This window comes from Sphingomonas sp. PvP056 (assembly GCF_040549155.1).
Classification (GTDB): Bacteria; Pseudomonadota; Alphaproteobacteria; order Sphingomonadales; family Sphingomonadaceae; genus Sphingomonas.
On the sequence record NZ_JBEPST010000003.1, the window covers coordinates 336395 to 394065 of the forward strand.

Consider the following 57671-nt stretch of genomic DNA (forward strand, 5'->3'; position numbering starts at 1 on the left):
GCACCAGCGATCACGAGCGCGGCCAAGCAATCGACGTTGCCTACGGTCCGGGGATCAGCGTTGCATCGATCCGCCAGGCGTTCGCCAAGGAAGGCGTCTCTATTCGGCAGCTGATCGACGAGCGCGACCAGAAGGTGTTCCACGTCGCCTTCGGCAAGAAGGGCCCGAGCCAGCAGTCGGTCGACGATCGCGCCGAGCGCGCACGGCAGAAGGTGCTGAGCGACGATCTCGCCTACGGACAGGAAGAGCAGGCGGCGCGGCAGCGGCTCACCGCGGCAACGCGCAAGTCGGCACAGACGCAAGAGCAGCGCGACGCCGAACTGGTCGCGAGCATCAATGCCGACGCCGATAGCCGCAAGCAGAAGATCGATCTCCAGCAGGAGAAGGGTCTGTCCAAGGCTCGCGCCGACAATCTGCGCTCGCTGAACGAACAGACGCGGGTGCAGGATCTGCAGAACGCCGCGGCCGACCGCGCCATGCGTGTGATCGAGCAGCGGTACGACGTTGATCGGCAGAGCCTCGAATCGCGCGTCGCCCTGCTCCGCATCAGCGAGGACATGGCCCCGACCGAGCGCGAGCGCGCGCGGATCGCCGAGCAGATCCTCGAGGCCGAGCAGACGCTTCGCCGCCAGGCGCTCGAGCGCGTTCGCGACACGTCCAAGGATCCGGATGCCGTCATGTCGGCGCAGCGCTCCCTCAGCGCCCTGCCCGCGCTGGAAGGTGCGGAACGCGGGCAGCTTGCCCGGCAGAATGCGTCACCGCTCGATGCCTACCGCGAGCGCCTCAAGTCGGCGACTGGCGACACGAACGCAGCGCTGCAGAGCGTGGCGGTCAACGGGCTCGGCTCGCTCGAGAACAGCGCAGCGTCCGCTATTGGCAAGGTCCTGAAGCTGAAGGGCGCATTTGGTGAGATGGCGTCGAGCGTCATTGCGGACCTCGCGCGCATCGCGATTCAAAAGGCGATCGTTGGTACCCTCGGAGGCAAGTTCCTGGGTTTCGCCGACGGCGGGTCGCTCGATGGAATACCGGGTCGGGCAGACGGTGGCTCGCTTGGCGGCCTGATCAGCGGGCCGGGGCATGGCCGGTCTGACAGCATCCTGGCGTTGTTGAAGGGCCCCGGTGGTGGTGCAGTGCGGCTCTCGAACCGCGAGTTCATCATGAACGAAGCTGCGGTCAACCATTACGGCCCGGGTGCGATGGCAGCGATCAATGCTCGTCGGCTGCCGCGCTTCGCGGATGGCGGGTCGCTCGGCGGCTCGCCTTCCCTCCCCAGCCTCCGCGCGCCGCGCCTGCCGGCGGCAGTCTACGGCGGCGGGGCGAACCGCCGCATGCAGTTGGACGCCAATGTGACGGTCAACGCCGGGCCAGAGTTCGAGGCCAAAATGGAGCGCGTCTCCCTACGGACCGTCGGCGCGACCGCAGAGCCGATCATGGCGGGTGCAAGCGCGCGGACCATGCGGCAACTCAATCGCGGGCAGCTGCCGGGAGCGTTCGACTGATGTTGATCAATATCCCGTCAGATCCCGTTGCCTCCGATATCGAGTGGACGATCGACCAGCCCGGACAGGTCAACCGCGGCGAGTTCACCGGCAAGCGAAGGGTCACCATTCTGGCGGCTGCGCCCCGATGGTTCGCTAAGGTCACTCTGCCCCCAATCACCGGCGAAAGTCGCGTGCTCGAATGGCGCGCGTTCGTGGTCGACTGCGACGGCGTCGCCAACAGCTTCCGGATCATCGCCTGCGAGAAGGACCAGATCGCAGGATCGCTCGACGTTCGCGTGAAGGGCGCCAATCAGGGTGGGCACTCGTTGATCACGTCCGGATGGGGCGCGGCGGGCCCGAAGCTCAAACGCGGCCAGTTCATAACGCTCGGCGACCAGCTGCTGATGGTGAATGCACCGGTGGTGGCCGATGCCGATGGCAACGCTACGATTTCGGTAAAGCCCTATATCCGGGTCGTGCCCGCGGACAAGGCAACGATCGAGGTCAAGCGGCCCTATGCCGTCATGGCGATGTCGGACCCGAAGAACGGCTGGAAGGTCGGTATCGGGCAGAAATACGGCGTTTCGTTCGATTGCGAGGAGGCGTTCTGATGGACAGCCGCCCCGACAGCGATGCGAACGGTGCGCTATCCGCTGACGTCCGCAAGCCAGTCACGTTCTGCTTTCTCGACCTCGCCGATGGCCCGATCCGCGTCACCAACGCGCCATACAGTTATTCCTTCACCGGCACGGGCGACGAAGACCTCGATGGTTTCACCTTCACCGCTGTTGACCCCCGCGTCGTGTCTGTTGGCGCGGTCAAGGCGCGCGAGGGCGGTACCGACACGGTGTCGCTGCAGCTGTCCGGCCTCGCTGGCGTCGACGACGAACTCATGACCCAGATCGGCAACAAGGCGAACTACGTGGGTCGCGACTGCCGCCTGTGGCGGGCAATGCTAGATCCACGGCAGCTGACGCGCATCGGCGCGCTGTGGTCGTTCTACACCGGGTACATGTCGGTGCCGAAGATCGTCGGCGACCAGACCAGTCAGACGATCAACCTCGATGTCGAATCGTACCTTGGCTTCTTCGGCCAGGCCTCGAACCGGACCTATCTCGATCAGCAAAGCTATGATCCGGGCGACCGGTCGGCCGAGCTCGCGATCGCGATCGCCAATGGCGCCAGCCGCAGATCCTAAACGGGAGTCGATTATGAACCGTCTACCCGATTGGGAGGCGCGGTTGGCCGCGTATCTCGAACCCCTCCGCACGCTCCCCTTCGCATGGGGCGCGCACGACTGCTGCACGTTTGCGGCCGGCGCGGTTAAGGCGATGACCGGCGTCGACCCGATGCCCGAGTTTCGGGGGCGCTACACCACGGCCCGCGGGTCGGTGCGCGCGCTGCGTCGGATCGGTGCTGGTAGCCTCGCGTCCACCCTCAGCGGCAAGTTCGAGACGGTTGATCCGTCGCTCGCGCATCGTGGTGACATCATCATGTCCGACGGGCTGCTGGGGATCTGCTTGGGCCCGTTCCTCGTGGCGGTAGGCTCTGAGGGCGACCGTGAGGGACTGATCAGGATCGATCGCGCTCGCTGGGTCGCGCCGCGCGCCTGGCACGTTCGGTTCGGGGTCTGACGGTTGGCCAAAGCACTCAAATTTGCCGCGCTTGCCGTTGGCGCGGTCGCGCTGATTGCGACCGGCGTCGGTGCGGTCGCGCTCGGCGGGCTTGCCGGATCGCTGACCGTCGCCGGTGTCTCGACCGGGACGCTGTTTCTTGCCTCGGGCGGCCTGACGCTTGCGGCGAGCCTGCTACAGAAGGGCCCCAAGGTCACCGCATCACAGACGGATCGGCTGACCGCAAGCATTGACCCCCGCACCTTCCGCAAGACCGTGCTGGGCCAGACCGCAATGCCGGTCGACGTCCGGTACGAGGAGTGGTCGGGCAAGGATCAGGAGATCTGCGACTGGATCGTCGCATTCGCCAGCCATGCGATCGACAGCCTTGAGGAGATCTGGTTCGATACCGAGATGGCGTGGTCGGCGACGACCGGCGTCGTTGCCAAATACAACGGTTATTTCTCGATCCCCAACCTCATCCTCGAAGGCACGCCGCAGAACGCTTTCACGTTCGGCCAGTGGAACCGCAATAGCGCGCGCCTGACCGGCTGCGCCTACGCGCGCTTCCGCTTCAAGGTCACCGGGAACAGCAAGAAGGCAGAGAGCCCGTTCTCGAGCGGCATCCCCAGCAGGATCACCGTGATCGGTCGCGGCGCCAAGCTGTACGATCCGCGGCGCGACAGCACCGTGCCGGGCGGGAACGGCCCGATGCGCGCGGACGATCAGTCGACTTGGCGCTTCAAGACCGACGACGGCGTCGTGATCGGCGAGAACCTGCCGCTCCAGATCCTGCGCGTCATCCTCGGCTGGCGGATCCGCAACCCGGCAAGCGGCGTCATGAAGCTGGCGACCGGCGCTGGCGTCCCTATGCGGCGTATCAGCTTGCCGTCGTTCCAGGTTGCGGCGAACCTCGCCGACGAGCTCGTCAACCGGGCAGCGGGCGGCAACGAGCCCCGCTACCACGGCGCTGGCGTGATCTCCGAGGGCGACGATCACAAAACTGTTCTCGATATGCTGTGCACGGCATGCTGCGGGCGTTTCCGGGATACCGGCGGCAAGCTGTCACTCTCGATCTCACATAACGATCTGGCGACGGCGGCGCTGGATGACGGATTGAACGATGACGACGTGGTCGGCGCGTTCACTTGGGATCCCGACCCCTCGCTCGAAACTACGCCGAATGTCGTGCGCGGGCGCTACGTCGATGCGACGTCGGCCTCGCTCTACCAGTTGATCGACTATCCCGAGGTGCGTCTGCCGAGCCCCGACGGGCAGGATCGCTATCTCTCGCTCGACCTTGGCGTCGTCGAAAGCCCGAGCCATGCGCAGCGCGTCGCCAAGCAGGTGCTGCAGCGCCGGCAATACTCCCGCCAGTTCGCCGCCCCGTTCGATATCCGCGCGTGGAAGTACACCGTTGGCGACGTGCTGCCGTTCACCTTCGCGCCGCTCGGGTTCAAGCGCGGCGTGTTCCGGGTGAAGGAGCAGGAGCTCGGTCAGGGCGGTACCTGCAACATGGTGCTGACGTTCGAGACCCCCGTCTTCTACCAGTGGGACGCGGACGACTCCCTGCCCGTCCAGGGCGCCGAGCCGATCGTCTACGACCGCGCCAACAACCCGCTGATCCTCGCAATCGACGAAGCGGCCACGACGGCGTTCTGGAACGGGGTCACCGGCGACGGCAAACCGGCTGACGACGCAACGAACAGCGCTGACCCGAACAGCCCATTCGGACCCGGTACGGTCGGCGGCGCGATCGCGCAGCTGACCGAGTTCGACCTCCAGATCGCCGCGGCCCACGATCAACTCGAGGATATCGACGGCACGACGATCCCTGCGATTAACAAGGCCGTCGCTGACGCAGGCGCTCGGATTGAGACCGTCAAGAAAGATGCGGACGATGCGCTGTCGTCTGCTGTCGCGCTGCTTACCGACAGCGATGCCAAGATTAACCGGCGGATCGATAGCGTGGCGGCGGCGGGCGGCTATGACGACACGTCGGTGCGCGCCGAAATCAAGCGGGTCGACGAAACAGCGGTGAGCCGAGACGGCACTATCAGCCGGCGGATCGACAGCGTTGTCACCGATTACAACGCAGGCGACGTCGCGACGAACGGCCGGATCGATCAGGTCGCCACGACGGCGTCGGATGCAAAGAAAGCCGTTTCAGACTTGTCGACCAGCGTCGACACCAACTTCCGCGGCATCAATTCGACGCTGACCAATTACGACCAACGCATCAGCGGCTTGGCAACTGACGCGCAGGGATACGCCGGTCGCACGACGAAGCTTGAGGCCGCAGCAATGTCGGGCGGCGTGTATCTTAACGCGAACCCGACCTATGCCATCTGGCCTGACGGTCAGCGGCTGGCCTCCGGGTGGCTCGACTGGAACGGACCTACCAACCTCTCGGTGGGTCGGGGGATCGATACAACGCGGCTAGACAGCCCGTATTACATGTCGACGAACCAGACGGCGCCGGACATCAATATCGGGCACTATCAGACCCTGGCCGCGTGCAAGGAGGCGGGGTGGTACGTGTTCACCGCCGAGGCGGACCTCGTCGCCGGAAGGTGGGAGGGTTCTGGTCTCACGCTTGGCGGGGGATACAACCTCGACTTCGCGGGCACTGCGGATCAGGCTGGCGACATCAGCGCGACCAAGATGGGCAACCGGCGATGGACCCTGCTTTTTCAGAAGCCAAAGGATACGGCGCAGAACTTCCACGCCATGCAAAGCTGGGATGGATTCGGACGACCGCGCCCCCAAAAGGTTTTGTCTTGGCGCCACGCATCGATCCGTCCGGCAAACGACGGCGAAATCAAAGCCGGGAGGGCGGACGCTGCTCTGCCGCTCGTTGCGGCGCGGGTGAAGGTCACCGAGGACACGCTCGCCGATCTGCCGAACCGTTATGCCGCATCCGCTCGGGCGGCGACGTTGGAAGCTCAGGTGCAAGGCACCGCGGACAGCAACCTCTTGGCGCGGGCCAACGACCGGGCTGCGGCCATTGCGGATTCCAAGGTCGGATCCGTGGTGCAGTCGGTCAACACGCTATCGGCGCTCGTCCTGAATTCTGGCGTCAATCTGTTGCCGAACTCGTCCGGCGAGAACGGCGGCGTTAACACCGGATCGGCGTATCAGTGGTCAGCCGGTGGCGGTGCTTGGTATTCCGGCGTCAGCACGAGCTGGGGCCAGCGGATGCAGAACGACGCCCCGACGGGCAACGTGATCTCGATCGACGGTCCCCGGATCCTGTGCAGCCCGAACACGAGCTACACCGCCTCCGGGGATCTCCTGCTGATTTCTGACCTGAGCAATCCGTCTTGCTACGTCGACATCGTGTTCGAACGTCTCGACGGTAGCCTGTTCTATCCCGGGGGCGGTCGGCCAGTCCGCGGTTCGCGTGACTTCGGGTCTTCCGGCTTCCGAGATGCAACTTGGATGACGGCAAAGGCACCCGCGGATGCCGCCAAGGTGTTCATGCGTGGCATCTTCGCGTCGGATCAAGCGGGTTCACACCGCAACATCGGCATCCGCCAGGCAAAGCTTGAGGTTGGCCCCGGACCGTACACCCCCTATTCGCAGGAGGGTACGCTTCAACAGGCTTCGGCTCAGTTGGCCATTGCTTCCGGGGCGATCGCTGGCCTTGATGGCCGCAGCAGCGTTTATTGGTCGGTGACCGGTACGACGCCAGACGGCAGCACGCGGATTCAGCTGTCGAAGGCCAATGGTTCGGCGGGCCTGTTCTACGTCGAAGCGAATATGCTTCTGAACGGCAACCTGACGGTCGACGGCACGATTACGGCGCGTAAGTTCGATCGCAACAGCATGTCGCGCGAGGGCACCTCGGTTTGGCAGGGCAGCGTATCGCCTCCAGCCGGATCGACGGTAAGTGTGCCGTGGGGGCTGGGCCTGTCGCAGATCCCGGGCCTCGGACGGTTCGTCTACGAATATCAGACGCAGATAAACACCAACGTCGGGCAGCGGCAGACGACCACGATGAACGGCAAGCCGGCCTACCTTGACTATGTCTCGGCGGGCGGCGGCGTGAACATCGTCGCTCGAGACAATCAGGGCAACGAATACCGACCGAAGGCGAACTCGTCAGCGGCGGTCCTCGCCACGACCGACTTCGTGCCGTCGTGGACCGCCACGGTCACGAATGGGGCCTACGACACCGGCTGGATCGATCAGGGCGACTATTACAGCCGCCAGGTCGCCGGAACCTACACCGTCACGCTCATCAACCTGAAGGTGACCTGGGTCGCCATCTGACGCTCCACGGAGGGCAATATGGAATATTGGATCGTCTACAGCCTCGATACTTTCCAGGAGGTGTATCGCGGTTCAGGCAACCCCGGCAGCAGCGGCTATCAACCGCTGCCTGAGGGGCTGGGCCTGATCGTGGTGCCGTTCTCGGTGATCTCCAAAGGCGATATCGACGTCGAGGCTCTGCGCGCGGCGATGAACCTGTTCGTCGACGCATCGGCCGAGGCTTTCCGCCTCCAGTTCCTCACGGCTGGCGCAGGTCAGGCCATGACGTACCAACGCAAGGAGGCAGAAGCCCGCGCATGGCTGCTCGACAACACCGCGCGGACGCCCTTCCTCGAGGCCGAAGCATTCAGTTGCGGCGTGACGATCGCCGAACTGGTGCCGGTGGTAATCGCTCGAGCCGATCAGTGGGAGGTCGTTGGGGCGCTGATCGAGGGCGAGCGAATGGGCGCGAAGGACAAGATCGCCCGGGGCGAGACCTTCGCAGATATCGTCAAGGTGGGTCGGATCAGCTGGCAGGCGCTGGTCGAGCCGCCCACGGCTGCCGCCTGACGTGGCGACCCGCGAGCCCGCCCTCACGCGGCTGAGCAACTGGATCATCCAGTTCCTGATTTCGATCGATCAGTTCGCCTACGTGCTGCTCGCCGGGCCGTTTTACCTGCTGTTCGGCGGGCCCTGCCCCTCGGCTGATGAGACGATCAGTTCCCGCGTCGGGCGCGCCGCTATGGCTGGCGACTGGTGGGGCAAGCCCTTCCAATGGCTGATCGACCACCTGTTCATGCTGCTCGGATCGAAGCCCGGCCACTGCGCCCGTGCGATCGAGACCGCTTTCCTGGGCATGGCGCCCAAGTAACGCCGAAAGGTCCTCACAATGACGATTTGCCGCAACGCTGCCCGGAGGGCGGTGCGATGATCCTTGTGCTGTATATCTTGGTGCTGGCCGCTTGGGCCGCGGTGGTGGCCTACATGGTCCCGGCGGTGTGGGCGATCTATCGCCGGACCCCGCGATACGGCGACAGTTCGCGGCTCGTCTGCTTCGCCTGGGGGCTACTCAACCTCGGGTTCCTGTCTCGGCGCATCATCATGGATCGCGACGGAGACCCGGCCATCGTCGCCTTGCTCATCGCATCATTCTGCGTCGCCGTTCTCACGATCGGGACAGCAAGGAGGTACGGTCGTGGCTACCGCGTTTGAATGGTTCCGCGCCAACCTGACACCAGGCGCAATCGGCATCTACGCGCTGCTCGGAGCAGTCGTCGGCGGATATTTCAAATTCAAGCCGCTTGCGATGAAGCTGGCCAACGAGCGCGAGGCCAATTTGCTGCGAGAACGCTCCGAAGAGATGGAGCGCATGCGCGTTCGGATGGACGCGGTCGAGATGGCAGCGCGCACGGCATCGCTCGAGGCCGACAAGCAAATAGCTATGCTTCAAGCTGAGAGGGCAATCGACCGGCACCGCATCAACAACGTGACGCAATGCCTCGACGCACTGATCCTGCTGATCGAGCAGGATCCCGCCAAAGCGTCTGAGGCTGCGACCCGGATCAAAGCCATGCGCGCCGATCAGATGAAGGCGGAGGCCCTCGAGAAAGGGACCGCGGCGATCGTCAAATCACAAGGGGTGGGTTTATGAGCATCGACAGCACCATCGACGGGACGATCGGCAAGGAAGGCGCGTATTCGAACCATCCGTCGGATCGCGGCGGCCCGACTAAATGGGGTATCACCGAACGGGTAGCGCGCAAGCACGGCTACACCGGCGACATGCGCGACCTACCACGCGCCGAGGCGGTGCGGATCTACCGCGCGGCCTACGTCATCGCGCCCGGCTTCGACAAGGTGGCCGAGATCAGCCCAGCCGTCGCGGAAGAGTTGTTCGATACCGGCGTGAACATGGGGCCGGACGTTCCCGCACGTTGGTTCCAGGAATGGCTGAACGTATTCAATCAGCGCGGCCGCGACTATGCAGATATCAACGAGGATGCCGACATCGGCCCCGGCACGCTTAAGGCATTCCGAGCCTTTCGAGCGAAGCGAGGCCCGGCCGAAGCTGATCGCATCATGCTTCTAGCGCTGAACAGCGACCAGGGGGCGCGCTACAAGCAGCTTGCGCGGTCGCGACCGGCAAACGAGGACTTCGTCTACGGCTGGATGGCCAACCGGGTAGGACTGGCATGAGCGCCCGTCAAATTCGTGGAGAGCGTGCAGTTCTTTGGAACTCGGACCTTTCTCGTCTCGCCTTCCGCTGCCCCGGCTGTGGAGAGCCCCATGTCTGCACTATAAAGGAAGGTCTTGGTCGTCCAGCGTGGGGCTGGAATGGCAACCTCGATCGTCCGACGCTGACACCTTCCGTGCTGGTGACGTACAATGGTCCGGACGCAGGGCAGACAGATGCAGACGGTCACCGCGCGCCCCAGGCCGTCTGCCACAGCTTCGTCACGGACGGCCGAATCCAGTTCCTGGGCGACTGCACGCACGCCCTAGCAGGCCAGACGGTCGACATTCCTGAGTTCACGGCGTGACCAGCCGCCTTCAAGAGTGGGGCTTGATCGCCCTGTCGCTTCTGGCCGCTGCGCTGCTCGCGCTGATCGGTTGGACCTTCGCAATCATCGGCCAGCATATCGGGCCCGACGGTCGTGTGCCGTCGGCGGAAGCGTTCGGGCTGACCGCGCTGCTCCTGTCGTTCCGTGAGGTCATTGGCTCGATCCGCGCCCTGTACGACGCGGCCGATCGGACGAGCCTGACCGAAAAGCTCGCCGCAGCGAACCCGGCCGCAGCGCCTGTCCCCCAAGACGCGATCGCCGGCGCACAGACCGCGGCGGACAGCGCTCAACAGACGGTCGACCAACTCGCCGAACAAGGGGCTCGGACATGACAGACGTGGGCAAATGGTTCGGCGCAAATACTGCTCGGCTGATCCTCATCGTCGGGCTGATCGTGCTGATCGCCACGGTCATCTCCATTCGGTCCTGCAACGTCGCGCGCACGGCAACGACCGAGACGTCCCTCGCAACCGGCCAAGCGGGCGCGGCGGCCGAGAGCGGCGCGGATGCAGTGAACACCGTCGGCAATCGTGCCCAGGCAGAGGAACAGTCAGATGCAATCTCGCGAGAAAACGACGGCGCCATCCGTAACGCCGAAGGCGCGACCGTTGTCGTCCCGGCGGCTGTTTCAGGTGCTGGCATTAGCGCACTATGTCGTCGCACGGCCTACCAGGGCGATCCTCGCTGCGCTCAGCCTCAGTAGCTGCGCTGCCAGCGTCATCGTCGCCAGCCCGACCGACTGCGCGGGCCTGCTGCCGGACAGCTGGCGTAAGCCCGTCGCCGGCGCGCCCCTTCCTCCATACGCGGCGGTGATGGCTGACTGGGTCGGGTTCGCGGATTTGCAAACCGCCCAACTCGACAAGGCGAACGGCCGGACGGTCGACGCGATCGACATCGTCTCGCGCTGCGAAGCGCGCGCTGCGGCGGCTCAGCAAAAAGCCCGCCCCAAGGTGCTCGGCATCTTCTGATCTGCCTCGAACACAGGAAGGATGCCCGTGGCCAATCCACCCGATATCAAGACATTCCAACGGCGCATCGATCCGAACATGCCGCGCCGCGGGTTTTACCCCGTGCTGACACGCGGCGACCTTGTGCGCGACATCCTTCAGTCCGGCGAGGAAGTGACCTCGTTCACCGTCACCCCCAACGCCGACGCCACGGCGGCCGGTCTGGTGGTGCTCACCGAGGGCGACTTCGCGCCGCGATATTCCGGCCTCGTCTTCGCCTTCTGGGTCGAAATCGCATCCGCAATGCGCAGCAGCGCCATCTTCAACGGCACCGGCATCGTGCTCGGCGTCGAGATCAGCTTCACGACGAATTTTCAGCAACAGGACCAGATCACGGTCGGCATTCGGGTGGCGAACAAATGACCGAAGAGCCAGCAGAGACCGTCCTTGGCGGTACCGTGCACAACGGGAAGCGGGTCCGCGCAACCTTCACGTTCTATCAGGGCATGGTCGGCGTGCGCGATCGTGGCGACCAGAAAGAGGTGTCGTTCTTTGCCTCGGCAACGCCCTACCCGCCCCTGAACGTCCAAGGCCTTGTCGACGGCGAGTTGGTTACCGTTCTGCACATTGCCGAGCGCCACCTCGACGCGAACGGAAGCACCCCCCGTCCCGGTGAGATGCGTGTCGTGACACTCACCGTCGCTCCCGTCGACCCAAAGTAGGAAGACCTTTTGGCCCTTGCCCCGCTCTCGCAGACGCTCATCCTGACCGCGGATGGGTCCAACGTTCTCTTGGACAAAGCCGTCGCCATTCCGATCGGCGCGATCGCTCCACCTCCATCGTTCACCGTCGCTCCCTCGATCACGCCGGGTAGCGGCACGACGGCCACCATGTTCGCTGCCAATGACGGCACGGTGGAAGACGGCACTGTCAACGGCCGTCGCTGGCTGCTGTCGGGCATAGCGATCGGAACCGGCGCGACTGTGAAGCCGGACTCAGCCGGCAGCTTGGTGCTTGAGGTTTCCGCCCTCGGCACCGGCGGCGTGACGACGGTGAAGTCAGCCGCGGTGACCGTTGCGGCGATTCCGGCGCCGGCGTTCTCCGGAAATCCGACTGTCTCGCCCGGTAGCGGGACAACGGCAGCCACCTATACCGCGACCGATCCGACCGTCAGCAACGGGACGATCACCCTGCGCCAATGGCTACTTGGCACGACCGTGCTCGGCACCGGCGCGACGATCGTTCCAGGACCCGGCAATAGCGGCAGCCTCACCCGCAAGGTGACCGCACTCGGGACCGATGGGTCGACCATCACGATCACGTCGGCGGCAGTGACGGTGTCCGCGATCCCTGCCCCCGTATTCTCCGGCAGTCCAACCATCTCGCCGACGAGCGGCGACACGTCGACCACGTTCACCGCCACGGATCCGACCATATCGAACGGCACGATCACCGGTCGTGCATGGCTTCTTGGCGCCACGATCATCGGGACCGGTTCGTCGATCGTGCCTGGTATCGGCAATAACGGCCAGCTGACCCGCCGGGTCACCGGTGTCGGCACTGACGGTTCGACTATCGTCGCAACATCGGATGCCATCACCGTGGCCGTTGCACAGGTGATCCTGAAGGCCCTTACCGTCTCGGTTGGCAGTGGCACAGTGGGCAAGGCGATCAGTTCGACCATCTCCGGCCTGACGTCGGGCAGCCGGATCGAGCTTACCGGTGCAGGCGCGGCCGGCTTGTCGATTAGCGGCGCGGTCATCACTGGAACGCCAACGGCGGCTGGACCGATCTATGTCGTCGAAACGCTGGCGGGTGCCACCAACTCCCCGCGGGCGAGCAGCGCGCTGATCACGGTTGCCGAACCAGCGCCGACGCCGACCAACACCTATGCCAACTCGACCAAGGTCTACGCGAACAACTCCGCGTTCTCGCCCGATCTGGTGGGGGTCGAGCAACGCCTCTCGGCACTTGGCGGCAGCTACGACCAGTACCGCGTCGACTACGGTACTGGGGCGAACACGACGAGCGGTGACACCGTCTACGCCGCACTCGTGAAGCTCCAGAACTGGATTGCTGCGATCGAGGCGGCAAACGCACCGCGCGCCTTCTTCAGCGATCCCTTCTTCGCCGACGGCATGTTCGCCCGTGATGGGACGTCGAGCACGCCCGCACCCACCCCCACGCCGACCCCGGCGCGGGCATTCTTCAGCGACCCGTTCCTCGCCGACGGCATGTTCGCTCGAGGCTAAGTTTCCACAGAGAAGGAAGTCACTATGACGATTCAACGCTCATTCAACTCGGCCACGACTGCCGCAGATGCGATGGACACGCTGAACACCCTCTTGCCTGACGGCAAGTTCACGTCGACCCCAGCGGCCCTGCGGACGCCGTCGAACATGGCGACGCAGATGGCACCCATGTCGGCCAGTCCGTTCGCGTTCATGACGTCGATGCCCGGCACCGCCATCTATGTCGATCCGACCGAGACCTACCAGCAGATGGCTGGCGCGGGTGCCTCGCTGACGGATAGCGCATGCTATGTTCTGGCCAACTATTGCACCCCCGCGCAGCGCCGCCAGATCCTCCAGACGGTGTTCGGTGATGACGGGCTCTCGACGACGCGGTTCTCGATGGGCAGCTGCGACTTCACCTGGCGGGGCATCGGCAACCACTACACGTATGCCGACAACGACGACGGGTCGGACGTTACGTTGCCAAACTTCACGATCCAAAAGGACCTGGAGTACATGGTCCCGATGATCCGCGAAGCACTCGCGGTCAATCCGGCGCTCAAGCTGATCGGCAGTCCATGGTCGCCGCCCGCGTTCATGAAGACGTTCCCCACCCTGAATGGGCGCGGGCCGGACGGCACGACCGTCAACAAGTTCGTCGCGACGACCGCTAATATAACGGCGTATGCGAACTATTTCGTGAAGTTCCTCCAGGCCTACAAGGCGCTAGGCATCAACCTGTGGGCCATCTCGATCCAGAACGAGCCGCACTACGGCACGCCGGACTATCCGGGCTGCGTATGGTCGGGCGTCGACATGACGTCGTTTATTAAGATCCTTGGGCCAGCGATGGGCGATGCCGGCTTTGGGTCGGTAAAAATCTTCACCGGTGAGATGAACTGGAAGCAGACGTCGGGTTACAGCGGCGGCAGCGGCGACCTGTTGCTCAACGTCTGGGCTGACCCGATCGCGGCTGGCTATTGCTCAGGGTCGGCGTGGCATGGCTACGTCAATGGCTCGAACAAGCACGACTTCGAGGACCAGCGTGCCAAGAACTATCTGGGCAAGGAGCTGCATCTCACAGAGTTCTGCCTGGGACCGGTCAGCACCGGCAGCTACAACACCAACTTCCAGCAGCACCTCGGCAACTGCATCATAGGGGCGATCCGCGCCGGAGCGAACAGCGTCACGTTCTGGAATCTGTTCCTCGACAGCACAAACCGTCCCAGTGCAACGCCGAACCCGACGGTCAGCCCTTGCGCCACGATCTCGATCGACGGCAACGCCACCTTGTTCAAGAACCCGAGTTACATGGCATTGGCCCACTTGCTGAAGGCGATGAAGCCGAACGCGCGGCGCTGCCGCAGCACAACGTTCGGTGTCGGGGAGGCTGACCGCGACGTGCAGAGCGTCGCCTTCCACAATACGGACGGCTCGGTCGGCGTTTTGCTCTGGAACAATGCTACCGTCGCAAAGAACATTTCACTGGTCGACGCGCCGACGAAGCTGGTGTCGTTCCTCACGCTTGCCGCTGGCGACGTCGTGACGGTGAATTATACCGTCTCCAAGGGGGTGACGGCAGCCGCTACTCTCGCGGCCCCATCGCCTGTTTCGAGCGTCTCCGCTGCGTCGTCCAACGGCGTCAACACCATCTCCTGGGTCGCTCCGACTGCACCGGATGCCAGCGGATACACTGGGTTCGTCATTCGGCGGGGCAGCACCGCGGGCGGAGCAAAGCAGCCCGTAGGGGCCGCGATGCCGGGCGACCGTACGTTCGTCGACATCGACGTCGTTGCGGGCGCCCGCTGGTACTATGAAGTCTACCCGATCACGGGTGGTGGTTTAGCGGCCTCCAGCCCGGAAGCTACAGTTCTCGCCGTGGCGAACAAGCCAAGTGCCCCTGTGATTGCCTTGGCAACGCAGACCGGGAAGGTGACGGTCAGCTTGACGAAGGCGGCCGCTGCAAACGGATCTGCCATCACGGGCTACAACATCTACCGCGGCACCACGAGTGGCGGGCAAAGCGCAACCCCGATCGCTTCGAACGTGGCGATGCCATACGACGACACTACGATCAGCAACGGCACTCAGTATTTCTACACTGCCGCTGCGGTGAACGGTCTCGGCGAAGGCACGAAGAGCGCAGAAACTTCCGGCACCCCGGGCACCCTTACCAAGCCCGGACCGGGCAACCTGCTTTCGGATGATGTTGGCGGTGCGAATGCTACTGCCTCGGGCACGAAGTCGACGGTCGGCTGGTCGAACACTGCATGGACGTTCTCCCCGAACACGTCGGCCACGACGAACCACAATGCCATCGCGGGGCCGAACGGAAGCACGCTCGATGCCAGCACGATCACGTTCACTAACGCTGGTGCAAGCGGTGGTTATTCGTCGGTTGAGTGCGCCACCACGGCGGCAATTGGCGCGGTACCGGTCGAATACAGCGTGTGGCTGAAGGGTAAGGCCGGTGGCGAATCCATCCAGCTTGTGCTGTCGGATGGTGACCACAACTCAAGCCAGATCGTCAAACCGATTACGCTGACGAACACGTGGGCGCGGTACTCAATTCAAGGTACCATTTCGACCCAGCCTACGAAGGTGCAAGTCGTCCAGATCGGTACGTATGGCGTCCTTAACGGGACGATTGCATTCGATGCCGCATGGGCAAACCACAAAAATACCTAATCGGGTACGCCGAGGGGATGCTGATCCCCTCGGCGGCACCTCATCCTGCGGTCGGGTGTCGAACCTCGAACAATGCTGCGAATCCCTGCTTGGATATAAGGCGTAGCTTCCCCGGCAGAAATTTTTCTAGGTTTGGATCGGAGCTGGCGTTCATGACGAGGATGTAGTCGAACTTCAAAGGCCAGTTCGTAAGGTAGCTGGGCTTCGGCTTGCCTGGGATTGCGTCAACACCGGTCAGTAGATGAATGTTCTGCATCGGAAAGGCTCCCGGGTTCCCCGATCGGTCGTAATAGGGCTGCGCAATCACTGGCTGCTGTCCGTACAGCGTAAACGCATCGGACCAGAAGGCCCGCCGATCAATGAAGGCAAACGAGGCGTAGTGCCAAAAACTGTTCGGGTAATCATGTGCGAGGGAGCGCGACCGAACGATCGGGCCGTTCGACGTGTCCACTAGATCGTCGACGGCCAACACACGACTGCCGGGGGTCACGGCCGAGAGAACGCCGCGCACGTCGGAAACATCTTGTTGCGCATCAATCCAAACGCGACTGATCAGCGACATGCGGGCAACAAACATGACGGCAATAGCGAGGAATATCGCGGCTCCAATAGGCCGAGGCACTCGCGGCATCGTCGCAGCAAAGAGTAAGAAACCCATCATGACCGGTATGCGGGTGTCGATATAAAAAACGCCCTTCGCGCCGGTTGGCAGAGCGAAGAAGACCAACGTCAATAGAGGGAAGGCCAAGAACGCAAGGGGAGCGATCCGCAAGCGGCGGGTGATCAAGAGGCCTGCCAGTATCAATACAAGCACTGCAAGGATGCCGTAGGTCAGAAGAGGCGAATATCCGGCAACGGGCACCGCGAACGTCTTCAGCTTGGTCAGCCATTGGTTGCGGAATACCGCCCCGCCAGTTCCCGCTAATGGGGAGACGAGGTAAAGGACCGCTGGGCCGATGAGGGCGATCGTCGCGTACCCGAAGCGCCGAACGGCGAACGGCACGATTCCATCACTTTTTAGTCCCCGCTGAACCACCACCGCGGCTTCCCAACAGCCGATCAGCAACGCGTACAGGGCGAAGGCAAACAAATGGCTGAAGAATGCAGCCACGCCAAACGCAATGCCGACCGCAACACCTAGGACCGGCTGCTGCCGTGCCATCCACACCCACGCGGCGGCACCCCAGAGAGCCACACCGACCCCAATTTGGAAATTGATGAAGCCGAGCAGGAACGGCACGTTGTAGACTACCAAGCCTACGGCCAATGGCCAGTACGACCGGCGCTCGAAGCACGCGCGATTGAACGCGATCGCCCCGGTTGCAGGCAGCACCGCTGCGAAGCCGAGCAAGACTTTGCCAGCGATTAGCGGGGGCATGATCCGCAGAAGCGGTGGCAAAACGATGTCCAACGCGAGGTTGGGCGCAATTTGCCAGTTTGCGGCGAACATCTTCGACATGATCGGATCGGTGGCGCCGAACGCCAGAAACAGGGCCCGCGCCAAATGGTTTGGGTAGTCCGTCAGGGGCGGCACTTCTACTAATAGCAGAGGCAAAATTAGTCCGAGGAGCATCGCTCCTAACGCGATCCACCACGCTTCGCCAGTGTCTGCGGCCACCGCTAATTTCCTCAACCAGGATGCTTCCGCAGGCGAACTTCGAAAGTCCTCTCCCCGTGAGACACTCGGCATAGTCATGCAACTCCGTCGGCAATTGGGCATCCGCCCAGTTCGGCCCCCCTTTGGTGCCGACATTAACCACACGATTTAACCGGCAACGTCCTTTGAGCAACTGCTCATTGAGAACGGCGCTTCTCAAACTGCGTCGGAACGCTCGCGCCTGCGCAGGAAAAAAACGCACCTCTGAACCTCACCACGGAGAACCCGAATGGATGTCATTGATTTTGGCGCGGGCGCGAACACGCCTACGGGCGACCTGTTTTCTGAGGCGATCCCGAAGCTTCTAGCGCGCATCGCTCCGCGCGAACCGATGAGCAAAGTCGCGCGCATCGGCATGAACATCTCACCGCAGAAGTATTACCAGCTTTCGCGCCAGCACACGAACCTTGCGGTCGGCGTGTCCGGCTTCCTGAAGGGTAGCAGCTACAGCGCTGTCGATGGGGCACGTGCGATGGACGCGCGCGGCAACCTCATCAGCATGGCTGCTGGAGAAAACTACCGGAAGATCATGATCCGTCCCGGTAAAGACGCGCGCAAACTGTGCATCAAGTGGACACAGACTGGTGACGAACGTGTTGCCGAGGTGATTCCGCGTCAGGAGACCGGCGGGCATCCGGCGAAGATCGACCAGCTGACGAAGCTCGCCGACGGCTGGTACACCGTTATGTGGACGCCCAATCCCGACTATCCGGAGGAGGTTGCGCAGATCGTCGTGGCCTTCAACAGCGCGAGCGGCAACGGCAAGGTCATGAACCTTCTCGTGACGGAATGCGACGACGCCGGCGTGCCGCTTACCGACGAGTTCTGGCTGCCAAGCTTCGTTGCCGACGTGTCGAAGCTGAGCAGCTTGCGCAACCTGGATTACTCGCGCGCGAACGGCACGACGTTCATGTACAGCGCGGAGCCGATCACGTGGGCCGATCGCACCCCTGCGGGCTCCCTCGGCGCGACGGACTTTTGGGAGCCGCCCGTCCTTTCGCTCGGCGGTATCACGTTCAGCGAGCCGGACTATGCCGGCGACGGCGCGTGGGGCGGTGATGGCGAGGTGCTGGTCAACGGCATGGGCAGCCGGGCCATGGCGCATGCCTATGGCGCCCGCGGCAACAATTTCAGCATTGCGATCAAAGCGCCGAGCGGCTCCGGCGATGTGACGTGGTCCGGGACGTACCCCGGCCGCGTCATCATCACGATTACGCCGCCCTCGACCGCCACGAGCGAGGCGGACGTCGCCAACTTTTACCAGAACCACCCCACGGCCAACTGGCTGTTGCGGGCCAAATGGGATGTGGCCGCCTCACTCAACGGGGTGACGATGAACGTCACTCGCGGCAGCGGCATCAAGGTTGGCGACACCATCCCGACCTCCGCAGGCGTCCCCGCGAACACGACCGTCAGTGCATTCGGCACGGGCACCGGGGGCGTGGGCACCTACGTGCTCAGCACGAACGTCGGCAACCTTGGAAGCAAGACCTTCATCATCCCGCGCGTTCCACAAACGTTCGCGGCGACGTCGCTGACCGGCGGCACCTTCCCCGTCAACCGCGACGGCTGGTCGGTCGAAGACCACATCCTGCTCTGCAACAAGGCGGGCACAGACGCGCACGTCTGCGTTTCGCTGATGGCGTCGCCTGATTATATCCGCGGCCTTTGCGAGTTCGCCCGGGACAATCTCAAGCCGGGCCTGCGGTTCTGGCTCGAGCTGGGCAACGAGATCTGGAATTTCGGGACTTACTATTCGCACGGCTGGCAGGTCTGCCGAGCGATCGGCCTTCTCTACCCGTCTGACACGGGCACCGACCTTCGCCGGACGGCTGCTGACAAGTACGCCTTCAAGCATGGCTACGCCTGGCTCTGCAAACGCGCATACACCATCGCGAAGGACGTCTTCGCGGCGAACCCGTCCCGCTTGGTCCGCGCGACCGCGGGTATGCAGCAGGTCAATCCCGCCGCAGGCGAATGCTCACTCCTGTTCGATACCCTGGGGATGAAGGATTACACGGACACGGGCATGCCGGCGCTGTACGAGTACAGCCAGCTCGGCGACAGCACCGACGCTTGGAAAGATGGAACGTGTCAGGGCCAGTGGATCACCCGCAAGTCGTACGCGATGCTCCAGTATTTCACCGATTTCACGACGCAGAAGTGCTATTACACGATGGTGCCGCACACCTCGACGACGCTCGCTGCCGACCTGGCCGCGGGCAAGATCGTGGAGGCTGCCGGCCAAGGTCTCCTGTACCCTGCCCTGCGCGGGCAGGAATTGGCGATCGACCATGCCGTCGAATGGGCGACCGAATTTGGCGCGCGCGTCAATGACCGCGGCATTCCCCTGAACTTCAGCGCCTATGAGGGCGGCGCGACCGGCCTCGACGTGATCTACCGTGAAAACTTCGTCGTCAGCACCATGGCCATCAGCGGGACCGACTTCGTCCTCACCGTCGACAGCACCGATGCCGCGAACGTCGGCGGCAGGCCCGTGGCCGGCGATTACATCTATAGCAACCGGTCGAACGTCACCGGCTTCGGCGGCAATATGCTGGTCAAGGCCGTCGCCACGAACGGTGACAACTGGACCATCACCATCGCCTCATCTGGAACCCCCACTACGATCCCGGCAGCAATCAGCGTGGCCTATGGCATCCAGAGCCATAACCAGCTGATGTACAAGATGCTGCTCAACTACACGAACTCGTACGAGAAATATTACGCCCAATCCTACCACGTGTCGGAGGTGCGGCGCCGCATTCCCAACCTCGATATCGCAGTCGACTTCAACTGGGAGATGGGCACCCCGGTCCCGAACAAGAACCACAACTATCATATCCGCGTGTCGCCATGGTCCGCACCGGAGTACAGCCGACGGTGGCAGGCCATGCTCGACGGCCAGGCCGGAAAGTACGTGGCGTACCCCGTGCCCGGGCAGGCGACGAAGCCGGTCATCACCAGCGCAGGATACGACAGCACCGCGCAGACTGCGGTCGACCTGACCTTTCTGAACGCCACGGTGGTCAATCACTGGCTGGTCGACGGCGTGGCCGTATCGAGCGCCGACACGTACACGCCCACACCGGCGCAAGCGATCGCCGGTTCGAAACTTGTTCGACGCCAGGTAACGACCGACGCAAATGGCATCGTCACGCCGTATCTGAGTGATCCAATCCCGATCCTGAAGCTCGTCAAAACCGTCCAGATCAAGGCCGGTGCAACCAACTTTAAGGTGCCGTCGGACTTCAAGCCCGGGAACCCATACTCGGTCGAGCTCGTCGGCGCTGGCGGGGATGGTCTGTTGTCGAACGACAGCTACAACCGCGGGGGCGGCGGCGGCGGCGGGTATGCGCTCGAGGATCGGGCCTCCATCCTTGCGCTTGCGGCGAACGATGTCGTGCCAATCCAGATTGGCTTCGGCGGTTCTCAAACCGATACCTACTTCAAGTCTGCAACCATTGCGAAGGCGGCAGCGGGACGTAACGGCAAGAACGATGGCTCATCGTCAGCCGCGGCCCTCGGCGGCGCAAGTAACGTCGGTCGTGTGACCAACGCAGGTGGCAACGGCGGATTCACAGCGGCATTGTACAATTGGTGCAGTGGCGGCGGCGGCGCTGGCGGACCATACGGTAAAGGCGGAAACGGGTTCAACGCGAACACCGGCAACTCTGGCGGCGGCGGTGGCGCGGAAACCGGAACCGACACTTCGATCGTCGAAAACAGCGGTGAGAATAACCGCTTTGGCAAGGGGCAAGGCACCTCCGGCAGGTTCAGTTCCGGGCCGCCTACTGACGGCGTCGGCGGGGGTGGCGGCGGAAGCATGTGGGACACTAAGAGCGACAACTATCTTGTGAAGCTCGGTGGCAACGGAAGCATGGAAATGCTCTCCGTCTGGACTGATTACTTCTCCGGAGAGACGGCTGGCGTCGGCGGCGGCGGCGGCGGATCTGGGCCTGGCATCGTCCCTACTGGAATGATCGTCGCAAAGGACGTCTCGTGCGGCGGCAAATACGGCGGCGGCGGTGGTGGAGTGGGCGTTGTCGATGGAACCACCGTGACAACCGGTCGCGTTGGTAAGGGTGGCGATGGACTGATCGTTTTTCGCTACCAGCCATGACGGGCACCGTAAGGGGCGGCATAACGTCGCCCCTCACTGCATTGACTGGGTGAGCTGTTATGCTCGAATGACAGCCTGCCGGTATCTAGCGCGGGCCGCCCCTCCCACCATGCCAAAACCAGCGATCATCATCAGCCATGTCGAGGGTTCTGGCACAGACGGGACGACTGCGAAGTCGAGAAACTGCGGACTGCCATGGCGCACCAGGTACGCATTAACGTCGATGAGATCGAACGCCTTTCCCGGCGTCAACGAGGTGAAAGTCACGAGGAAGGGGACCGTATCACCCTCGCCTACGCCGTATAACGTTTCGGACTTTGGGTCGAAAAACGGCACTGTATGCCGATACGAATAGGACTCCACGTACTTGCTCAGTCTCGTGCTCAAATACGACATCGACATCGAGTATTCGGCATCGGAGAAATCTGTGGGTCCGTCGTAGTTTTGTGACGCGGTAAAATCGGAAGACCAGTAATCGGCGTTCAGGGTCAGCGTAAGCGGCTTGCCGTACGAGAACGAGAAACTCTGTGTCGCATGGGCAGGTGCTGAGACCCCACATGACAATACGACCGCGGCGATAGCCGCAGGCAAGTTGATACGCATATTCTTCTCCCTGTCTTCGCGCGAGAAGCTGCGCGGGAGAGCATTCCGAGTCGAGAGGGCGAATCGCAAATGGTGAAAATTCTGTTAATTACGCCAGTGGGTTACGCCGGTTCGCTCCAACCGCGCGATCGCGACCCGCTACCACCAACTGGCCAGCAGATTCCTCGGTATGGTCCACCTCGCCACCGCCGGACACTGGCTTAAATTTGTCCACACCGCCTAGTTGTCGCCATAGTAATTAGTTTGGCGATACATCTTCATACCGGCCTGCCCTTCGTAGTTGTCGGACGATCCCGTTGAAGGCCGCAGTCACCCCTTGTGCCCGACCGATCTCATTTTCCTGTTTCGCTGCATCCCAGTAGAGTTCGAGCGGCCAACGTTCCGGGCAGTGCGGCAATAGACAGCGAAGCGCGAGACGCACCTCTACTCCATCAACCCTGGAATCTGCGCAACGTGTGACCCCGTTGCGCAGGATGTGGATGGCCAGCGAAATGACAACACGCTGGTGACGTGGAAGCTGTGACACGGATCAATGGAAGTCATGCGACTTGAACCGCACGACCTCCTCCGGATCCATACCGTCGGCGTGGGGCGGCCAGTATTGGTTGCGTGGCTCTGGATTCCATCCCTTGTCGCCACGATCGGGCGAGCCCGGATGTTGCGCGGCATCGCCACGCCCGGTCCGGTGCGGAAACGACATGTCACCAACGCGGTGGAGCAGGTCGCCATGGTCGACGATCCGGCTGCAAATCACATGGATGATCTCGCCTTCCTTCTGGACCTGCCCCTTCATGCCCACCATCGACGCTGACATAATCGTTCGGCGTTGTGCCTCAAAACGATCGGGCCACAGGATCCCATTGGCGATGCCCGTTTCGTCCTCGATCGTTATGAACAGCACGCCCTTGGCGGAACCGGGCTTCTGGCGGACGAGGACGATGCCGGCGACCTCGACGTATCGGCCGTCCCGGATGTTGGCGAGGTCAGCGCATTTGGTAACGCCGCGCCGCGTCAACTCGTCGCGCACGAACATCAGCGGATGCGCGCGAAGCGAGAGCTGCAGCGCCCGGTAATCCTCGATCACCTCTCGGCCGTCGGTCAGCGGCCGCAGTGCGACGTCTGGCTCGAGGCCTTCCGCGCTGAAGGTTTCGGCCGATCGATCAGCTGCCGCGAAAAGCGGTAGCGGAGCCTCGCCGAGCCCCCTCACCTTCCAAAGGCCTTGGCGGCGATCGACGCTGAAGCCGTGGAAGGCATCGCCGTCAGCCAGCTTTTCGATCGCGGCGCGCTGTACGCCAGACCGCCGCCAGACGTCCTCGACGCTCTCAAAGGCTGTGATCGTACGCGCGCCAACGATCTTTGCGCCATCAGCGTTCGACAGGCCGCGGATTTGGCGTAGGCCGAGCCGCACGGCAAGGTAGCGCCCGCCTGTCTTCTCCAGCGTGCAGTCCCAACGGCTCGCGTTGACGCATGGCGGCCGGACCTCGACGCCGTGGTCGCGCGCATCGCGCACGATTTGCGCTGGCGCGTAAAAACCCATCGGCTGCGCGTTCATCAGCGCAGCGCAGAACACGTCCGGGTGATGATGCTTCATCCACGAGGAGGCGTAGGAGATCTTGGCGAATGAAGCCGCGTGGCTCTCGGGGAAGCCGTAGCTCCCGAAGCCCTCGAGCTGGCGGAACGTACGCTCGGCAAACTCGCGCGGGTAGCCGCGTTCGACCATGCCCTCGATCAGCTTCTCGCTGAAGTGCGAGACGCCGCCTGTGAACTTGAACGTCGCCATGGCGCGGCGTAGCTGGTCCGCCTCGGCCGCGGTAAAGCCAGCACCGACGATGGCGACTTTCATCGCCTGTTCCTGGAATAGAGGAACACCAAGCGTCTTCTCCAGCACCGCGCGTAGCTCTGGCCGGGGGTATTCCGGCTTCTCGAGTCCCTCGCGCCGGCGAAGATACGGATGGACCATATCGCCCTGGATTGGTCCTGGCCGAACGATCGCCACCTGGATCACGAGGTCGTAGAAGCGCCGCGGTTTCATCCGTGGCAGCATCGACATCTGCGCGCGGCTCTCGATCTGGAAGGTGCCGAGCGTATCTGCCTTGGAGATCATGGCGTAGACGTCCGGGTCGTCGTCCTGCAGGTCCGCCAGCCCGACCCGCAGCCCCTTGTCCGCCTCGAGCATGTTGAAGGCGCGGTTCATGCAACCGAGCATGCCCAGGCCAAGGACGTCGACCTTCATAAACTTCAGCGCATCGATGTCGTCCTTATCCCACTCAATGATCTGCCGGTCTTCCATCGCGGCTGGTTCGATCGGCACCAGATCATCAAGACGATCATGGGTCAGGACGAACCCGCCCGGGTGCTGGGACATGTGCCGCGGCACACCAATCAGTTTTCGAGCAAGCTCAAGCGTAAGGCGGAGCCGGCGATCGCCGATGTCTAGGTTGAGCTCCTCGACTTGCTTCTCGCCTACGCCGTCGGCCGACCAGCCCCAGACAAGCCCCGCCAGTGAGGAGGTAAGATCCTCCGGCAGACCAAGCACCTTGCCGACGTCACGCACTGCTCCCCGCGCGCGGTAGCGCGTCACGACGGCCGTCAGCGCCGAGTGGTTGCGACCGTAGGTCTCGTAGATCCACTGAATGATCTCTTCGCGGCGCTCATGCTCAAAGTCGACGTCGATGTCGGGCGGCTCGCGGCGCTCCCCTGACACAAACCTTTCGAATAGCAGCTCATGTTTGATCGGGTCGATCGAGGTCACGCCAAGCACGAAACAGACGCACGAGTTGGCAGCCGATCCGCGCCCCTGACACAGGATCCCGCGCCGACGCGCTTCCCGCACAATCGCGTAGACGGTCAGAAAGTACGGCGCGTAGCCAAGCTCGCCAATCAGCCGCATTTCGTGCGTTATCTGGTCGGTATAGGCCTGCGGCACGTCGCCATCGAACATTCGCTCGACCGCTTCGGTAGCTAACCTCTGAAGCGCTTCCTGGGCCGTCAAACCGTCGATCAGCTTCTCATGTGGGTACTGATACTGAAGCTCACCAAGATTGAAGGTGCAGATCCGCGCGATGTCGACGCTCGCCTGCAGTGCATCGGGATAGGCGCGGAAGCGCCGGACCATCTCGTCGGGCGATTTCAGCGCGCGATCGGCGTTCACTTCACGGCGATAGCCGAGCTCGTCGACGGTGCATTTCTCGCGCACCGCGGTCACCACGTCCTGCAGCAGCCGTGCTTCAGGCGCATGGTAGAGCACGTCGCCGGTCACGACCGCCCGCACTGCCGCTACGCCAGCTTGTCGCGCCAGCGCATCGATGCGGACCGCGTCGCCTGGCCGTCGTTTCTGGAACAGCGCCATGTAGCCGCGCCGCCCGTAGATCGCCTTCAGGTCCTTCAGCGCCGCGAGGTTCTCTTCGTCCGCCTCATGCGGAAGCAGAATTGCGACGACACCTTCAGACCAAGGCTCCAGGTCGTGCCAGTGCATCACGCAGCCGCCCTTCCCCGCCCGCTTCTTGCCGACGGTCAGCAATCGGGTGATCCGTGACCACGCCGGACGATCCGTTGGGTAAAGCAGCAAGCGACGGCCGCACGAGAGATCGATGCGCGTTCCCGCAATCGAGCGGACGCCAGTGGCTTTCTGCGCCTCCCATGCGCGCACAACGCCGGCGACCGTGCCGATGTCGCTGACGCCGATCGCCGGGTAGCCAAGCACGGCAGCTGCCGCAAACAGCTCGTCCGGACTGGACGCTCCGCGCAGCAGCGAGAAGTGCGTCAGCACTTGGAGCTCGACATAGTGGGTCATCCGAAGACCCCGTGCATCCACCAGGACAGGTCGCCGGTGTCGTCCTCGAAACCGTCGCCACGACGGAAGACCCAGTAGCGGCCGCCAGTCTCGTCCTCGACGCGGTAATAGTCGCGGACCGCCCACACTTCTGCGTCGCGCCGCCACCATTCACCGTGGACGCGCTCAGGACCGTCGCCCCCAACCACCTTGTACGTTGTGCCGCGCCACTCGAAGCGGCGCGGAGGTTGGTCAGGCATCAGGGCGATCACGCGATGCAGTGGCTCTGGATGGGCGAAGAGACGGATCGGCCGCTTCCACTCAGGCCATGTTCCCGGCAGCTCGTTGGGATCGGACTTGACCACGGCGCGCTCCGGGACATGACTTTCGACGGGAGCGATGCGGAAGACCGAGTGCATTCCGATCCTGCCGGCGATCAAGTCGACCAGGCGCGCCGGGTCGCGCACCAGCGTCTCGCCTGCGAGGACGGCGCCCAGATCAACCGCGTCGAGCGGCTCCGTGTGCGGCGCCACCATTTGAAACTGCTCAAGCCCCATGCCGGGATCGATGCGCTCGATCCGCAGCTTCAGCAGCCGCAGGAGGTGAGAGACCTCCCGTGTCGGTCGGGATGTGCCGACCGCAACGATTTGCTCGGTGCCATCGACACGCATTCCCGTCAGGCGGAGCGAACGTGCGCCAACACCTTTCGCCTGCAGCAGCACGACCAGATCGCCTAGGAGGTCACCCATGACCTGTTCGATCGCCTCAGCAGTGCTGATGGGCTCCAGTAGTCGGCGTTCGACGGCCGGGACCTCTATGTCCTCTCGCGGGGTGATAGGCTCTGCGACACCGCCCAAGGCTTGATCAAGGCGTGTGATGGCCGGCAGCCCGAGACGGCGCGCGAGGGGGCCGCGCGCGACCGGAAGGAGATCCGCGATCCGCTCGAAGCCAAATTTGCGCGCAGCGGTCAACGCCGTGGGCGTCAGGCGCAACGCGGCGATCGGCAATGGGCTGAGCGCCTCGACCGTGCCGTGCGGCTCGACGCGAGTAAGATCGGCTTTGCCGAAACGGGCCAGCGCGTGGGCGGCCCCCGGCGTATCGGCGACCGCGATGCGCGCGGTGAAGCCTGCACGACGGCAAAAGGCGAGCAGACGACGGCAGAACCGCTCTTCTCCGCCATGGAGGTGATCGCAGCCGGCGAGATCAATCCAAAGGCCATCAGCCGGGGTGACAGCCGCGATCGGCGACCAGCGCCGTACCGCCAGCAGAGCGAGGCGATCGAGGAGTGCTGCATCGGCTTCCGGCTCAAACAGACGAAAGTCGAGATCGGACACCAGCGCGCGGGCGTGGGTGGCGGCCATACCGGGATGGATGCCGAGCGCCTGCGCACCGCTGCAGGCAGCGACAACCTCTTCGCGCCGGCCGACCTTACCAACGAGAGCGAGTGGCGCATGCTGGACCGGGGGCATAACTGGCGTGGCGAGCCGCAACGCAGGCGCCTGCGCCTGCGCCTTGTACGGGTGGCTCGCCGCTTCCGATCGCCTGCCAAGCTCCCGCATTGGCGGCTGCGCATGGACGGGGAGCGACGCGATCTGCGCCTCGACATCTTCACGCGACTGCGCACTGGTCCGTGCCCAGCGGGCGCCAGGCCGCCAACCGCCGCCCCGCGGCACCGAACAGGCACCCGGATGGTCGTCGACCGGCAGTTGCAGGGCGGGCCGCTCAGGCGGCCGCGTAGCGGGCCGTTCCAACCGCCTCAGCCGCTCGATGGCTAAGTTCGGCAGGAACAGCGAGACGACCCGTCTCATCGCTGCCCTCCACAGTTAGGGAAAAGCCTTCACCACCGCGTTGCCGCGCCAATTCGACCGTCCATGTCGCTTTTCCTACACCCGCGACCTCTAGGCGTGCCGAAGGCGCGGAACCGATCCGCCAGCGCGTCCACGCGGCAGAAGGTTCGGCGAAAGGATCCTGGTCGCGGCCGCGTCGACGACGCAGTAGTAGTACCGGCATGTCGGCTTCAGCCGCGACCAGCTGCAGACGACGCGTTGCAACCATCGAGACTTTGCTCGCCTCAGCGACGATCGCCGCTGGGGTGCCGTCGCGCACCGCGTCCTCAATTACGGCGAGCAGCGCGGCATCGTCTGTCGGTTGCGCATAGAGCACACTTGCCGAAGACAACCCCGCCTGCTCCAGCCCCGGAGCATAGAGGTCATGTCGGCACGACGCCCATAACACAGGTCCGCCTGTGTTGGCAGCTTCACGTGCCGCAATACCAGCGAGAAACAATGTAGTTGCTGCATCGTCAACCAACGTTCCGCTGTTTGCCGTCGCCTCATGGAGCGCTCCCGCACGAAGTCCCCCTGCCCCCAACCGGTTATCGATGGCATCAATGCCAAACGGCAGAACACGGTAGTCGGTCGCCGGAATGGCGATAGTTCGCAAGCGAGCTATGCTAAGCGCTTCGGGGTTGGGGGCGGTAGACATTGTGAGGTACGACTCGATTGTTCCCCTTATGTTCCGCCAATGGAACACGAAGGTCAAGTCGATCTGTCGTCGTGCCGGCAAATGGTAGGGCGGCCGTATGAGCCGTCTCGAGGGGGCAAACGCCACGAAGCGAGGCGGGCGGAACGTGGCAGTCTGCGTTCCGTGAGATGGCGGTAGCTGCTCGGCAGGCGCTGATCGAACGATAGCCGTTGTGATCGGGCCGCAGCACGTTGCAGGAAAGCTGCGGCCCTAGCCTATGCGTAACCAGGGAGGGTTTAGCAGGGCTGGGGACAACTTAGCTCCTCCATGACGTCCTGCAATAGGTTTTGGGTTCGGGCTGTCGTTCAAAATCACGGCGGAATGGCTCCCGCCATTCAACTAGTCGCTCAGAACCCAGCGCTCACCCTCGTCGGCGTCGGGAAAATACATCGCCCGGTCACTGTTCAGGACCCTTCGTAGTTGCGTTTTTAGTAGGCTTGCCTCCACAATGACGGCAATACGGTCACCCTCTCGATAAAGGCCTGCGACCTGGCGCTGAACCATACTCGCCACTTCTTGGGACTGCGTCTGCGCACGGCGAAGGTCTGCAATTACCCGTACTGGCCGCCCTTCGGAATGAATGCGTCTGACGCACTTGATCCAGGCCGCAACATGTTGCTCGGTCATGGGGAGGCTCCAAAAGCCTTCAGCCTCGCCTCGTATCAAACCTCGCTGCCATTCGACTGAGAACCCCTGCCACCCCTTTGGGCCATCGGTGTTGTGAAAAGAGAACGTCTCTAGATCGGCCTGAGCCATTTTCGGGGTTACCTCTGAACGTACGAAAACTCTGCAAAATCAACGCGGCGTTTAGATTAGAGGCATACTCGTTGTCATCGGCTTAACTGAGAGCACAATAAGCCCTGCTCTCGTACGAGGATCGTGCAATGAGGACTGAAACGGCCGCCCATGAACTGTTGACCAGTTTAGACGTGGTCCAAGGTGCGATGGATCGCATGACACCCTCCAGCATAGGAGAGCTGCTGTCGTCTCGTCTTAAAAGCAAAATGGCGCTGCAAGTTTTCCTCGTGCAACTTGAGGGCCGATGTTCGCGGCTGCGCAACGAAGCACCATCGCAAGCAGTTGTGTGCCTATCCCTCGATCAGAAAGTCTCGGCACTTGGATTGCTTGTTAATACCCACGTAACAAAATGGAGTCCCACTGCGATCTCGGCCGATTTGGACGGTTATAGAGCGGCGGTAGGCAACCTGTTTCACGCAATCCGTACCGTCGTGATCGAGGCAAAATCACTGCCGTCTTAGTGGCGCACACCTTGGCATCTTTTCGACGTCGACGCCTACAGATTAGGTGCGCTATCCAATTACAACACCATGCCAATTGCGCGTCTTAAGCGCGTGCCGCAGTTTTGAAGGCGGGGCGTAGGGTTGGGCTTCCGGGTTGTCGATGAGTTCGCGCAGATGTCCTCGCCCCCTTGCCAAACGGCTTTTGTAGGTGCTTGGCAAAATTCCGAGTTGCGACGCAGCGTCCGCACCCGAGAGGCCCTGCACTGCGAGCATTACTGCTTCACGTTCGTCGGGACTAAGCTGTTCGAGCGCCCATCCAACATCCCGCAGTTCAAGTGCCAAATCCTGCCCGCCCGAGGTGCCCTCTATGCGATCAAACGCGTCGTCCGGTAGATCGCCATGAAAGCGGTCACGCCGATGACTCGATAAGAACGTGTTCCTCATCACGACGCGGCTCCACGCCCCAATGTTCGTCCCAGGCTGAAAAGTCTCTCGCGCCGACCAGCATCGCAATATGGTTTCTTGAACGAGATCATCCGCATCAGGGGCGTTTCCCGCTAAGCGTCGCGCGTAAGACTGGAGAGAGCGTGTATTGTCGCTAAGAGCGTCGGCAAAGCCGGCATGCGCATTTGTTTTAATGCCCGAGGGTTTTCGATACATTGTTGATTGGCCAATGCTAAAAACGGCCAAATAAACCGGCAAGCTTGCCAGCAACTTAACAACTGACGACAATATCCTTATGAGGAACCTGTTTTCCAACGTGATGAAAGACCCCGGCAGCCCGCGTTCCATATGATGCCGGTATCGGGCCGCAGCTGGGAGAGGGCCCGAGGCTGCGGCCCTAGCCAACCCCAACACCGGGAGGGGGAACGGATTGGCTGGATAGATTTTACGAATCTGGACGCCGCTTGCAAGTCAGATATCGAGTAAGTGCCGGAGCCAACATAGGAATTTTGCTAGTCCTTTCGCTCCCCGAACAGGCGCGGATCCGCCTGAAAGAACTGCGCTAGCAGCTGCCCTTCGATTGATCGCAGCCGATCGGGTCCCCGGCCCCAGACGAAGCCCGTCAGGTAACCTCCGTCTCGACATAGCAGGCGAGACAGCTCGCGGAGCTTGATGCCGCGCTCGGCTGCGAGCGACCGCAATGTTTGGCGCACCTGGTCGGGTGTGGCGGCGACGATAGGCTTCATTCGGGCATCCTCGGTTCGCCATCGGCGAGCCACCTACAAAATCAAGAGCAAGCCTGCTACCGCGGCAAACAAAGCTGGTGCGTGATACGCCACGGCACCGGACCGAACCATAATCTACGACACCCGACTAGAGCCGACGGCATTGAGGCGTTTACCACAGACGGTAAGCCCCTCTTCAGCAAAACAGGATACGGTCCCCCCGATTGTCATGTGGGGGCACCGAAAATGAAGCGTGTTTTAGCTGCGGGTATTGCACTGGCTTCCTGCCTGCCGTCGGTCGCGGGAGCACAATATAACGTGCACTGGACAGCGCCGACTTCCGCCAACAGCCATATGGCTGCCTTCCCAATGGGCACGCCACTGCTGCTCGCCACCCGATCCGAACTTAATACGAAAATTAATCACCCGGGTGATCGCTTCTACCTCGAAGTTGCAGAACCCCTGATCCATCGCGGGCAAATCGTTGTTCCCGCTGGATCGATAGCTGTCGGTGAAGTCATGCGTTCGGAGCGCAATGGTCATTTCGGAAAGCGTGGTGAGATCGATATCCGAATTAATTACGTAGAGACACCAAGCGGACCTGTGCGCTTAACAGGGCGCTCGACTCGTCAGGGTCGAGGACAAGGCTTGCTTTCCATCGGGGGTGCTTTGCTTGTCTCCTGGCCAATGGTTTTCATTCATGGGACCAGCGGTAGAGTTCCGGCAGATACTCGTGTGCAAGCCTATCTGGCAGACGATCTCCGGTTCAATCTGCTCGCACCCGTAAGCTAAGGCATGATGGCAAAAGCACTTTCCTACAAGATCGCGTTTGTGGTCAACACTCGTGGATGCGCCACCAAAGCCCAAAAACGCTAAGCACTGAACTGCGGTCAAAGGCGGTCCGCCCGATCGCTCCGCCTGCCCCGTACATCGGCGGCAAGCGCAACCTATCGCGCCGTCTGTGCGCCCTAATCGATGCGACACCCCACGACACCTATGTCGAGCCGTTCGTCGGCATGGGAGGGGTGTTCCTCAAGCGGACGCGCCAGCCCCGCGCCGAGGTGATCAACGATATCTCCGCGGACGTCACCACCCTCTTTCGGATCCTGTAGCGGCACTATCCCCAGTTCATGGATGTGCTGAAATGGCAGATCACTAGCCGGGCGGAGTTCGATCGACTGCGCGCGGCCGCCCCGGAGACGCTGACCGACCTAGAGCGGGCGGCGCGCTTCCTTTACCTCCAGCGGCTCTCGTTCGGGGGCAAGGTCGACGGTCGCAACTTCGGCGTTGATCGGCGGACGCCGGCGCGCTTCGACGTGACCAAGCTCGCGCCTATGCTCGACGAGCTCCACCAGCGCCTGACCGGCGTCGTGATCGAGCGCCTGCCCTATGCCGACCTGATCCGGCGATACGACGCGCCCGGGACGCTGTTCTTCCTGGATCCCCCATATTGGGGGTGCGAGGGCGACTATGGTCCGGGGGTGTTCGAGCGTGCGGACTTTGAACGCCTGGCCGACCAGCTGGCGGGGATCGCCGGGCGCTTCATCCTGACGATCAACGCCACAGACGGCGCCAGGGAAGTGTTTGACCGATTTCAACTGATTGAGGTGGAGACCACTTATACCATTGCAACCGCCTCAAGCGGCGGCGGCAAGCGCGTCAAGGAGCTGATTGTTCGGAACTGAGCGTCAGAAGCGGTGAGAGATACCAGCATAAAACTCGACATCGGGCGCAGCTCTGTTCAAACCGACGTTAGTACCAAGGTCTAGCTGCATGTTGCTGCTTGGCTGCCAGGAGAGAGCGATACTGCCAAGCGCTGGCGTACCGCGTACCTGCGGATCGGGATCGTCGTCGCGCGTCACCTGCGCACTAAGGTCTGCCTTTACCGCGTCACTTAGTGAATATTCGATCTCAACCGCGCTGCCGTAGAGAGAGTGGCGGCCTCGACCGTCATCGTTCACCGCCGCTGCAACGATCGGGGTCGCCTGTAGCGAGATTTTGTCTGACGTGCGGTAGGTCACGGGAAGCTGAAATGTGACACCCCAGTCCCCAGCGCCAATTGGTCGTCGCCCGATTGGAAGGACTGCGTCGACGAGCATAGACATCGCCAGTCCGGTATCACCCTTACGTTCAACAACAGATGTTTTGACACCAACAGTTGCGTCGCCGACCCGGCTGCTGCGCTTAACGCTACCGTCGGCATCGCGATCGCGAGCAAACCCATAGGGAGTCCAGCCCAAGCGGAGTTCAGTCTTGCCGCCAACACCGTAACGGACAAGCGTATCGCCGATGAGGACGGTATCGGTGCGCTCGCCATCACCCTGCTCGAGCGTCCAACTGGCCAGTCCTGTTTCGGTCTGAAGGCGGCCGGCCGCAGTTATACAGGCGGTAGTCGTTAACCCGGGCCGCTCACTGCACAGCCGATCCGCGTTGCTGTCCTCAGCCTGCGCTGCCGAAGCGACGCACGCGACGCTGCAGGCCAGCACTCTAATGAACCAACGCATCTTACGCCCCCTAAACGATCTTCCGTTCTCCCTATCGAAGGCTACGCTCTCGTAAAGAGTGCTCTTAAACCGGACGACGAGCCGCTTCTCTTTCAACCCTTTCGATTGCTTCAATGACCTGACGCGCGTGATCCCGGTAGTTCATCCACATCGGTCGGCCCTTGTCGGGAGTATCCATGTCGTATCCGTCCAGGCGGCATAGCGTCCGGGCGACTGCTTCAATTTTAGTCATCCGATAGGTACGTTAGCGGTAAGAGGTGGACGCTACCGTCCGGATCGGATCGTCCCCGCAAACGAACCCTTCATCGTATCGCTTCCGGGTCGATCGTGTATGATTTCCGCTCCTCGACTTCGTCAACAAGTGTGGGGAACATCCGCGAAAGATAATCAGTAGATATCGCGGATGTGAGCTCCCGCGCCTCGACACGCGTTCAGGATTGCAGGGACCAACGCGTCAAAGTTCCGGCTAACGGTCACAGCCGGATCTGACCTTGCTGACGAGGCAATTGCGCTGGCGCATAGCCGCAGACGCTTCAGTTCACCATCGAGCAGCACATCGACCCTAACGCAAAGGCCCTCCCATCGCTCTGAGCCCTCTACGACCCGCAGTTCATTATGCATGCTTCCGACTCCTAGTCGAACGTTCGTTACGGTTAGTGTCGAACATACATTTTGTGCAACTGGCGCGATTTATATCGGGTAAAGAAACTTCCGTACGTGCCCTAATGGTATGGCTTCATTCAATACAGAGGACGCGGCATGATTCGATCTGAACTCGTACGAGCGGTATCCGCTGACAATCCGGATTTGCCACTGTCCACCATCGAGGCTGCCGTGTCTTGTTTGTTCGAGGAAATTGAGAACCGATTGGTAGAAGGGGGTCGTGTCGAGCTACGGGGCCTTGGCACGTTTAGCACTCGCGCACGCGAAGAACGCGTGGGCCGCAACCCGCGTACTGGCGAACCGGTACAAGTTAACGCAAAGCGAGCTCTTCACTTCAGGGCAGCCGGAGTATTTAGTAAACACCTCACGAAGGGAGGCGAGTGATCAGCACTTGTCACCCATCCCGTTCGCCGAACAGGCGCGGGTCGACCCGGGCGAACTGCGCCAGCAACGGATTTTCGTTCGCTGGCAATTGATCTGCCTGGCACCGCCAGCGGAGCGCGCCAAATAGCCTAGTGGCAGGCGCCATAGTCGAGTTAACACCGCGAGGGTTACGCGATGTCCGGCAGCATGCGTTTGCAGCGTTTCGTGCACCTTGTCGGGTGTGGCGGCGGCGACAGGCTTCATTCGGGCATCCTCGGTTTGCCATCGGCGAGCCACCCACGAGATCAAGAGCACTCCTGCTGCCGCAATCGCAAAGGCTTAAGCGCGATACGCACGTGTACCGATTCTAACCTTGATGGCCGTATGCCAGTACGCAGTTTACTAGTTGTTAACTATTGTGGTCCAGGATTCACAAATCGACAGCGGGGCTGGAGATACATCATGTCCGACGACGCTAAAATCCGTATCGAGTTAGAGCGCATCGAGCGCACTACCTATCTCGTAACGGATCAACAGTCCAAAAGTGCGCTTCAAGCCTATGCTGATGACCTACGGCGCTCCCTCGCCGTTGCGCAGAAGAGCATGTGGGAGTTCAAGTTTGTGATCTGAAGCACACTGTCGATACCGGCACGCGTACATTGGCAGGTCAAGGTTTCATGACGGCCTTATGCACCTCTTCATATTCCTCGCGAACATGTATCGCCAGGCTATCCTCCTCTGACCCGGTCCATACCAACGTGCCACCGTTGCGAGCCGGCTCGAAGAAGGTGACTGCACCCTCCTCGAGATCGACGCCCCGTCCATCGGGGTAATGCAAATGTATCATCGACCGGCCTTCACCATGAGGGCGAGCATGTAGGCACTACTGAAGTGTGATGTGCAAGCGTTTGCTTGATATGGATCTGGGTCGATCTGCAGCGCGGGTGAACGTCAAATTGGGACGCGACGTCACAGCCATGGCAAGCTCCTCAACTATTTCGAAAGCGCGCCGACGTTTGGCGGCAAGGTCGACGGCCCCAATTTCCGCGTGGATCAGCGGACGCTGGCGCGCTTCGGCGTAACTAAACTCGCATCAATGCTCGATGAGCTTCACCAGCGACTGGCCGGCGTCGTGATCGAACGCCTGCCCTATGCCGACCTGATCCGGAAATACGACGCGCCCGGGACGCTGTTCTTCCTCGACCCGCCCTACTGGGGCTGCGAGGGAGACTATGGTCCGGGAGTGTTCGAGCGTGCGGACTTCGAACGCCTGGCCGAGCAACTGGCGGAAATCTCCGGACGCTTCATTCTGACGATCAACGCCACTGACGGTGCCCGGGAGGTCTTCGGACGCTTCGACGTCGAGGAGGTGGATACGACTTACTCGATCGGGGCATCGATGGCCGGCACTGGAAAGGCAGTGAAGGAGTTTATCGTACGCGGCTAAATGCCTGAAGCTGATCGGCGGGTTGCGGGTGACGGGAACCGCCCGAGCTACATCGGCAATTGATCAGTGATGCCGCCGGACATTTCTGTCCGGCGGCAGTCATTTAGTTCTTCGGGCCATCCTTGCCGGTCTTGTACGTTTCGACGATGGCATTCTTCTTCTTTTTTTCAGCTTCGCGCACCGGTATAAACTGACCGTTGCCGGCGTCGCGACCTCTTTTATGAGTCGTCATAGTCTCGTTCCTTTGCTCAAATCAGACCGGAAACGGGCCTTGGGCGGAAGGTACGCCGGGGTGTTTCAAACCCCGGACGACTTCAGAAACACGGCCTTGGTTCACACCGACCAGTGCCGCGGCTTGATGCTGAAACAGCCCTCGCTCGTGCACGAGGAAACGAATGTGGGCCGCCATTTCTGGTGAAATTCGTGGGGATCTTGATCGTCTCATCATTCAAACTTTCGTTAACAGGGTCGTTAACGATGGAAGCGAGTTGACAATCACCGACCAATGCTCGAAAGACATTGGGCTAGCAAAAATCACCGCGCTACCATCGCGGTCTTTCAAAAGAGCCTGGGGCGTTGGCGCGCCCCGGGCTCATTTGCGTTGTACATGATTCGCGGGGGCGGGCAAGTACAATCGCCATAAATGCCCGCACAAGCGATTATCGCTGCTCAGCTAATTGTTGAGCCACAATTCCCGCAACGCTGCTCCTGGGGCGTTCTGGGCCGGTCTGGTGCGGTTTTGAACCTGGTGATGTACATCGATAATCTTTGCACTGACGTTTCGCCGTCATAGCGAACGCATTGCGTTTCAGTTGCACCGGCATTGCAGCAACTGTTCCAAGGCTGTTTTTTCGCTTCCGGAAAAGGACGGAGCAAACCGGCTTTTTGATGCAACGATCAGGCTGCAAGCTCTCTTCTAATCAGTGGCGTAGAATCCAAGACATGCTGCGCGAGGCGCTTGATCCGGCTATCGTCCGATACCTTCGCTGCCTGCACGACCCCAGGATCGTTAATCCCGCGCGACTGGTCGGACTTGATACCTAGCGTCTCGAGCAAGACCGGATCGCTCCCCTCGTTAGTGTGCAGGTAGTGGGCGGTGACCTGATCCGGCTGCCCGGGGCGCGCGGCACATCGTATCGACATCATCGACTAACTGCTGCAGGCTACCACAATGTGTAACCGTGCCCGCAACAGCTATGAGCCCGAGGCGCTTCACACGCACTTTGGGACCATTTTCTCCGCCGATCGCCCGATGGACAATCGCTTCAACCCAAGCGAACTCATGCCGCGCAGCCGGGCATACATCGTCCGCGAAACGGACCGTGGGCGAGGTTTGGACGTGATGACCTGGGACGTTCTCGGAGGTGGCGCTGCATGGCCTATGACGAACGTGCGGAACCTCGGCTTGCCGCAATGGCGCGCCCTCGCCGCCAAACCGGAAAACCGCTGTTTGGTGCCATTGAGCGAATTCTGCGAATGGACGCCCGAGGTGCACGACCTCGGTGACGGCAAGAAGCCTCTCAAGGGCGAAATGTGGTTTCAGGTGACCGATCAACCTGTGTTCGCCGTCGCTGGCTTCTGGCAGCCAACCGCGAAGGGCAATGGCTTTACGATGGTGACGTGTAACCCAAACGAGCTGGTCGCGCCGATCCATCCGAAAGCGATGATCACCGTCCTGAGGCCGGAAGACCACGATCGTTGGTTGCGCGGCAGCTACGACGACGTTGTAGCCCTGCAGCAACCCTACGCGGCCGAACGAATGACGGTTCGGGGGCCGGTATTCCCCACCCGCCGCGCCTGAACGTAGGCCTCGCCCCCTGCCCCACGATGGCATTCACCTTGGTGACCCCCTAGATATTGGGCTGAAGGGGATCATGTGATGGTATTCAAGACGAACCGAGAGAATGCGGAGATAGCTCAAGCGGCAGCAACGTCAGCGACGCTCGAGAACGTTCGTATCCGAGAGCAGCGATCAGCCGACGCTTATGCCGCGTTGGCAACGCGAGATGAGCGTATCGCAGCAAAGGCGGCAGCACTACAGCCGTCGGATCCGGCCAATGATGCGGCCAATAGCGAGTGAATTGAGCCGGCTGAATAACGTCAGGACGCATCACCCTTCCTTCTTCTCAGCAGCCTCAACAGCTTCGATCACCTGCCGCGCATGATCCCGGTAGTTCATCCACATCGCGCGTCCCTTGTCCTCCGCCTCCGTATCGTATCCATCCAGACGGCATAGCGTCCGGGCGACAGATTCAATTTTGGTCATACGACAGGTACGGTTGTGGGGTGCGGTAGACGCCGGTGTTCGGATCGGGTCACCCCCGCGAACAGTCCGTTCACCCTGCTCACCGACGATCAAGCGTCTGCCCTATGCCGACTTGATCTTGCGATACGACGGCCCAGGGCGCTGTTCGTCCTCGATCCGCCATACTAAGGCTGCGAGGGGGACTATGGTCCGGGCGTGTTCGAGCGCGCGGACTTCGAACGCCTGTTTGAGCAGCTGGCGGGAATCGCCGGGCGCTTCGTCCTAACGATCAACGCCACAGAAGGTGCTCGAGAAGTGTTCGGCCGGTTCGACGTTGTTGAGGCAGAGACGACCTACGATCGCTACTGCGGCAACCGGCGGCGGGAAGCGGGTGAAAGAACTAATCGTTTGCAGGTAATGGCAGGAAAGGGCCGATATGATTTGCGCTTTGCGGCCGTCTTGGACTTCAACACGTTAAGCGGCCGCCGTTTCCGCCGCCGCAAGGGGGGATGTGTGACGCACTGTGCGGCCTTGGCCTTATTAGTGTGTGCGCGATGGCAGACGAGACGCGTACAGCCTTCCCGAAGCGGGGCGAGGACGCGAAGAGAGAGGTCTTCGGCATGCTAGGCGACGGGCTTAAGCTGCTGTCCACAATGCCCTCTAGGATCGGTGCCGAGCTCATTGTCATCGGCTGCGCTGACCGCGATCAATAGGTCGCTTGCGGACATGAAGCAGTAACGCAGTTCTGCCGAGCTGAGCATTGTTATAGATGCGAAAACACTTGACGCGGCTCGACATGATGCGTTTTTCTGTTCCAGCGGCTCATGGCTAAGGATCGGCAACCTGCCCAGGCCGCCCCCGGAGCTGTGTCAGTCCGGAATACTTGAAAATAGCTGTAAACGATTTTCGAAGATACGTAGGCAGACTCGATGGGTCAGATCGTGCGATCTGACCCATCCACTGCTAGATCCGGATATACCGCTCAATTCAGGGCAGCTTTGAAACGTGGAAGACGAACTGCTTGGCTTACGACTTTAGATCTTTACTCCCAGCCGACTTCGAAGATTTCGCCCGCGATCTTATTGGCCGCCTGTTGCGCAGACGCTTCGAGGCGTTCAGCGCAGGGCCGGACAGCGGAATAGACGGGCGCCATTCGACAGCGCGTGGCCTGATCATTCTGCAAGCCAAACATTATGTCGGCTCGACAGTGGCCTCCCTCGTCGCCGCAATGAAGAAGGAGCGGCTGGCGATCGATCGGCTGGCGGCGCGTCGATACATTCTGGCGACCTCGCGCTCCTTAACGCCTGCCAACAAGACCCGGATCGCGAGCGAGATCGGAGCCACGTTGCACGATACCGGCGATATTTTCGGAGCCGAGGACCTAAACGGGCTTCTCCGACGCTACCCGGCGGTCGAACGTCAGCATCTAAAACTATGGCTCTCGTCTACGACCGTGCTCGAGACCGTGTTAGAGGCGATTGTACATGCCGCCTCTCATGCCTTTACCGCGACCACCGCCCGCGAGATCGCCGCAAAGGTCCGAGTCTATGCGCAAAATCCGAGCCTAGCGAGGGCGCGGGACATCCTCGATCAGCGCCATGTTCTCATCATTTCCGGACCGCCTGGGGTGGGCAAAACGACCCTCGCCGAAATACTAACCTTCGCCTATCTTGGCGAGGAATGGGAGCTCGTCGCGATTGCCAGTCTCGAGGACGGCTTCGCGCGCATTGACGACAGTCGTCGCCAGATCTTCTTCTTCGACGACTTCTTGGGCGCAATCGCGCTCGATCATCGTGCGCTGGCGGCGAAAGATTCAGCTCTAGCGCTGTTCATGACCCGCATCCGCAACAGCCCGAACGCCCGTTTCGTGCTGACCACGCGCGCCTATATTCTTAACGAAGCGCGCGGTGTCTCAGAGCGGCTGGCCGACAAGAGGGTCGACATGTCGACGTTCATACTCGACCTGTCGCACTATTCGCGTAGTATCAAGGCGCGCATCCTTTACAACCATCTGATCGTAGGCGCCGTCCCGCGGGACTATGTGCTCGCGCTGCTCGACAGCAACGCCCTCGCCAAGATCGTCGACCATGCCAATTACAACCCACGGGTTATTGAGTGGATGACCGATGCGATGCGGCTCGAGGAGATTAAACCCACGGCTTACCCTGCCGTATTTATCGATGCGCTCAATAATCCTCTCAAGCTGTGGGACAACGCCTTCCGCAACCACATCTCACTGGCATGTCGGAACCTGCTGATCGCCCTGTTCTTTGCGTCTCGTTGGCGCGAACAGATTCCTTCGCTGCGCGCCTATTTCGACGCCCTCCATGCCCGAATCTGCCGCGATCTCGGCACCTCGCGCGACCCGAAGGATTTCGAAGAAAGTCTCCGCCGCCTCGAAAGCGGGTTCGTCTCGATAACGAGCGGTGCCGTTGATTTCATCAACCCCTCGCTGCGCGACTATCTTGACGCCTATCTGTGCGATGGGACGTTGCTGCCGCATGCAGCCGCAAGCGCGACAGACGGGACCGTGGCGCAGGTCATCTGGACATTTGCCAAGAGTAATCTCGACGACCGAGCGCACCTGGCTGCGCTCGCTCGCAACTTCCTGCATCTGATCGACCGCTTCTTGTCGGCTCGACCCGCTTGGCTGGCGCTCCGCAATCTCGACCACGATCTCGACCTCAGCGCGCGGATCGAACTGCTCCTCGAATGGTGGGTCACCACTGGCGAAACACGGTTTGCCGATGCAGCGATCGCCATCACAAAACAGCCCGTCGGGCTATTTGCAGCGTGGCGGGATGGCACCAAGTTTATCGAACTGGTCGCCAAGCTGGCCAGTCCCGGTGTCGTCAGGTCTCCGCCTGAAGGTTTAGTCGATGCACTCGAAACCATACTGATCGCGATGCTTAATCGCGGGATTGGAACCGACGATCTCGTCGAAATGTCGGACCAGATTGAGAAAGGCGGCGAATTTTCAGACGAACTCCGCGATGCGGTGAAGGAAGCTATCCGTTCCACAATTGCTGAGACGGCGGCCGATTGCTCTTCCTATACGTCGGAATCGGAACTCGACGAGCAGGCCGATCGTCTGCAGCAACTAGCGCCGCGCGCGGATTCGACGTCGCTTTTACTTGAGGTCGCCCTCGACAAGATCGGAACGCGGATCGCTGAAGTTCGCGAAGACCGGGAGGAAGCGTCTGAGCCGGCGGTGCTTTCAGCCGCAACGTCCAAAAGCGATGTCTTCGACGACGCCGCGCTCGTCAGCCTGTTCGACAGTCTGCGCTGAGCCGAATTTGTGCTAAACCCTATCACCTGCACGACCCGATCCCGGTTATTCATGCCGCCCGAGCGCTTCCCAATCTCCGACGTTCTTCAATGTCGCTCGGACGACCGGTTTGATTAGCGGGCTTGAGCCGATGAACGACGATAATGGGTGGTTGGCAGTCGTCTGTTGGCTCGACCATTGGGGCCGAGCCCTTTTAGTCGTGGCGGATATGTTCGGCGCGACAAAAGAGCACGCCGCTCAATGCGTCCCAAAGTCGTGTTTGGTTTCTAGCGCTAAGGCAGCGTACATTTCCAAGAGTGCTTGCCGAACTTGGTCTAGCTCTTCGACGTAACGAACCTCCATCGCCCGCAGGCGCTGCTTCATGCGGCTAAAGGCTTCAGCTAATCCAGGCACTTCCTTGAGCTCGTCCGCCCCCGAGGAGCCTCGCCGGTATTTGGTGCGGATATGCTGCACATCCTTGCAAGCGAGGCTAAACGCTAATGAAGCCTGATTAGTTTGCGAACCGTGCAGGCAGTGATTGCCAAGCCTCTGCCGAAACTTGTTGCTCCTGCCCACGTAGATCGCCTGATCGCGGTCTGAGAACAGGTATACGACTGATGATGGGAGCCTACGGGGTCGTGTATCGAAGGTGATGGGTTCGCAGGCCAGTAAGCGCCGGAATGACGCGTCTATTCCTTCGATGGCGTCACCAAAAGGCTGAATGCAAGTTAGCGTTAGTCGGCCTGCAGCCGGCGTGTCGATCATTGGCGTCCCCCCAAATATCCAAAACAGAGTCCAGAGTCAGATAGGCAGTGCTGGTTCATCACTGCACCCAATTTAGCAAGCTCACCGTGCGCCCACAGGTTTCATGGCACCGGGCAGCTTCGCGGCCCGCAACTTTTTCAAGATTCCTTTTGCCTCGGGCGGCGCGACCCGCACGAAAAGTGTGAAAAGCTCTTCATCGCCTAGGTTCTCGATCGTGATATCAGCGGAAAGCGCTACCGACTGGCGGATCCGGGCACCTGGCTGCGCCTCTAGTACCATCGTATGCAGCATCATTCCGACCGGTGGCTGACTTATTGCAGCGTTAAATTCCATGGGTACCGCTCTGCGAATACGTATGCGGCGGTCAGGATTGCTTTCGAACCATGCCGCGTCGCCACGCGTCGCGAGCTCAATCACCCATTCGTGGATCGCCCGTACTTTATTCATGCCCAACCCTTGAGGGTGCGTACCCCGCGCGTCAACAGGTGTCGGCGTACTGCTAACCCCACGTCAGTTCGGTAATCGCGACTTTGCCGACCTGTTCCTACACGTTCTGGAGGAATCACCGGCTTAAAGAGGTTCTTCAGGACGATTTCCCGGAACGTCCCCTTCTTCCCTTGATGAGCGTATCCCTATGTCCGCCGCTACGTGGACAGCCGTGCGCGCGAGCCTGAGGAACCTGTGAAGGAGTGGGTTCTGCAATCCGCCCTCCCCAAAAATAGCAGGCCCATGATCAAGAATGGATCGTGCAGGAGGCTAGACACGCCATCTCCCACTAGACAACGTCGCGACGGCTGCCCATATCGATTGGCGAACCTTTTTGTGACAATCGCCGCACAATCGACCGTCGAAAGCGATACTGAACATGATCATCGATCTCTCGATGTCGAATTTCCGATCTTTTCAGAAAGATCAAATGTTAAGCATGAACGTCGAAGGCGCACACACCAGGCACTCGTCAAATTATACGTTAATTGAAGACGGTCGGATTGGCGTTCTGCGCTCTGCCGCAATTCTCGGAGCAAATGCCTCGGGTAAGTCGAACCTTCTTACCGCTTTGATGGCGGTGAGGTGGATTGTCCAGTCTTCAAGTGGCAGGAAGGAAGGCCAATCCATACCGCCATACGAGCCATTCCGTCTCTCGGAGGCAGGGCAGAGCCAACCTGTGCGCCTCGAGATTGAGTTCGTTGTCCCGTCGGGCGTGAGATATCGATATGAATTAGCGTTTTCTAATAATAGGATCCTTGAAGAGCGCTTGTATTCTTTTGCACGTCGTGTGCGAGCAACTATATTTGAGCGTAGCCCAGACGACACTTGGGAAACTGTGAAGTTTGGAGGAACTTTCAAAGGTGGAAGTCGACGATTTCCGTTTTTTCCTAATGCTGCGTATCTCTCTCGTGCTGGAAACGATGCATCGGCTCCTGAGTTTATTAGAGAGATTTACAGATATTTTGGTGACATATCGCATGTACCGGCCGGCAACAATTTCTTTTCCCTACTCCCCCTTACTAACGCATCAACATTAGCAGCAGTGAGCGAGTTGATCTGCTTAGCGGACACGGGCGTCAATAATGTAACAATGGAGGAAAAAGAAGGTACGGATGACATAAAGCTACCTGATGATATGCCGGAAAGCGTTAAGGATATAATCCTTTCACAAAATAGGCTCTCTGCCCGTTATTGGATAAGGTCGCAGTCTGGAGAACTTGTCGCCTTCGATTCTGATGAAATGTCGGATGGGACAACCCGCCTTCTTTACATCCTGCCATTAGTCCTCGAAGCGTTCGAGAAGGGTGCGGTTCTTGCCTTTGACGAAATCGACGCGCACTTTCATACTGATATTGTTGATCTGATCCTGCGTCTCTTTCATGACAACGAGATTAACATCAGAGGCGCACAGATCATATTTACTACACACGACACCAACATACTAGATTCCACATCTCTTCGGCGGGATCAAATTTGGTTCGTCACCAAGGACGAGGGTTCATCGACCTTGAAGAGTTTGGATGAATACGATCGGAAATACGTGCGTCATGACAGTCCCTTCGAAACCTTTTATCGAGATGGAAGGTTAGGCGCACTTCCCAGGGTTTCTTATGGGAAGGTCAAAGAGGCGATTTTGGGCGCGCTCGCGGCTAAGACCGCGTTCCGGAAGGACGTCACCGATGCCTAAGCCCCGTAAGCCGGCAAACCAAAAGCCTCTGAAGACGCTCAAGATTTTCTGCGAAGGCGAGAAGACGGAACCAAATTATCTCAAAGGGTATATCGCCACTCTAGATAGCGAAGCGCGCAAATCTGTTATAGAGATAGAGCCGACGCGTAAGAATACGGCAGTTCAGCTTGTTGACGAAGCAATCAAAGCAAAGAAGTCCCCGGAGTCTCTACCGGATGACGAGTTTTGGGTGGTCTATGATCGGGAGGGCATTGCAAAGTACTCCGATGGGCTCCATTCAAAAGCTATGAACAAGGCAAACGGGTCAGACGTAAAAGTCGCTGTGTGCAACGTATGTTTTGAATACTGGATACTCATTCATTTCGTGGATACTGATGCACCCTACCAAAGTTTTGAAGATCTAAAAAACAATAGCGACCTAAATCGCGAGATTAAAAGAGTCTGTGGAAGAGAATATGATAAGTCCTCAACATCATTGTTTGACTATTTAAAGATCTTAGTTCCGGAGGCTAGAAAGCGAGGCGCGCGACTGAACAAACGTGGTATCGAGAATGCTGAAAGCGGTCGCAACAAGCCCTATCAAGTAAATCCCTATGTTGGGATTGTCGACTTGCTAGACGCGATCGATAAGTTCACGTGAGACAGCTGGCCACCTCCCTATGCGGACATGTTGCGATAAACCTTCGGAAAAAGCGTCGGCTGTGTCCGGCCTCTTCTTGAGACGTTAGGTTTGATCGAGCGCCTTTCTTCATCATACCTCTCGTAGAATTTATGCTGCATTGCCTTTTCAACCTTTTGTGTACGCATTAGCGGCTGCATGCGTGAAGGCTATACTACGAAAGAGAAGCGCGACACCGCAGCCTTAAATTGCGGGGACGAGCGTCAGGACCCATAAACCGGATTCCCTTGGAGGCGCGAATGTGATTCAGGCTCGGCGACAGCAGGAGCGTGGTTTTGCGCGTGTTCTTGTTGAGTGAAGATCAGTTCGAGCGGCTTCGGCCGTTGCTGCCGGACAAAGTTCGAGGGGTTGCGCAGGTTGATGACCGCCGTGTGATCAGCGTAATCATCCATGTGGTGAGATCGGGCGGTCGCTGGGTCGATGCACCGGCCCGCTACGGTCCGAGAACAACGCTGTACAACCGGTTCGTCCGGTGGGCGGCGAAAGGCATCTGGCAAGAGCTGTTCGTCACCTTAGCGCCGGCGGGTGGACCGCCTGCCGAAGTCCTAATCGAAGGATTATCGTCGCATCGCCACTCGCTACGAAAAGCTCGCCACAAACTTCCTCGGCGAGATCTACTTGGTGGCAGCCGTTACCTAGTGGTTATGAGTCCTGACCCTAAGACCGGGGAAGTGAGCGGACGGCTTGAGCATAGGCTCACCGAACAGGTCGGTCGATTCGCTTCACGTCTCGGCCTGCGCAGCTGACCTTTTGGCTTTCCGACAACCTATCGATAGCGATGAGCCGTCATTCCGGTACAGATGAAGAAAATGGCGGAAGACGCGTTAAAAAATCAGGGAAATCAGCTGACTCTTAATCAGCGGGTCCTTGGTTCGAGCCCAAGTGCGTCCACCACCCTTCACATCGAAATCGTTAGGTTTTCAGTCGAAGCGCGCAAGCGCTCCGGCATGCTTTCCGACACGCTCGTTTCGTTCTGGCTTCGTCAAGAAACCCGATCGCGGCGTTATAGCTGCGTCGTCCGCCAGCGATCCGACGCGCCTATTTGACGTTCGCCTTCGAGTGATAGCGAGCGTCTTGTGACGGCAGACCGGGCGCACTTCGCCTTCGCCCACGTCGCCAATGCCGCCATGCCGAAAGCCGGTGACCGTCATATCTTTGGGCAGGCCGACAACGTCGAAGATGGCGCTATGGACGTTTGGCAGGAGAGCGCTAGTACCCCCAAAAGGGCCAAGGACTTTCCTTAAATTACCAGGGGTAGCTATGCGTTGTTTCTACGTCACCGTTGTCGCGTTGGCCCTGACTTCGTGTGGGTCGGATAACGGCAGCGCCGCCGATGGAACAGGTACAGCACCGATCACGCCGGTCGCAACACCAACACCGCCGCCTGCACCAGCGCCGACCCCGACCCCGACCCCGACCCCGACATCTTACCGGACTTCGTTCGACTTCCAGGGCGATCGCGTTTTCGACGGGGTCATTACTGCGAGTACGACGCAGACAGTCCCTGCTCACCTCGCGTATGGCGGCCTGGACTCTGGGACGATAACCTTCACCGCCGCCAATCAAGCCTTATCTGCGTTTGGAACAACGATCGTGCCGGGTCAGATGGGGGCAACGCTGGCGAGGACAGATGCAAATCTGATTTATACTTATATGACCGCCACATCCGGCGCGACCCTTGGTATCTATCGAGCATCGTCAGACGCTATGTACGTTAGCTACCTACGACAGGACGAGCTCGTGAAGCCCGTCCAGATTACGCGCTATGCCTTGGTTGGAGCGCCGACGCTGGCAGCGGATTTGCCTTTAACGGCTACATCGACCTACCGTGTTACTGTCGCGCAGATAGGCACATCGCCCACAGGCCAGACCCTAGTCGTCGACGGTACGAACCGACGCGTGACAGGATCAGTCTCTGTTGCCCTGACCGGCAAACCGATTGACGTAAGTGTAACTTTTCAAGGCACGTTAGACGCATCGACGGGTCGGCTAGACGGTGTCGCGCGTACATCAGATGGCGCGTACCTCGGCGTCTTCCATGGCAGACTCTACGGTCCTTCGGCGGTTGAAGTCGGACTGATTTTCAATCTGATCGACGCCGATGGGAATGATCTGCCCGGCGTACTCGTGGGCCACAGCAGTTGAGTTCGAAATCGACGTTTGGTTTAACGACGCGAAAATGCCGCCAGCAATACAACTGCCGCGATGGGTTCGATCGGCTTTGAGCGATCCATACTCAGGCCGGGTCGTATCGACACCGTGATGTAACTGTTGCAGGCTGCGATCATGTGTAACCGTGCACGCAACAGCTACGAGCCCGAGGCGCTCCATACGCACTTCGGGACAATCTTCGCCGACGATCGCCCGATGGACAATCGCTTCAATCCAACCGAACTCATGCCCCGTAGCCGGGCTTACGTGATCCGCGAGACGGATCGCGGTCGACACCTGGATGTGATGAGTTGGGACGTTCTTGGCGGTGGTGCGGCGTGGCCGATGACAAACGTGCGCAACCTTGGCCTAGCGCAGTGGCGCGCCCTCGCCGCTAAGCCGGAAAACCGCTGCTTGGTGCCGCTGAGCGAATTCTGCGAATGGACGCCGGAGGCGCACGATCTTGGTGACGGCAAGAAGCCGCTAAAGGGGGAGATGTGGTTCCAGGTGATCGATCAGCCGCTGTTCGCCGTCGCCGGCTTCTGGCAGCCAACCGCCAAGGGCAATGGCTTCACCATGGTGACGTGTAACCCAAACGACCTCATTGCGCCGATCCATCCGAAAGCGATGATCACCGTCCTGAACCCGGAGGACCACGATCGTTGGTTGCGCGGCAGCTACGACGACGTTGTGGCCTTGCAACAACCCTACGCAGCCGAACGTATGAAGGTTCGCGGGCCGGTATTCCCAACGCGCCATGCCTGAATGTGGCCGTGTGGCGTTGCCCAGGATGGCAAAACCTTGGGTGACCTCTTAGATGTCGTGTTGAAGGGGACCGTGCGATGGCGTTTAAAACGAACCGAGAGAATGCGGAGATCGCCCAGGCGGCCGCAACGTCAGCAACGCTCGAGAACGTTCGGATCCGGGAACAGCGATCAGCCGACGCCTATGCCGCGTTAGCGACACGAGATGAGCGTATTGCAGCGAAGGCCGCAGCACTGCAGCCCGCGGATCGGAACAATGGCGAGGTCACTAGCGAATGACTTTGGGCGGTGAAATGTCGTTTGCCACTCAACAGTGTGGCGGCGCGCATCACTCTCCATCAGGCCAGAATGCGTCACCGTCTCTTTCAACTCAAACTGTTCGGTGGGGTCTGACTCGCGCTAGCCCCCCAGGCCTTCGGTAGTTAACAACCGCAGAGCCCAGTGATCCCAGCATCGTCCTCGATGTCGGTTCGTCTACCCCCGGCCCTCGAACTGTGCGATCCACGCTACCAGAGCGCCGGCCATGAACGGAAATACGACGGCAGCAGCGACGATCAACTGGTGCATTGCGACCCTTCCCGAATATCCAGCCACACAGTCGCACGCCCGGCTTACCGAAAGGTGAACCATCCTCGCATCGGCTACGCGCCGTGCACGCTTGGTCGACCGCGAACGGATGCTTGCGAACAGGCACGATGCGACGTCTGACCGTGTGCATACGTCATTCCCACCAAACCCGCCCTACCCCGGCCCCCACCGTACCGCAGGTTGCGCGCTTTCAACCGGCGAGCAACTGGGATACGCGAGGCGTTCAACAGCTTGTCGATGGCACCTTATGCTTGAAAGTCCTCTCGAAGCCCGCCTGTCGCGGCATCTCACGCTGACCTTCTCCGAACGCGATGCATTGCGCTGGCTCGAGCGGCGCGAGCGGTCGTTCCGTGCGGGCGATGTGGTGGTCCATGAGGGCGAGGAGAGCGACAGCCTGTATATCGTCGCGAGCGGCTGGCTGCACGGCTCGGTCAAGCTCAAGGACGGCGGGCGGCAGATCCTGCGCTTCTATTTCGTCGGCGATATCACCGCGACCTTCTCGATCGCCTGGGGATATAGCGCGGCCACGCTGCGTGCGGTCAGCGACACGACGCTCTACGAAATGCCCAAGGCCGCGTTCGGGCGGCTGTTTCGCGATCATCCCCGGCTGGGCGCGCTGCTGTTCGCGGTGGCGGCGTCGGAGCAGGTCGCGATGGCGGACCGGCTGACGTCGGTCGGGCGGACCGATGGGTTCACGCGGATCGCCACGCTGCTGCTCGACATCCGGTCGCGATTGCGCGTGGTCGATGGGCTTGCCGGATCGACCTTCGAACTTCCGCTGACCCAGCAGGATCTCGGCGACGCGGTCGGGCTGACCAAGACGCACGTCAGCCGCTCGCTCAAGGCGCTCGAGGAAACCGGGCTGGTCGAGCGCAACGCGCGCGTGATCCGCATCAACGATGTCGATCGGCTCGCCGAACTGGTCGATTTCCACGATCGCCATGGCGAGGTCGCGACCGACTGGTTGCCCCCGGTCGGCGCACGGGGTGACATGGATCACTCCGAAACGCGCGTGCGGGAACATATGTAACTAGCGTCAGGCTTTTTCGCGCCGCGCGCCCGATTCTACGAAGTCCAACCCTGCCATCTGGTTAACGATCCCCTGGCCCGTAGCGGGCGGATGTAGGGATTGAGACATGGCAGAACGGCTTGGCGTGGCGATTGTAGGTGTGGGTGGCGCCGTCGCCACCACCGCGATCGCGGGTATCGAGATGATCAAGGCAGGGTCGAACAGCCTCAACGGGCTTCCCCTCGCCGACCGCGACGTGGCCGGCATGGTCGCATACCGCGATCTGGAATTCGGCGGATGGGATCTGACCGAGGAGTCGCTCGGCGCGTGCGCGCTGCGGCACGGCGTGATCGGCGACAAGGAACTCGCCGACGGTGCCGCCGCACTCAACACGATGCGCCCGTGGAAGGCCGCGGGCAGCACCGGATATTGCGCCAATATCGACGGCAGCAACAAGCTCGAGAGCGGCCACCGCGCCGCTATCCAGCAGATTCAGTCCGATCTGCGGCGCTTCTGTGCTGAAAAGGGGCTCGACCGGGTCGTCGTCGTCAACCTCGCGTCGACCGAGCGTGTCCCGCATGCCGACGATGCCGCGCTGCAATCGCGTGAAGCGTTCGAACGCGGGCTCGACGAGGACGACGCCGCGATCAGTCCGGCGATGCTCTACGCTTATGCGGCGATCGACTCGGGCACGCCCTACGCCAATTTCACGCCTTCGGTCGCCGCCGACATCGCGCCGCTCGCGGAGTTCGCTGAGGAGCGCAACGTTCCCGTCGCGGGCAAGGACGGCAAGACCGGCCAGACCTTCATGAAGACGGTGATCGCGCCTGCGCTGCGCGATCGCGCGCTGCATGTCGACGGCTGGTTCTCGACCAACATTCTCGGAAACTCGGACGGTCTGGCGCTCGATGATCCCAAGTCGCTGGCGTCGAAGCTTGGCACCAAAGGCAGCGTGCTCAACGACATCCTTGGCTATCCGGTTGAGGATCACATCATCATGATCCATTATTATCGTCCGCGCGGCGATGACAAGGAAGCGTGGGACAACATCGATCTGACCGGCTTCATGGGCCAGAAGATGCAGCTCAAGCTCAATTTCCTGTGCAAGGACTCGATCCTTGCCGCGCCGCTCGCGATCGAGATCGCGCGTTGCCTCGACCTTGCGCAACAGCGTGGCGAAGGCGGCGTGCAGGACCAGATGGGGCTGTTCTTCAAGCTGCCGCAGACAAGCGGCGGTCGCAAGCCGGTCCATGCCGTCCCAGAGCAGCAGGCGATCCTCGATCACTGGCTCGACGGCAAGACCGCGTGAGCCCAGCCCCCCTGTCCAGCCCGGCGGAGGCCCTCGTGCCTTCCGTCGGGTTGACCCCCGCCGCACTGCCGTTCCTGCGCGAATTGGGCGACCTGAAGCGTATTCATTCGGCTGAGGCCCCGGGGTCGATCGCGGAACGGCTGTTCGCGCTTGGATGGGGGGCGTTGCTGCGAGGCGACCAACCCGCCGCGGTGATGAAACAGATCGTTGGCGCCGCGCTGGTGTCGGCGCGTCTCGGCGATCTTGATCTGGCGAGGCTGACCCGGCTCGGGCTCGGCGCGGATGCGGTGCCGGTGCTGCAACGCGCATTCGATGAAGTGACCGGCGATCTCGATCCAGCACTTGCGCAACGACTGCGCGAGGCACTTGTGCACGGGCGTCCCGCGCCGGGTGCTGTGCCCAGTTTCGTCGGTAAGCTCGCGCGCCAGCCGCGTGCGGGCGTGACCTCCCCCGGGCAACCGCGCATCCTGCTGCAGCCCGCCGAGAACCACGCCGAACATTGCCTGATGGTCGCGGTCTACGGTGTGCTCGCCAGTGCATGGCACGGCGCGGATCCTGTTGCGGTGTTCCTTGCGGGCATGGCGCACCACTTCCACAATGCCGACATGCCCGACAGCGGCTATTCGGGTGAAATGCTACTCGGCGACCGGCTCGATACGGCGATCGAGACCGCGCGCGTTGCCTGCCTAGACGAACTCGCGGCGGCAAACCCCGTGCTGGCCACGACCGTTGCCGACGCGCTTGCTCCGATCGCGGGCGACACCACCCCCGAAGCGCGCGCCTTCCACGTTGCCGACGTGCTCGACCGAGTCCTCGAAATCGAACAGCATCTGCGTGCCGCGGCGGTAACGATGGACGTCGTGCTAGGTGCTTACGGCCTGGTCCATGACGGCCCGGTCAAGGCATTCCACGACCGCATCCTCGCTGACGCCGGTCTGGCCTGATGCCGGCTAAGGTCTTTCCCGACATGCCGTTGCGTTCGCCGCGCACCGGGCTGCCGCTCGCCTATGATACGCCACATTCGCTCGCCGCGGCGGGCGAACGCTGGCCGGTGGTCGACGGCATTCCCTATCTCAGGGTCGACAGCGAAGGTCTTGCCGCGGTTGCGCTCGATCATCTCGATGCGGGCTGCCCGGACGACGCGCTCGTCGCGCTGCTGACCGATCAGGATTCGTGGTGGACCGGGCCGGCAACCGACCTCGCGGAGCTCAAGCAACTGGTGCGCGAGCGTGACACGCTGTCGTTGCGCGCGGCGATGGCGTTGCTGCGGCTTGGCCCGGTGGCGGATTACTTTGCCTATCGCTGGAGCGATCCCACGTACCTCGCGGGACTGGCACTGCTCGAGACGCACGACGCTACCCCCGCCAGCGCCTTCGAACTTGCCTGCGGGATCGGCCATTACCTGCGTGAACTGACGCGCCGCGGGACCGAATGCCTCGGTGCGGACGTGGTTTTCGCCAAATGCTGGCTCGCCAAACACTGGGTCGCGCCCGATGCGAACTACGTCGTGTTCGACGCCGCCGCGCCGTGGCCGATTGCCGACGCGCGGTTCGACCTGGTGATGTGCCACGACGCCTTCTACTTCCTCCCCGACCAGGCGGAGGTCGCCGCCCGGCTGCGCGCCGCCCGCACGGCAGGAGGCACGCTCGCGATCAGTCATCTGCACAATGCGGGGCACGCCGGAGGCGCAATGGGGCCGGCACTGTCCGCTTCGGGCTGGGCTGCGCTATTCCCCGACGCACAGGTCTATGACGAACGCGCGTTGCTCGTCGCATTACTGGAGGGCGCGGTCGCCGCCCCGAGTGGCTGGGCACCGGAACCGTCTGTTGAAGCGTGGTCGCTGGTCGAAGGTGCGGGATCGCCGCGTCCGGTCGCACGTGGGCTGGCGATGCCCCCCGCCGGGGCCGTGCTGCGGCGCAATCCGCTGCTCGGCGACGATGGATCGGTCCGCTGGCCGTCGACGCGCTATCAGGACGAATATGCTGCGGGTTGCTTCTGGGCACGCCCTGCCGACGCCTTGCCCTTCAAGGCGGACGACATCCGCCTGCGGCGCCTTGTCGATTTGCCGGAGCGATGGTGATGCGGTGGGGGATCGTAGGCTTCGGCTGGGTAGCACGCGATTACATGGCACCCGGTATCGTCGCGGCGGGCGGGACGGTGACGGCGGTGGCCGATCCCTCCCCGGAATCGCGCGCTCGGGCGGAACGACTGGGGATCGCCGCATTCGAGACGACCGAGGCGATGCTGGCGTCGGGGCTGTGCGACCTCGTCTATATCGCGACGCCTAACGATGCGCATCTCGCGCCCGTCCGCGCGTGTGCGGCGGCGGGGATCCCGATGCTGTGCGAGAAACCGATCGCCGCGTCGCTCGAGCAGGGCGAGGCGATGGCAACCGCGGTCGTGGACGGCCCGCTGTACGGCACTGCATTCGACCAGCGCCATCACCCCGCGCATCGCCGGATCGCGGAGGCGGTCGCGGATGATGCGATCGGTCGCCCGGTCGCGATCCGTATCCTCTACGCCTGCTGGGTCGACCCTGACTGGACCCCCGACGGCGGCGCGCACGACAATTGGCGCGCCGATCCGGTCCGTGCGGGCGGCGGCGCGGTGATCGATCTCGCGCTTCACGGGCTCGATCTGGCCGAACGCTTGCTCGGCGAACCGCTGGTCGACCTGTCGATCACGCTGCAACGCCGGATTCATGCCTATGCGGTCGACGACGGCGGGATGCTGAGCGCCCGCTCCGCTTCGGGTGTGCTGTTCCAGAGCCACGTTGCCTATAATTGCGCGGAGAACCTGCCGCGCCGTCGGCTCGAGGTGCTGGGCGAGCGCGGGCTGCTGATCGCGACCGATACCATGGGGCAGACCGCTGGCGGCATGCTGGTCCAGCAATGCGGCAGCACCGGCGCGCAGACTCCGCTTGCGTTCGACACTGCCACCTCCCCCTTCGCCGCGCAGGCCGCTGCCTTCATGGCGGCGGCACGCGGCGGGCCGCATGATTTTTCGATGCCCCGCGATCTGGCGCTGATGCGCCTGTTCGACCGGGCCTATCAGGAAGCACGATCATGCCTTTGAGCTGGTTCGCCTGCGCCAATTGCGGGTTTTGGCAGCGCCATTTCGCGCCGCCCGATTGCCCGGTCTGCACCGATGTCCGCAACGATCTGCCCGAGGACGGCTGGCGGTTCCTCCCCGAGGCTGACGTCGCCGCGACGCATGATGGTGCCGCGCGGGAAGTCGCGCCCGGCCTGTGGGCGTTCACCACCACCCCCGCACTCGGGCTCGGCGGCACCGGCTGGCTGATCGTCCGCGACGGCGGCAATATCGCGTTCGAGGCAGCACCCTATTATTCGGACGCGATGCTCGACCAGATCGAAGCGCTCGGCGGGATCGCGTTTCTCGCGGCGAGCCATGCGCACGGCTATGGCGCGCTGTTCCAGCTCCAGCGCCGGTTCGACCCCGCGGTGGTCGCGATCCAGCGCGACGATCTGCAGCTGACCAAGGCGTTCCGCGTCACCATGCCGTTCGACGACACGCTCGAACTCGCACCGGGCTACACGCTGCATCATGTCGGCGGGCATTATGAGGGGCAGGCCGCGCTCCACGATGCGCCGGGACGCCGGCTGTTCTGCGGCGACATGTTCAAGATCGACCAGGACCCCGCCGGCCGGTCGCACGCGATTTCGAGCCACAAGGCGTTTCACAAGGATATCCCGCTGACTCACGCCGAACTCCGCCGCTATCGCGACGCCATCGCCCCGCTCGATTTCGACGCGGTTCTGACCCCGTTCGAATATGCCCCCGAGGTCGACCGCGCGGTGACGCTTGCCGCGCTCGACGATGGGCTCGCACGCGCGCCCGGCGTGCGGAAACTCGCGCTGTGAGGACCGGGCTCCCCGCCGATCTCGGCCCCGCCGCGCACGCGTATCTCGATGCGTTCCCCAAGGGCGATGTCGTCGCCTTCCCGATCCACCCACTCGACCGGCTCGGGCTTCCCGTCTGGGTCGTGGCGCTGTTCCCGGAGGATCCCGCTCTTGGTGGGATCATGCCCTACGGCGTCGGCTATGGCGCGACCGACGAGGCGGCGGTGCTTGGCGGGCTTGGCGAGATCGCCGAGATGGTGTGGCCGACGCTGACTCTCGGCGCACGCGGCAAGACGCGCGGGAGCTATGCCGAACTGGTGCGGAGCCTCGGCGCGCGTGCGGTTGCCGATCCTCTGACCTTGTGCCTGCCCGCAGGGTCGCCGGTCGATCATGCGACGGTGCTCGAATGGGTCGAGGCCAGGCGCTGGGCGGATGGCTCCAGCGTGCTCGTGCCGATCGACCTTGCGGCCTATTCGTCCAAGGAGCTGTCCGCCGGTTACCAGCCGTTCACGACGATCATCTCGAACGGGATGGGCGCTGGCCCCGACCTCGACTGGGCGATCGGGCACGGGCTGTGCGAAATCCTCCAGCGCGACGGCAACGGGCTACTGTTCCGCGCGCTCGACCGCGGGGTGATGCTCGATCTCGACACCAGCCTCGCGCCCTCGACCACCGCGATCCTCGAGCGGTTCGAGGCGGCGGGGATCCGCGCGATGCCCAAGTTCGCGACTGACCAGTTCGGGATGCCCAACCTCTATTGCGTCGGGGTCGACGAACGCACGCCCCCCGCCGCGCCGATCATGGTGACCGCGTGCGGCGAGGCGTGCCATTCGGACCGCACCGCCGCGCTCGACAAATGCCTGACCGAATTCGCTGCCAGCCGTGCGCGCAAGGCCTTCGCACACGGCCCCGCCGATCTCGTCGCGCAGGTCGCGCCCGCGGGCTATGTTTCGCGGTTCATGGCGCAGGCCGGAGGTGCCGCGAAATCGAGCGACAGCCGCGCGTTCGAGGCGATGCGCGACTGGACCGGGCGCGATGCCGCGACCTTGCGAGGGTGGCTTGCGGGCTCGGTCCTGTCAGAACGTGGATCGCACCGCTTCGACGCCTTGCCCACGCTCCCCGCACCCGATGGCCATGCGCGTGCCGGTGCCGCCCGCGCCGCGGTCGAGGCGGCGGGGTTCGATGTGCTCTATGTCGACATGTCGCCCGCCGACCGCGCGATCTCGGTGGTCAAGGTCATCGTCCCCGGGATGGAGGTCGAGACGATGAGCTATTACCGGATCGGCGCGCGCAACACCGAGAAGCTGCTTGCGCTCGATTCCCCGCTGATCCGCTTTGGTGCGAACGAAAGCGAGACGCTGCGCCGCATCCGGCTGACCCCGGCGGATGCGGAGCGCCTCGGTCACCCGCTGTTCGACACCGCCGCCGCCGATGCGCTCGTCGGGCCGCTCTATCCGCTCTACCGCGAGCCCGAGGCGCATCACGTTGCCTTCGCTGGCGACCGGGGGGTCGCATGAGCCTGCGCTATGCCTACAACACCAACGGCGCGGCGAACCACCGGCTCGACGATGCGCTGCGGCTGATCGCGGATGCGGGGTATGCCGGGGTCGCGCTGACGCTCGATCATCATCACCTCGATCCGTTCGCGCCGCGCTGGGAGCAGGAAGCGGACCGCGTCGCCGCGTTGCTTGGCACATTGTCGCTCGGCAGCGTGATCGAGACGGGCGCGCGCTATCTGCTCGATCCGCGCCAGAAGCATGAACCGACGCTGGTCACTCCAGACGCGGACGGGCGGGCGCGGCGTGTCGCCTTCCTGTGCCGCGCGCTCGACGTGGCGGCACGGCTCGGGAGCGAGACCGTGTCGTTCTGGGCGGGCGTTCCAAAGACGGGCGTCGATCCCGCCGACGCACGATCGTGGCTCGATGCGGGGCTGGAGCAGGTGCTCGATCATGCCGAGCGGGTCAACGTCGACGCAAGCTTCGAACCCGAGCCGGGGATGCTGATCGAGACCGTCGGCGACTACGACACGCTGTTCGCACGCCATCCGAGGCTCAGGCTTGCGCTCGACACCGGACATTGCCTCGTGACCGAGGATATCGACCCCGCCGATGCGATCCGGGCCTATGCCGACCGGATCGGCACCGTCGCGGTCGAGGACATGCGCCGCGGCGACCATACGCACCTGCCCTTCGGTGAAGGCGACATGGACATGCCCGCGGTGCTTTCCGCGCTCGAGGCGATCGGCTTCACCCGGCTGGTCTGCGTCGAGCTGTCGCGCGAAAGCCCGCGCGCGCATGCCGCCATTCCGGAATCGATCGCCTATCTGCGGAGCATCGCGGCATGAGGATCTGCTTCGTCTCGCGCCGGTTCTTCCCGGCGATCTCGGGCATGTCGATCTATGCGATCAACCTGCTGCGCCAGCTGGTCGCAGCGGGCGACGACGTGACGATGGTGAGCCAATATTACGGCGATCCGGCGCGGGCGTCGGTCTATGGCGGCGGCCCTCCGCCCGCGGTGCCGGGGGTTCGCGTGATCGGGATGGAAGCGCTCGGCGAGCAGGCCGGGGGCGACTTCGAACGCGATGTCGACGCGCTGATCGAAGCGATCTCCACCGAGCACGCGCGCGCGCCATTCGATGTGCTCCATGCGCAATATGGCTATCCGACCGGCTGGGCGACGCTGCTCGCGGCAGAGCGGCTGGGTGTGCCGTGCGTCGTCTCGATCCAGGGCGGCGACGGGCATTGGGTCGGCTCGTGCTGCGCCACCCACCGCATCGCGATGGAGCGCGTGCTCGATCATGCGGGCGCGCTGCTGATCGGCGGCAACAGTTTTGCGGGAGAAGTCCACGACCGGCTCGGCACCCCGCTCGACCGCTTCACGATCGTTCCCGGCGCGGTCGATACCGACCGCTTCACTCCCGGCGAGCCCGATCCTACGGGGCCTGTGCGGCTGTTTTATCATGGCCGGGTCGACCGGCGCAAAGGCGTGCTCGACATGCTGCATGCGCTGCCGGG

The 57671-nt window shown here is 62.0% G+C and carries 55 protein-coding genes and 2 pseudogenes (2 of these 57 running past the window's edge); 44 read left to right on the forward strand and 13 right to left on the reverse strand.

What is annotated here, in order from left to right; genetic code table 11:
- The 18 genes from ABIC17_RS09265 to ABIC17_RS09350 form a co-directional block, all read left to right on the forward strand.
- Positions 1-1499 carry the 3' end of a D-alanyl-D-alanine carboxypeptidase family protein gene (locus tag ABIC17_RS09265; protein WP_354281181.1) on the forward strand. The gene continues 1630 nt to the left of window position 1, outside the view, so only the last 1499 of its 3129 coding nucleotides appear in the window; its start codon lies beyond the left edge, outside the window; its stop codon occupies positions 1497-1499.
- Positions 1499-2092, forward strand: a complete 594-nt coding sequence (locus tag ABIC17_RS09270) for a hypothetical protein (protein ID WP_354281183.1) — start codon at positions 1499-1501, stop codon at positions 2090-2092. The genes ABIC17_RS09265 and ABIC17_RS09270 overlap by 1 nt, the downstream gene beginning before the upstream one ends.
- Entirely contained in the window at positions 2092-2679 is a 588-nt protein-coding gene (locus tag ABIC17_RS09275; RefSeq protein ID WP_354281185.1) for a hypothetical protein, read from the forward strand. The genes ABIC17_RS09270 and ABIC17_RS09275 overlap by 1 nt, the downstream gene beginning before the upstream one ends.
- Before the next feature lie 13 nt (positions 2680-2692).
- Positions 2693-3115, forward strand: coding sequence for a DUF6950 family protein (locus tag ABIC17_RS09280; RefSeq protein ID WP_354281186.1), 423 nt, complete (start codon positions 2693-2695; stop codon positions 3113-3115).
- Positions 3116-3118: 3 nt separating this feature from the next.
- On the forward strand, positions 3119-7369 hold the full coding sequence (locus tag ABIC17_RS09285) for a phage tail protein (protein ID WP_354281188.1): 4251 nt from the start codon (positions 3119-3121) through the stop codon (positions 7367-7369).
- Positions 7370-7387: 18 nt separating this feature from the next.
- Positions 7388-7918: a hypothetical protein gene (locus ABIC17_RS09290; protein ID WP_354281189.1), complete on the forward strand. Its 531-nt coding sequence runs from the start codon at positions 7388-7390 to the stop codon at positions 7916-7918.
- Between the two features lies 1 nt (position 7919).
- On the forward strand, positions 7920-8219 hold the full coding sequence (locus ABIC17_RS09295; protein WP_354281191.1) for a hypothetical protein: 300 nt from the start codon (positions 7920-7922) through the stop codon (positions 8217-8219).
- A 56-nt stretch (positions 8220-8275) separates the two neighbouring features.
- Positions 8276-8560, forward strand: coding sequence for a hypothetical protein (locus ABIC17_RS09300; RefSeq protein ID WP_354281192.1), 285 nt, complete (start codon positions 8276-8278; stop codon positions 8558-8560).
- Positions 8544-8999 carry a hypothetical protein gene (locus tag ABIC17_RS09305; RefSeq protein WP_354281194.1) on the forward strand — a complete coding sequence of 152 codons (456 nt, stop codon included), beginning with the start codon at positions 8544-8546 and terminating at the stop codon, positions 8997-8999. The genes ABIC17_RS09300 and ABIC17_RS09305 overlap by 17 nt, the downstream gene beginning before the upstream one ends.
- Positions 8996-9544, forward strand: coding sequence for a glycoside hydrolase family 108 protein (locus tag ABIC17_RS09310; RefSeq protein WP_354281195.1), 549 nt, complete (start codon positions 8996-8998; stop codon positions 9542-9544). Before ABIC17_RS09305 ends, ABIC17_RS09310 begins: the two co-directional genes overlap by 4 nt.
- Positions 9541-9888: a ubiquitination-like system serine protease family protein gene (locus ABIC17_RS09315; RefSeq protein WP_354281197.1), complete on the forward strand. Its 348-nt coding sequence runs from the start codon at positions 9541-9543 to the stop codon at positions 9886-9888. The genes ABIC17_RS09310 and ABIC17_RS09315 overlap by 4 nt, the downstream gene beginning before the upstream one ends.
- Positions 9889-9911: 23 nt before the next feature.
- Complete coding sequence (locus tag ABIC17_RS09320) at positions 9912-10241, forward strand: hypothetical protein (RefSeq protein ID WP_354281198.1); 330 nt, start codon at positions 9912-9914, stop codon at positions 10239-10241.
- The gene (locus tag ABIC17_RS09325; RefSeq protein ID WP_354281200.1) at positions 10238-10612 is read left to right on the forward strand and encodes a hypothetical protein; all 375 of its coding nucleotides are present in this window, start codon (positions 10238-10240) and stop codon (positions 10610-10612) included. The genes ABIC17_RS09320 and ABIC17_RS09325 overlap by 4 nt, the downstream gene beginning before the upstream one ends.
- A 109-nt stretch (positions 10613-10721) precedes the next feature.
- A complete protein-coding gene (locus ABIC17_RS09330) occupies positions 10722-10877 on the forward strand; it encodes a hypothetical protein (RefSeq protein ID WP_354281202.1) in 156 nt (51 codons plus the stop codon).
- Between the two features lie 27 nt (positions 10878-10904).
- A complete protein-coding gene (locus ABIC17_RS09335; RefSeq protein WP_354281203.1) occupies positions 10905-11279 on the forward strand; it encodes a hypothetical protein in 375 nt (124 codons plus the stop codon).
- Positions 11276-11578, forward strand: a complete 303-nt coding sequence (locus ABIC17_RS09340; RefSeq protein WP_354281205.1) for a hypothetical protein — start codon at positions 11276-11278, stop codon at positions 11576-11578. Before ABIC17_RS09335 ends, ABIC17_RS09340 begins: the two co-directional genes overlap by 4 nt.
- 9 nt (positions 11579-11587) lie before the next feature.
- Complete coding sequence (locus tag ABIC17_RS09345) at positions 11588-13108, forward strand: hypothetical protein (RefSeq protein WP_354281207.1); 1521 nt, start codon at positions 11588-11590, stop codon at positions 13106-13108.
- 24 nt (positions 13109-13132) lie between these two features.
- Positions 13133-15778 (forward strand): hypothetical protein, encoded by a 2646-nt coding sequence (locus ABIC17_RS09350; protein WP_354281209.1) that lies wholly within the window; start codon positions 13133-13135, stop codon positions 15776-15778.
- Between the two features lie 40 nt (positions 15779-15818).
- On the opposite strand, the gene ABIC17_RS09355 is transcribed toward ABIC17_RS09350, so the two are convergent.
- Entirely contained in the window at positions 15819-17396 is a 1578-nt protein-coding gene (locus ABIC17_RS09355; protein WP_354281211.1) for a hypothetical protein, read from the reverse strand.
- A 268-nt stretch (positions 17397-17664) separates the two neighbouring features.
- Between ABIC17_RS09355 and ABIC17_RS09360 the strand changes: the two genes are divergently transcribed.
- Positions 17665-21558, forward strand: coding sequence for a glycine-rich domain-containing protein (locus ABIC17_RS09360; RefSeq protein WP_354281212.1), 3894 nt, complete (start codon positions 17665-17667; stop codon positions 21556-21558).
- 57 nt (positions 21559-21615) lie between these two features.
- Here the strand turns inward: ABIC17_RS09360 and ABIC17_RS09365 are convergent, their stop codons facing one another.
- From ABIC17_RS09365 to ABIC17_RS09385, 5 genes are all read right to left on the reverse strand, one after another.
- Entirely contained in the window at positions 21616-22161 is a 546-nt protein-coding gene (locus ABIC17_RS09365) for a PEPxxWA-CTERM sorting domain-containing protein (RefSeq protein WP_354281214.1), read from the reverse strand.
- A gap of 529 nt (positions 22162-22690) precedes the next feature.
- Positions 22691-25954 carry an error-prone DNA polymerase gene (locus ABIC17_RS09370; RefSeq protein WP_354281666.1) on the reverse strand — a complete coding sequence of 1088 codons (3264 nt, stop codon included), beginning with the start codon at positions 25952-25954 and terminating at the stop codon, positions 22691-22693.
- Positions 25951-27741 (reverse strand): Y-family DNA polymerase, encoded by a 1791-nt coding sequence (locus ABIC17_RS09375; RefSeq protein ID WP_354281216.1) that lies wholly within the window; start codon positions 27739-27741, stop codon positions 25951-25953. The genes ABIC17_RS09370 and ABIC17_RS09375 overlap by 4 nt, the downstream gene beginning before the upstream one ends.
- Positions 27656-28417 carry an ImuA family protein gene (locus ABIC17_RS09380; RefSeq protein ID WP_354281667.1) on the reverse strand — a complete coding sequence of 254 codons (762 nt, stop codon included), beginning with the start codon at positions 28415-28417 and terminating at the stop codon, positions 27656-27658. Before ABIC17_RS09380 ends, ABIC17_RS09375 begins: the two co-directional genes overlap by 86 nt.
- Positions 28418-28795: 378 nt before the next feature.
- Complete coding sequence (locus ABIC17_RS09385) at positions 28796-29212, reverse strand: hypothetical protein (protein WP_354281218.1); 417 nt, start codon at positions 29210-29212, stop codon at positions 28796-28798.
- Between the two features lie 128 nt (positions 29213-29340).
- Between ABIC17_RS09385 and ABIC17_RS09390 the strand changes: the two genes are divergently transcribed.
- The gene (locus ABIC17_RS09390; RefSeq protein ID WP_354281220.1) at positions 29341-29715 is read left to right on the forward strand and encodes a hypothetical protein; all 375 of its coding nucleotides are present in this window, start codon (positions 29341-29343) and stop codon (positions 29713-29715) included.
- Between the two features lie 51 nt (positions 29716-29766).
- On the opposite strand, the gene ABIC17_RS09395 is transcribed toward ABIC17_RS09390, so the two are convergent.
- The gene (locus ABIC17_RS09395; protein WP_354281222.1) at positions 29767-30489 is read right to left on the reverse strand and encodes an RNA polymerase sigma factor; all 723 of its coding nucleotides are present in this window, start codon (positions 30487-30489) and stop codon (positions 29767-29769) included.
- Positions 30490-30845: 356 nt separating this feature from the next.
- Between ABIC17_RS09395 and ABIC17_RS09400 the strand changes: the two genes are divergently transcribed.
- Both ABIC17_RS09400 and ABIC17_RS09405 read left to right on the forward strand, forming a co-directional pair.
- Positions 30846-31658: a hypothetical protein gene (locus ABIC17_RS09400; RefSeq protein WP_354281224.1), complete on the forward strand. Its 813-nt coding sequence runs from the start codon at positions 30846-30848 to the stop codon at positions 31656-31658.
- Between the two features lie 56 nt (positions 31659-31714).
- A pseudogene (locus ABIC17_RS09405) lies at positions 31715-32551 on the forward strand (DNA adenine methylase).
- A 3-nt stretch (positions 32552-32554) separates the two neighbouring features.
- Here ABIC17_RS09405 and ABIC17_RS09410 read toward each other — a convergent pair.
- Entirely contained in the window at positions 32555-33370 is an 816-nt protein-coding gene (locus ABIC17_RS09410) for a transporter (protein WP_354281226.1), read from the reverse strand.
- 759 nt (positions 33371-34129) lie between these two features.
- Between ABIC17_RS09410 and ABIC17_RS09415 the strand changes: the two genes are divergently transcribed.
- The 3 genes from ABIC17_RS09415 to ABIC17_RS09425 all read left to right on the forward strand — a co-directional run bounded on the left by ABIC17_RS09415 (position 34130) and on the right by ABIC17_RS09425 (position 35843).
- Entirely contained in the window at positions 34130-34417 is a 288-nt protein-coding gene (locus ABIC17_RS09415; protein WP_354281228.1) for an HU family DNA-binding protein, read from the forward strand.
- Positions 34418-34858: 441 nt separating this feature from the next.
- Entirely contained in the window at positions 34859-35026 is a 168-nt protein-coding gene (locus ABIC17_RS09420; protein WP_354281230.1) for a hypothetical protein, read from the forward strand.
- A gap of 418 nt (positions 35027-35444) precedes the next feature.
- The gene (locus ABIC17_RS09425; protein WP_354281232.1) at positions 35445-35843 is read left to right on the forward strand and encodes a DNA adenine methylase; all 399 of its coding nucleotides are present in this window, start codon (positions 35445-35447) and stop codon (positions 35841-35843) included.
- Between the two features lie 103 nt (positions 35844-35946).
- On the opposite strand, the gene ABIC17_RS09430 is transcribed toward ABIC17_RS09425, so the two are convergent.
- Positions 35947-36075 (reverse strand): hypothetical protein, encoded by a 129-nt coding sequence (locus ABIC17_RS09430; RefSeq protein ID WP_354281234.1) that lies wholly within the window; start codon positions 36073-36075, stop codon positions 35947-35949.
- Positions 36076-37014: 939 nt separating this feature from the next.
- Between ABIC17_RS09430 and ABIC17_RS09435 the strand changes: the two genes are divergently transcribed.
- Positions 37015-37644, forward strand: coding sequence for an SOS response-associated peptidase family protein (locus tag ABIC17_RS09435; RefSeq protein ID WP_354281236.1), 630 nt, complete (start codon positions 37015-37017; stop codon positions 37642-37644).
- 78 nt (positions 37645-37722) lie between these two features.
- The gene (locus ABIC17_RS09440) at positions 37723-37923 is read left to right on the forward strand and encodes a hypothetical protein (protein ID WP_354281238.1); all 201 of its coding nucleotides are present in this window, start codon (positions 37723-37725) and stop codon (positions 37921-37923) included.
- A 30-nt stretch (positions 37924-37953) separates the two neighbouring features.
- Here ABIC17_RS09440 and ABIC17_RS09445 read toward each other — a convergent pair whose 3' ends face one another.
- Positions 37954-38109: a hypothetical protein gene (locus ABIC17_RS09445; RefSeq protein WP_354281240.1), complete on the reverse strand. Its 156-nt coding sequence runs from the start codon at positions 38107-38109 to the stop codon at positions 37954-37956.
- 1000 nt (positions 38110-39109) lie between these two features.
- Between ABIC17_RS09445 and ABIC17_RS09450 the strand changes: the two genes are divergently transcribed.
- The gene (locus ABIC17_RS09450; RefSeq protein WP_354281241.1) at positions 39110-41377 is read left to right on the forward strand and encodes an nSTAND3 domain-containing NTPase; all 2268 of its coding nucleotides are present in this window, start codon (positions 39110-39112) and stop codon (positions 41375-41377) included.
- Positions 41378-41614: 237 nt separating this feature from the next.
- Here ABIC17_RS09450 and ABIC17_RS09455 read toward each other — a convergent pair whose 3' ends face one another.
- Positions 41615-42121 (reverse strand): GIY-YIG nuclease family protein, encoded by a 507-nt coding sequence (locus ABIC17_RS09455; protein WP_354281243.1) that lies wholly within the window; start codon positions 42119-42121, stop codon positions 41615-41617.
- Positions 42122-42202: 81 nt separating this feature from the next.
- Complete coding sequence (locus tag ABIC17_RS09460) at positions 42203-42568, reverse strand: hypothetical protein (RefSeq protein ID WP_354281245.1); 366 nt, start codon at positions 42566-42568, stop codon at positions 42203-42205.
- Positions 42569-42986: 418 nt separating this feature from the next.
- Between ABIC17_RS09460 and ABIC17_RS09465 the strand changes: the two genes are divergently transcribed.
- Both ABIC17_RS09465 and ABIC17_RS09470 read left to right on the forward strand, forming a co-directional pair.
- The gene (locus tag ABIC17_RS09465) at positions 42987-44297 is read left to right on the forward strand and encodes an AAA family ATPase (protein WP_354281247.1); all 1311 of its coding nucleotides are present in this window, start codon (positions 42987-42989) and stop codon (positions 44295-44297) included.
- Positions 44290-44937, forward strand: a complete 648-nt coding sequence (locus ABIC17_RS09470; RefSeq protein ID WP_354281249.1) for an RloB family protein — start codon at positions 44290-44292, stop codon at positions 44935-44937. Before ABIC17_RS09465 ends, ABIC17_RS09470 begins: the two co-directional genes overlap by 8 nt.
- A 242-nt stretch (positions 44938-45179) precedes the next feature.
- Here the strand turns inward: ABIC17_RS09470 and ABIC17_RS09475 are convergent, their stop codons facing one another.
- Positions 45180-45368 (reverse strand): hypothetical protein, encoded by a 189-nt coding sequence (locus tag ABIC17_RS09475; protein ID WP_354281683.1) that lies wholly within the window; start codon positions 45366-45368, stop codon positions 45180-45182.
- Between ABIC17_RS09475 and ABIC17_RS09480 the strand changes: the two are divergent.
- The 14 genes and pseudogenes from ABIC17_RS09480 to ABIC17_RS09545 all read left to right on the forward strand — a co-directional run.
- Positions 45300-45551 (forward strand): annotated as a pseudogene (locus ABIC17_RS09480) (transposase); the annotation flags it as partial. The gene ABIC17_RS09475 and the pseudogene ABIC17_RS09480 sit on opposite strands and share 69 nt — an antisense overlap.
- 225 nt (positions 45552-45776) lie before the next feature.
- On the forward strand, positions 45777-46022 hold the full coding sequence (locus tag ABIC17_RS09485) for a hypothetical protein (protein ID WP_354281251.1): 246 nt from the start codon (positions 45777-45779) through the stop codon (positions 46020-46022).
- 214 nt (positions 46023-46236) lie between these two features.
- Complete coding sequence (locus tag ABIC17_RS09490) at positions 46237-47121, forward strand: hypothetical protein (RefSeq protein ID WP_354281253.1); 885 nt, start codon at positions 46237-46239, stop codon at positions 47119-47121.
- Positions 47122-47262: 141 nt separating this feature from the next.
- A complete protein-coding gene (locus tag ABIC17_RS09495) occupies positions 47263-47892 on the forward strand; it encodes an SOS response-associated peptidase (RefSeq protein ID WP_354281255.1) in 630 nt (209 codons plus the stop codon).
- 77 nt (positions 47893-47969) lie between these two features.
- On the forward strand, positions 47970-48170 hold the full coding sequence (locus tag ABIC17_RS09500) for a hypothetical protein (RefSeq protein ID WP_354281257.1): 201 nt from the start codon (positions 47970-47972) through the stop codon (positions 48168-48170).
- Positions 48171-48726: 556 nt separating this feature from the next.
- Positions 48727-49509 carry a Crp/Fnr family transcriptional regulator gene (locus tag ABIC17_RS09505; protein WP_354281259.1) on the forward strand — a complete coding sequence of 261 codons (783 nt, stop codon included), beginning with the start codon at positions 48727-48729 and terminating at the stop codon, positions 49507-49509.
- 106 nt (positions 49510-49615) lie between these two features.
- Entirely contained in the window at positions 49616-50797 is a 1182-nt protein-coding gene (locus ABIC17_RS09510) for an inositol-3-phosphate synthase (RefSeq protein ID WP_354281261.1), read from the forward strand.
- A complete protein-coding gene (locus ABIC17_RS09515) occupies positions 50794-51741 on the forward strand; it encodes a hypothetical protein (protein WP_354281263.1) in 948 nt (315 codons plus the stop codon). The genes ABIC17_RS09510 and ABIC17_RS09515 overlap by 4 nt, the downstream gene beginning before the upstream one ends.
- Complete coding sequence (locus tag ABIC17_RS09520) at positions 51741-52877, forward strand: class I SAM-dependent methyltransferase (protein ID WP_354281264.1); 1137 nt, start codon at positions 51741-51743, stop codon at positions 52875-52877. Before ABIC17_RS09515 ends, ABIC17_RS09520 begins: the two co-directional genes overlap by 1 nt.
- Complete coding sequence (locus tag ABIC17_RS09525) at positions 52877-53872, forward strand: Gfo/Idh/MocA family protein (RefSeq protein WP_354281266.1); 996 nt, start codon at positions 52877-52879, stop codon at positions 53870-53872. Before ABIC17_RS09520 ends, ABIC17_RS09525 begins: the two co-directional genes overlap by 1 nt.
- On the forward strand, positions 53863-54678 hold the full coding sequence (locus ABIC17_RS09530; protein ID WP_354281268.1) for an MBL fold metallo-hydrolase: 816 nt from the start codon (positions 53863-53865) through the stop codon (positions 54676-54678). Before ABIC17_RS09525 ends, ABIC17_RS09530 begins: the two co-directional genes overlap by 10 nt.
- A complete protein-coding gene (locus tag ABIC17_RS09535; RefSeq protein WP_354281270.1) occupies positions 54675-56174 on the forward strand; it encodes a YcaO-like family protein in 1500 nt (499 codons plus the stop codon). Before ABIC17_RS09530 ends, ABIC17_RS09535 begins: the two co-directional genes overlap by 4 nt.
- Positions 56171-57001 carry a sugar phosphate isomerase/epimerase family protein gene (locus tag ABIC17_RS09540; RefSeq protein ID WP_354281272.1) on the forward strand — a complete coding sequence of 277 codons (831 nt, stop codon included), beginning with the start codon at positions 56171-56173 and terminating at the stop codon, positions 56999-57001. Before ABIC17_RS09535 ends, ABIC17_RS09540 begins: the two co-directional genes overlap by 4 nt.
- On the forward strand, positions 56998-57671 hold the 5' portion of the coding sequence (locus tag ABIC17_RS09545) for a glycosyltransferase family 4 protein (protein ID WP_354281274.1). 535 nt of this gene lie beyond the right edge of the window; only the first 674 of its 1209 coding nucleotides appear in the window; the start codon lies at positions 56998-57000; its stop codon lies beyond the right edge, outside the window. Before ABIC17_RS09540 ends, ABIC17_RS09545 begins: the two co-directional genes overlap by 4 nt.

Bases quoted from the DNA above. Each gene is read 5' to 3' on its own strand.
- ABIC17_RS09270 (WP_354281183.1), top strand. From the start codon at position 1,499: ATGTTGATCAATATCCCGTCAGATCCCGTTGCCTCCGATATCGAGTGG.
- ABIC17_RS09275 (WP_354281185.1), top strand. From the start codon at position 2,092: ATGGACAGCCGCCCCGACAGCGATGCGAACGGTGCGCTATCCGCTGAC.
- ABIC17_RS09280 (WP_354281186.1), top strand. From the start codon at position 2,693: ATGAACCGTCTACCCGATTGGGAGGCGCGGTTGGCCGCGTATCTCGAA.
- ABIC17_RS09290 (WP_354281189.1), top strand. From the start codon at position 7,388: ATGGAATATTGGATCGTCTACAGCCTCGATACTTTCCAGGAGGTGTAT.
- ABIC17_RS09300 (WP_354281192.1), top strand. From the start codon at position 8,276: ATGATCCTTGTGCTGTATATCTTGGTGCTGGCCGCTTGGGCCGCGGTG.
- ABIC17_RS09310 (WP_354281195.1), top strand. From the start codon at position 8,996: ATGAGCATCGACAGCACCATCGACGGGACGATCGGCAAGGAAGGCGCG.
- ABIC17_RS09315 (WP_354281197.1), top strand. From the start codon at position 9,541: ATGAGCGCCCGTCAAATTCGTGGAGAGCGTGCAGTTCTTTGGAACTCG.
- ABIC17_RS09325 (WP_354281200.1), top strand. From the start codon at position 10,238: ATGACAGACGTGGGCAAATGGTTCGGCGCAAATACTGCTCGGCTGATC.
- ABIC17_RS09330 (WP_354281202.1), top strand. From the start codon at position 10,722: ATGGCTGACTGGGTCGGGTTCGCGGATTTGCAAACCGCCCAACTCGAC.
- ABIC17_RS09340 (WP_354281205.1), top strand. From the start codon at position 11,276: ATGACCGAAGAGCCAGCAGAGACCGTCCTTGGCGGTACCGTGCACAAC.
- ABIC17_RS09350 (WP_354281209.1), top strand. From the start codon at position 13,133: ATGACGATTCAACGCTCATTCAACTCGGCCACGACTGCCGCAGATGCG.
- ABIC17_RS09360 (WP_354281212.1), top strand. From the start codon at position 17,665: ATGGATGTCATTGATTTTGGCGCGGGCGCGAACACGCCTACGGGCGAC.
- ABIC17_RS09365 (WP_354281214.1), bottom strand. From the start codon at position 22,161: ATGCGTATCAACTTGCCTGCGGCTATCGCCGCGGTCGTATTGTCATGT.
- ABIC17_RS09370 (WP_354281666.1), bottom strand. From the start codon at position 25,954: ATGACCCACTATGTCGAGCTCCAAGTGCTGACGCACTTCTCGCTGCTG.
- ABIC17_RS09375 (WP_354281216.1), bottom strand. From the start codon at position 27,741: ATGAGACGGGTCGTCTCGCTGTTCCTGCCGAACTTAGCCATCGAGCGG.
- ABIC17_RS09380 (WP_354281667.1), bottom strand. From the start codon at position 28,417: ATGTCTACCGCCCCCAACCCCGAAGCGCTTAGCATAGCTCGCTTGCGA.
- ABIC17_RS09385 (WP_354281218.1), bottom strand. From the start codon at position 29,212: ATGGCTCAGGCCGATCTAGAGACGTTCTCTTTTCACAACACCGATGGC.
- ABIC17_RS09390 (WP_354281220.1), top strand. From the start codon at position 29,341: ATGAGGACTGAAACGGCCGCCCATGAACTGTTGACCAGTTTAGACGTG.
- ABIC17_RS09395 (WP_354281222.1), bottom strand. From the start codon at position 30,489: ATGGAACGCGGGCTGCCGGGGTCTTTCATCACGTTGGAAAACAGGTTC.
- ABIC17_RS09410 (WP_354281226.1), bottom strand. From the start codon at position 33,370: ATGCGTTGGTTCATTAGAGTGCTGGCCTGCAGCGTCGCGTGCGTCGCT.
- ABIC17_RS09415 (WP_354281228.1), top strand. From the start codon at position 34,130: ATGATTCGATCTGAACTCGTACGAGCGGTATCCGCTGACAATCCGGAT.
- ABIC17_RS09420 (WP_354281230.1), top strand. From the start codon at position 34,859: ATGTCCGACGACGCTAAAATCCGTATCGAGTTAGAGCGCATCGAGCGC.
- ABIC17_RS09430 (WP_354281234.1), bottom strand. From the start codon at position 36,075: ATGACGACTCATAAAAGAGGTCGCGACGCCGGCAACGGTCAGTTTATA.
- ABIC17_RS09435 (WP_354281236.1), top strand. From the start codon at position 37,015: ATGTGTAACCGTGCCCGCAACAGCTATGAGCCCGAGGCGCTTCACACG.
- ABIC17_RS09440 (WP_354281238.1), top strand. From the start codon at position 37,723: ATGGTATTCAAGACGAACCGAGAGAATGCGGAGATAGCTCAAGCGGCA.
- ABIC17_RS09445 (WP_354281240.1), bottom strand. From the start codon at position 38,109: ATGACCAAAATTGAATCTGTCGCCCGGACGCTATGCCGTCTGGATGGA.
- ABIC17_RS09455 (WP_354281243.1), bottom strand. From the start codon at position 42,121: ATGATCGACACGCCGGCTGCAGGCCGACTAACGCTAACTTGCATTCAG.
- ABIC17_RS09460 (WP_354281245.1), bottom strand. From the start codon at position 42,568: ATGAATAAAGTACGGGCGATCCACGAATGGGTGATTGAGCTCGCGACG.
- ABIC17_RS09465 (WP_354281247.1), top strand. From the start codon at position 42,987: ATGATCATCGATCTCTCGATGTCGAATTTCCGATCTTTTCAGAAAGAT.
- ABIC17_RS09470 (WP_354281249.1), top strand. From the start codon at position 44,290: ATGCCTAAGCCCCGTAAGCCGGCAAACCAAAAGCCTCTGAAGACGCTC.
- ABIC17_RS09475 (WP_354281683.1), bottom strand. From the start codon at position 45,368: ATGGATGATTACGCTGATCACACGGCGGTCATCAACCTGCGCAACCCC.
- ABIC17_RS09485 (WP_354281251.1), top strand. From the start codon at position 45,777: ATGAAGAAAATGGCGGAAGACGCGTTAAAAAATCAGGGAAATCAGCTG.
- ABIC17_RS09490 (WP_354281253.1), top strand. From the start codon at position 46,237: ATGCGTTGTTTCTACGTCACCGTTGTCGCGTTGGCCCTGACTTCGTGT.
- ABIC17_RS09495 (WP_354281255.1), top strand. From the start codon at position 47,263: ATGTGTAACCGTGCACGCAACAGCTACGAGCCCGAGGCGCTCCATACG.
- ABIC17_RS09500 (WP_354281257.1), top strand. From the start codon at position 47,970: ATGGCGTTTAAAACGAACCGAGAGAATGCGGAGATCGCCCAGGCGGCC.
- ABIC17_RS09505 (WP_354281259.1), top strand. From the start codon at position 48,727: ATGCTTGAAAGTCCTCTCGAAGCCCGCCTGTCGCGGCATCTCACGCTG.
- ABIC17_RS09510 (WP_354281261.1), top strand. From the start codon at position 49,616: ATGGCAGAACGGCTTGGCGTGGCGATTGTAGGTGTGGGTGGCGCCGTC.
- ABIC17_RS09520 (WP_354281264.1), top strand. From the start codon at position 51,741: ATGCCGGCTAAGGTCTTTCCCGACATGCCGTTGCGTTCGCCGCGCACC.
- ABIC17_RS09525 (WP_354281266.1), top strand. From the start codon at position 52,877: ATGCGGTGGGGGATCGTAGGCTTCGGCTGGGTAGCACGCGATTACATG.
- ABIC17_RS09530 (WP_354281268.1), top strand. From the start codon at position 53,863: ATGCCTTTGAGCTGGTTCGCCTGCGCCAATTGCGGGTTTTGGCAGCGC.
- ABIC17_RS09540 (WP_354281272.1), top strand. From the start codon at position 56,171: ATGAGCCTGCGCTATGCCTACAACACCAACGGCGCGGCGAACCACCGG.